This window comes from Pirellulales bacterium (genome assembly GCA_019636345.1).
Taxonomy (GTDB): Bacteria; Planctomycetota; Planctomycetia; order Pirellulales; family Lacipirellulaceae.
Map to the genome: position 1 here is coordinate 402,636 of JAHBXQ010000004.1, position 57,671 is coordinate 460,306.

General features: G+C 65.7%; 45 protein-coding genes (2 of these 45 cut by a window edge). 28 read left to right on the forward strand and 17 right to left on the reverse strand.

All coding sequences use genetic code 11. From position 1 onward, the window contains the following. From KF688_12375 to KF688_12385, 3 genes are all read left to right on the forward strand, one after another. Positions 1 to 2,511 carry the 3' portion of an MMPL family transporter gene (locus KF688_12375; protein MBX3426468.1) on the forward strand. Its footprint begins 603 nt before the window's first position, so only the last 2,511 of its 3,114 coding nucleotides appear in the window; the start codon falls outside the window, past its left edge; its stop codon occupies positions 2,509 to 2,511. 257 nt (positions 2,512 to 2,768) lie between these two features. Continuing rightward, positions 2,769 to 4,163, forward strand: coding sequence for a PDZ domain-containing protein (locus tag KF688_12380; GenBank protein ID MBX3426469.1), 1,395 nt, complete (start codon positions 2,769 to 2,771; stop codon positions 4,161 to 4,163). A gap of 550 nt (positions 4,164 to 4,713) precedes the next feature. Beyond that, positions 4,714 to 5,079 carry a hypothetical protein gene (locus KF688_12385; protein ID MBX3426470.1) on the forward strand — a complete coding sequence of 122 codons (366 nt, stop codon included), beginning with the start codon at positions 4,714 to 4,716 and terminating at the stop codon, positions 5,077 to 5,079. A gap of 99 nt (positions 5,080 to 5,178) precedes the next feature. Here the strand turns inward: KF688_12385 and KF688_12390 are convergent, their stop codons facing one another. Beyond that, positions 5,179 to 6,630, reverse strand: a complete 1,452-nt coding sequence (locus KF688_12390) for a bifunctional folylpolyglutamate synthase/dihydrofolate synthase (protein MBX3426471.1) — start codon at positions 6,628 to 6,630, stop codon at positions 5,179 to 5,181. A gap of 513 nt (positions 6,631 to 7,143) precedes the next feature. Here KF688_12390 and KF688_12395 point away from each other — a divergent pair. From KF688_12395 to KF688_12415, 5 genes are all read left to right on the forward strand, one after another. Next, on the forward strand, positions 7,144 to 7,818 hold the full coding sequence (locus tag KF688_12395) for an ABC transporter ATP-binding protein (protein ID MBX3426472.1): 675 nt from the start codon (positions 7,144 to 7,146) through the stop codon (positions 7,816 to 7,818). Next, positions 7,815 to 9,152, forward strand: coding sequence for an ABC transporter permease (locus KF688_12400; protein ID MBX3426473.1), 1,338 nt, complete (start codon positions 7,815 to 7,817; stop codon positions 9,150 to 9,152). The genes KF688_12395 and KF688_12400 overlap by 4 nt, the downstream gene beginning before the upstream one ends. Before the next feature lie 225 nt (positions 9,153 to 9,377). Continuing rightward, on the forward strand, positions 9,378 to 11,048 hold the full coding sequence (locus KF688_12405) for a hypothetical protein (protein MBX3426474.1): 1,671 nt from the start codon (positions 9,378 to 9,380) through the stop codon (positions 11,046 to 11,048). 76 nt (positions 11,049 to 11,124) lie between these two features. Beyond that, on the forward strand, positions 11,125 to 11,832 hold the full coding sequence (locus tag KF688_12410) for a hypothetical protein (GenBank protein MBX3426475.1): 708 nt from the start codon (positions 11,125 to 11,127) through the stop codon (positions 11,830 to 11,832). Then, positions 11,829 to 12,374 carry a DUF3299 domain-containing protein gene (locus KF688_12415; GenBank protein ID MBX3426476.1) on the forward strand — a complete coding sequence of 182 codons (546 nt, stop codon included), beginning with the start codon at positions 11,829 to 11,831 and terminating at the stop codon, positions 12,372 to 12,374. The genes KF688_12410 and KF688_12415 overlap by 4 nt, the downstream gene beginning before the upstream one ends. An 11-nt stretch (positions 12,375 to 12,385) precedes the next feature. Here the strand turns inward: KF688_12415 and KF688_12420 are convergent, their stop codons facing one another. The 3 genes from KF688_12420 to KF688_12430 all read right to left on the reverse strand — a co-directional run bounded on the left by KF688_12420 (position 12,386) and on the right by KF688_12430 (position 18,256). Next, positions 12,386 to 15,295, reverse strand: coding sequence for a hypothetical protein (locus KF688_12420; protein ID MBX3426477.1), 2,910 nt, complete (start codon positions 15,293 to 15,295; stop codon positions 12,386 to 12,388). Between the two features lie 299 nt (positions 15,296 to 15,594). Further along, on the reverse strand, positions 15,595 to 16,551 hold the full coding sequence (locus KF688_12425; protein ID MBX3426478.1) for a C-terminal binding protein: 957 nt from the start codon (positions 16,549 to 16,551) through the stop codon (positions 15,595 to 15,597). Between the two features lie 67 nt (positions 16,552 to 16,618). After that, the gene (locus KF688_12430) at positions 16,619 to 18,256 is read right to left on the reverse strand and encodes a long-chain fatty acid--CoA ligase (GenBank protein ID MBX3426479.1); all 1,638 of its coding nucleotides are present in this window, start codon (positions 18,254 to 18,256) and stop codon (positions 16,619 to 16,621) included. 173 nt (positions 18,257 to 18,429) lie between these two features. Between KF688_12430 and KF688_12435 the strand changes: the two genes are divergently transcribed. Together KF688_12435 and KF688_12440 are read left to right on the forward strand one after the other, a co-directional pair. Continuing rightward, the gene (locus KF688_12435; GenBank protein ID MBX3426480.1) at positions 18,430 to 19,743 is read left to right on the forward strand and encodes a protein kinase; all 1,314 of its coding nucleotides are present in this window, start codon (positions 18,430 to 18,432) and stop codon (positions 19,741 to 19,743) included. A 5-nt stretch (positions 19,744 to 19,748) separates the two neighbouring features. Further along, positions 19,749 to 20,585, forward strand: coding sequence for a protein phosphatase 2C domain-containing protein (locus KF688_12440; protein MBX3426481.1), 837 nt, complete (start codon positions 19,749 to 19,751; stop codon positions 20,583 to 20,585). A 15-nt stretch (positions 20,586 to 20,600) separates the two neighbouring features. Here KF688_12440 and KF688_12445 read toward each other — a convergent pair whose 3' ends face one another. Both KF688_12445 and KF688_12450 read right to left on the reverse strand, forming a co-directional pair. After that, positions 20,601 to 21,023, reverse strand: a complete 423-nt coding sequence (locus KF688_12445; GenBank protein MBX3426482.1) for a secondary thiamine-phosphate synthase enzyme YjbQ — start codon at positions 21,021 to 21,023, stop codon at positions 20,601 to 20,603. Positions 21,024 to 21,104: 81 nt separating this feature from the next. Continuing rightward, positions 21,105 to 22,004, reverse strand: a complete 900-nt coding sequence (locus KF688_12450; protein ID MBX3426483.1) for a ThuA domain-containing protein — start codon at positions 22,002 to 22,004, stop codon at positions 21,105 to 21,107. Positions 22,005 to 22,395: 391 nt separating this feature from the next. Between KF688_12450 and KF688_12455 the strand changes: the two genes are divergently transcribed. The 5 genes from KF688_12455 to KF688_12475 all read left to right on the forward strand — a co-directional run bounded on the left by KF688_12455 (position 22,396) and on the right by KF688_12475 (position 26,663). Continuing rightward, positions 22,396 to 23,496 carry a tRNA adenylyltransferase gene (locus tag KF688_12455; protein MBX3426484.1) on the forward strand — a complete coding sequence of 367 codons (1,101 nt, stop codon included), beginning with the start codon at positions 22,396 to 22,398 and terminating at the stop codon, positions 23,494 to 23,496. A gap of 541 nt (positions 23,497 to 24,037) precedes the next feature. After that, positions 24,038 to 25,207, forward strand: a complete 1,170-nt coding sequence (locus tag KF688_12460; GenBank protein ID MBX3426485.1) for a hypothetical protein — start codon at positions 24,038 to 24,040, stop codon at positions 25,205 to 25,207. A 92-nt stretch (positions 25,208 to 25,299) separates the two neighbouring features. Then, positions 25,300 to 25,611, forward strand: a complete 312-nt coding sequence (locus KF688_12465; GenBank protein MBX3426486.1) for a hypothetical protein — start codon at positions 25,300 to 25,302, stop codon at positions 25,609 to 25,611. 132 nt (positions 25,612 to 25,743) lie between these two features. Next, positions 25,744 to 26,247, forward strand: coding sequence for a YfbM family protein (locus tag KF688_12470; GenBank protein ID MBX3426487.1), 504 nt, complete (start codon positions 25,744 to 25,746; stop codon positions 26,245 to 26,247). 134 nt (positions 26,248 to 26,381) lie between these two features. Next, on the forward strand, positions 26,382 to 26,663 hold the full coding sequence (locus KF688_12475) for a hypothetical protein (protein ID MBX3426488.1): 282 nt from the start codon (positions 26,382 to 26,384) through the stop codon (positions 26,661 to 26,663). A gap of 608 nt (positions 26,664 to 27,271) precedes the next feature. Here KF688_12475 and KF688_12480 read toward each other — a convergent pair. After that, on the reverse strand, positions 27,272 to 28,192 hold the full coding sequence (locus tag KF688_12480; protein ID MBX3426489.1) for an SUMF1/EgtB/PvdO family nonheme iron enzyme: 921 nt from the start codon (positions 28,190 to 28,192) through the stop codon (positions 27,272 to 27,274). Positions 28,193 to 29,011: 819 nt separating this feature from the next. On the opposite strand from KF688_12480, the gene KF688_12485 reads away from it, so the two are divergent. Both KF688_12485 and KF688_12490 read left to right on the forward strand, forming a co-directional pair. Further along, positions 29,012 to 29,449, forward strand: a complete 438-nt coding sequence (locus KF688_12485) for a hypothetical protein (GenBank protein ID MBX3426490.1) — start codon at positions 29,012 to 29,014, stop codon at positions 29,447 to 29,449. A gap of 237 nt (positions 29,450 to 29,686) precedes the next feature. Beyond that, on the forward strand, positions 29,687 to 30,499 hold the full coding sequence (locus KF688_12490) for a hypothetical protein (GenBank protein ID MBX3426491.1): 813 nt from the start codon (positions 29,687 to 29,689) through the stop codon (positions 30,497 to 30,499). Between the two features lie 141 nt (positions 30,500 to 30,640). Here the strand turns inward: KF688_12490 and KF688_12495 are convergent, their stop codons facing one another. Continuing rightward, a complete protein-coding gene (locus tag KF688_12495) occupies positions 30,641 to 31,270 on the reverse strand; it encodes a PH domain-containing protein (protein ID MBX3426492.1) in 630 nt (209 codons plus the stop codon). A 248-nt stretch (positions 31,271 to 31,518) separates the two neighbouring features. Here KF688_12495 and nrdR point away from each other — a divergent pair, with 248 nt between their 5' ends. The 3 genes from nrdR to KF688_12510 all read left to right on the forward strand — a co-directional run bounded on the left by nrdR (position 31,519) and on the right by KF688_12510 (position 34,071). Continuing rightward, a complete protein-coding gene (gene nrdR / locus KF688_12500) occupies positions 31,519 to 31,986 on the forward strand; it encodes a transcriptional regulator NrdR (GenBank protein ID MBX3426493.1) in 468 nt (155 codons plus the stop codon). A 135-nt stretch (positions 31,987 to 32,121) separates the two neighbouring features. Next, a complete protein-coding gene (locus KF688_12505) occupies positions 32,122 to 33,438 on the forward strand; it encodes a PQQ-dependent sugar dehydrogenase (protein ID MBX3426494.1) in 1,317 nt (438 codons plus the stop codon). A gap of 195 nt (positions 33,439 to 33,633) precedes the next feature. After that, complete coding sequence (locus tag KF688_12510) at positions 33,634 to 34,071, forward strand: hypothetical protein (protein MBX3426495.1); 438 nt, start codon at positions 33,634 to 33,636, stop codon at positions 34,069 to 34,071. An 86-nt stretch (positions 34,072 to 34,157) separates the two neighbouring features. On the opposite strand, the gene KF688_12515 is transcribed toward KF688_12510, so the two are convergent. Then, entirely contained in the window at positions 34,158 to 36,110 is a 1,953-nt protein-coding gene (locus tag KF688_12515; GenBank protein ID MBX3426496.1) for a cation acetate symporter, read from the reverse strand. Beyond that, on the reverse strand, positions 36,107 to 36,361 hold the full coding sequence (locus KF688_12520) for a DUF485 domain-containing protein (GenBank protein MBX3426497.1): 255 nt from the start codon (positions 36,359 to 36,361) through the stop codon (positions 36,107 to 36,109). Before KF688_12520 ends, KF688_12515 begins: the two co-directional genes overlap by 4 nt. A 261-nt stretch (positions 36,362 to 36,622) precedes the next feature. Here KF688_12520 and KF688_12525 point away from each other — a divergent pair, with 261 nt between their 5' ends. Further along, positions 36,623 to 37,735 carry a redoxin domain-containing protein gene (locus tag KF688_12525; protein ID MBX3426498.1) on the forward strand — a complete coding sequence of 371 codons (1,113 nt, stop codon included), beginning with the start codon at positions 36,623 to 36,625 and terminating at the stop codon, positions 37,733 to 37,735. Here KF688_12525 and KF688_12530 read toward each other — a convergent pair whose 3' ends face one another. The 6 genes from KF688_12530 to KF688_12555 all read right to left on the reverse strand — a co-directional run bounded on the left by KF688_12530 (position 37,736) and on the right by KF688_12555 (position 46,788). Next, positions 37,736 to 39,412, reverse strand: coding sequence for an amidohydrolase (locus tag KF688_12530; GenBank protein MBX3426499.1), 1,677 nt, complete (start codon positions 39,410 to 39,412; stop codon positions 37,736 to 37,738). A 5-nt stretch (positions 39,413 to 39,417) separates the two neighbouring features. After that, on the reverse strand, positions 39,418 to 40,878 hold the full coding sequence (locus KF688_12535) for a PQQ-binding-like beta-propeller repeat protein (GenBank protein MBX3426500.1): 1,461 nt from the start codon (positions 40,876 to 40,878) through the stop codon (positions 39,418 to 39,420). 131 nt (positions 40,879 to 41,009) lie between these two features. After that, the gene (locus KF688_12540; protein MBX3426501.1) at positions 41,010 to 41,738 is read right to left on the reverse strand and encodes a restriction endonuclease; all 729 of its coding nucleotides are present in this window, start codon (positions 41,736 to 41,738) and stop codon (positions 41,010 to 41,012) included. After that, positions 41,731 to 42,612, reverse strand: a complete 882-nt coding sequence (locus tag KF688_12545) for a site-specific DNA-methyltransferase (GenBank protein ID MBX3426502.1) — start codon at positions 42,610 to 42,612, stop codon at positions 41,731 to 41,733. Before KF688_12545 ends, KF688_12540 begins: the two co-directional genes overlap by 8 nt. Before the next feature lie 294 nt (positions 42,613 to 42,906). Continuing rightward, entirely contained in the window at positions 42,907 to 44,784 is a 1,878-nt protein-coding gene (locus tag KF688_12550) for a phosphoenolpyruvate carboxykinase (GTP) (GenBank protein ID MBX3426503.1), read from the reverse strand. Between the two features lie 468 nt (positions 44,785 to 45,252). Beyond that, a complete protein-coding gene (locus tag KF688_12555; GenBank protein MBX3426504.1) occupies positions 45,253 to 46,788 on the reverse strand; it encodes an AAA family ATPase in 1,536 nt (511 codons plus the stop codon). Between the two features lie 274 nt (positions 46,789 to 47,062). On the opposite strand from KF688_12555, the gene KF688_12560 reads away from it, so the two are divergent. The 7 genes from KF688_12560 (at position 47,063) to KF688_12590 (ending at position 57,154) form a co-directional block, all read left to right on the forward strand. Continuing rightward, positions 47,063 to 47,722 (forward strand): phosphoribosylanthranilate isomerase, encoded by a 660-nt coding sequence (locus tag KF688_12560; GenBank protein ID MBX3426505.1) that lies wholly within the window; start codon positions 47,063 to 47,065, stop codon positions 47,720 to 47,722. A gap of 320 nt (positions 47,723 to 48,042) precedes the next feature. Then, positions 48,043 to 49,758, forward strand: a complete 1,716-nt coding sequence (tadA, locus tag KF688_12565; GenBank protein ID MBX3426506.1) for a Flp pilus assembly complex ATPase component TadA — start codon at positions 48,043 to 48,045, stop codon at positions 49,756 to 49,758. Between the two features lie 407 nt (positions 49,759 to 50,165). Then, entirely contained in the window at positions 50,166 to 51,272 is a 1,107-nt protein-coding gene (locus KF688_12570; protein ID MBX3426507.1) for a type IV pilus twitching motility protein PilT, read from the forward strand. Positions 51,273 to 51,384: 112 nt separating this feature from the next. Beyond that, positions 51,385 to 53,100 (forward strand): Flp pilus assembly complex ATPase component TadA, encoded by a 1,716-nt coding sequence (gene tadA / locus KF688_12575; GenBank protein ID MBX3426508.1) that lies wholly within the window; start codon positions 51,385 to 51,387, stop codon positions 53,098 to 53,100. Positions 53,101 to 53,232: 132 nt separating this feature from the next. Beyond that, on the forward strand, positions 53,233 to 54,561 hold the full coding sequence (locus KF688_12580) for a type II secretion system F family protein (protein MBX3426509.1): 1,329 nt from the start codon (positions 53,233 to 53,235) through the stop codon (positions 54,559 to 54,561). Between the two features lie 233 nt (positions 54,562 to 54,794). Then, on the forward strand, positions 54,795 to 56,195 hold the full coding sequence (gene pgk, locus KF688_12585; protein ID MBX3426510.1) for a phosphoglycerate kinase: 1,401 nt from the start codon (positions 54,795 to 54,797) through the stop codon (positions 56,193 to 56,195). 158 nt (positions 56,196 to 56,353) lie between these two features. After that, entirely contained in the window at positions 56,354 to 57,154 is an 801-nt protein-coding gene (locus tag KF688_12590) for a uracil-DNA glycosylase (GenBank protein MBX3426511.1), read from the forward strand. 49 nt (positions 57,155 to 57,203) lie between these two features. On the opposite strand, the gene KF688_12595 is transcribed toward KF688_12590, so the two are convergent. Next, positions 57,204 to 57,671, reverse strand: partial view of a hypothetical protein gene (locus KF688_12595; GenBank protein MBX3426512.1) — the final stretch only. It continues 1,005 nt past the right edge of the window; only the last 468 of its 1,473 coding nucleotides appear in the window; its start codon lies off the right edge, out of view; it ends in the stop codon at positions 57,204 to 57,206.

A 57,671-nucleotide genomic window follows, 5' to 3' on the forward strand; every position in this document is an offset into this window, starting at 1 on the left:
GAATGCGGCATCAAGCGGGAAGAGTTCCACATGGGGGGCCCCCCGGTGGACAACATCACGATCGACGTCGAGGGAGAAAAGACCCTCATGCGGCTGGCGTCGCTGGCGGCCCTGGTCGGCGGCGGGTTGGCGTACTGGTGTTTGCGCAGCATCAAGCTCACTTCGATCGTCTTCGCCGTGGGGGTGATCAGCGCCGGGATCAGCCTGGCGATCGTGTTCTACTTCGGGGTCTTCGAGGTCTTTGTGCTCGGCAAGCCGAAGCCGTATCTGGGGACCGTCGACGCGATCCTGATGTCGATGCCGGCGGTCGTGTACGTGCTCGGGCTGTCGGGGGCGATTCATACGGTCAACTACTATCGCGATGCGCGGCGCGACCACGGTCTGGCGGGCTCCGCCGAGCGGGCCGTCAAGATGGGCTGGTGGCCCTGCACGTTGGCCGCCTTCACGACCGCCGTCGGGTTGGGATCGCTGTTCACCAGCGACATCCTGCCTATTAAGAAGTTCGGCCTGTTCACCGGCATCGCGGTGCTGACGACCGTTGCCGTGCTGTTTACGATCTTGCCGGTGTTTCTCCATCGGTTTCCGCTGTCCGACGCGGCCATCAAGCGGCAGAGCGGCAATCGGGACGACGAGGACCACCTGCCCGCGTGGGCCAAGCGGATCTTCGGTTTCGTGCTCGCTCGGCACAATCTCGTCTTCGCCGGTTGGCTGGCGATCCTGGCGGCGGTCGGCTACGGCATGACCCGGATCGAGACGTCGGTGCAGTTGCTCAAGCTGCTCGATCAGGACACCAAGCTGATTCACGACTACGCCTGGCTCGAGTCGAACCTCGGCAATCTGGTGCCGATGGAGGTCGTGCTCACCGTCCCCCCCGAGCGGCGTCGCGAGCCTGACGAGCATGCCGAGTCGGACGGCAACCAGTACCGACTCACGATGCTCGAGCGGCTGGAACTGATCCGTCAGATCCAGAGCCGTATCGAGGCGCTTCCGCAGATCAGCCGGGCTTTGTCGGTCGCCACGTTCACTCCCGAGGCGACGCAAAGCGGCTACGCAGGCGCCGATTCGGGCGCCAACTTCGCCAAGAACAAGAGTCTCGCCGAGCATCGCGATCGCCTGCTGGACGGCGACTACCTGCGGATGGAACGAACCCGCACCGTCGCGGGAGTCTTCAGCAAGAGCGAGTTCACGGGCCGCGAACTGTGGCGCGTCAGCGCGCGGGTGGCGGCCTTGTCTGCGGACGGCGAAGGGGTCGATTACGGCAAATTCACCCGTCAGCTCGAGCAAGAAATTCTTCCCGTGCTCCTCTCCTACGAGCAGCGGGACGAACTGGTCCGCAAACTCCACGACGCGGAAAAACAGCTCGCCGGCGGCCGATTCGTGATGCTCTACCGTAACGAAACGGCCGACGCCAAGTTCGCGCCTGACTCGCCCGAGGGGTTGTTGCGCGACCTGATCGCCGCCAGCGGGATCGCCCCCAACGGCGTCACCCCGTTCAACATCGCGACGTTCGAGAACCCCAAGCAGCCGACCCCCGAGCAAGACGACCAGTACCGGGTCGCGGCGCTCAAGAAGCTGGGGCAGTTCGACGCGGTCGTTGCGCTCGATACGATCGATTCGGCCGTGCTCGAGCCGTTGCGCACGGCGGGGCTGCTGGTTGCGGAGATCTCGACCACGCCGCTGGCCGAAGGTCCCGGGATCGTGTCGGCGGCCGAGCCTGTTTACGATCACGAGCACCCGCGTCCCATTCGCGCCGTCTTCACCGGGATGGTGCCGCTCGTTTACAAGACCCAGGCGCAGCTCTTGGTGAGCCTGAGCGAAAGCATTGCCTGGGCGACCGTGCTGATCGCGGGGGTGATGATCTTCGTGCTTCGCAACGTCGTCGCTGGGCTGGCGTCGATGATCCCCAACGTGTTCCCGATCTTCATGACGTTCGGCGCGCTCGGATGGCTGGGGATCAAGGTCGACATCGGCATCATGATGACCGCCAGCGTCGCTCTGGGCGTTGCCGTCGACGATACGATTCATTTCCTCACGTGGTTCCGTCGCGGGCTGTCGCGAGGTTTGTCGCGGTACGACGCGGCGATGTTGTCGTACGATCGCTGCGGCACGGCGATGATGCAGACCACGCTCATTGGCGGCTTGGGGCTGAGCGTCTTCGCCACAAGCACCTTCACCCCGACCCAGCAGTTCGGCTATCTGATGATCACCATGCTGGGCGCGGCGCTTGTGGGCGATCTGTTGCTGTTGCCGGCGATTCTGGTCGGGCCGTTGGGTCGGTTCTTCGGCGCCGAGGCCGAGGGAGCGGAGCCCGCGACGAGCGGCGACGAATCTCTCGCCGCGACGTTGTCGCCAACCGCAGGTGAAGAGCGCTCGTCCCCCTCCTTATCCGCTGGCGGAGAACGTGAAGCCTCCGCCTGCCCCGACGTGCTGACCGGGCCGCATGCGGCGCTCCACGCCAAGTTGCGCAACCTCCGCCGCGACGCCGCGGCCCGCGAGTCGAGCGGTTCCTGACGGTCCGGCCCGCTTCCCGAACGACACGCTCTCCCTGCAGCGGGCCGCGCACCAGCACCGGTCGCAGGCTGGGGCGACGAACGTTGCGGTCGCGAAGCATCCCTGTTCTGGCCCGATTCCGTCGCGGGCGAGGTCGCAACGGGACGAAGCTGGGGAGGATCCTCTGGAGTCGACCGATAGCCCTGGGCGTCCAGCCCCGTGTCGGGCCATAATGGAGGGCGGTCGCTGGGGTAAGTTCGGCTTTTGCGAGTCGCGTCATGCCGCGTCGGAACGTCGCTTTGCTGCTGTTGGTTGCGCTTGTCGCCTATGCCTGCTACGTGCGGGCCGAGCAAAATCCGTACGCTCGGTACGTCGCGGCCGGGTTCTCGGTCATCGATCGTTGGGCCCTGTACAACGAACCGAGCGGGCAGATCGCCGACCACGATCCGCGCCGCTTCGATCAGGAACTGTACGACGCGGCGATGACCGAGATGGTCAAGGTGCTCCAATCCCGGGGCGACGAGCATTCGCAGTTCATCCCCGCCGAGCAGCGCGACCGGTACAGCGAACTGATCACGCAGGAGTTCGTCGGCATCGGCATCCGCTTCCACATTCTCGGCGATCCCCCGTTGCCGACGGTGCTGGGGCCGCCGGAAGTCGGCTCCCCGGCTGCGATCGCGGGCCTGCATTCGGGAGACCGCATCGCGGCGGTCGACGGCAAACCGACCACGGGACTCAACGAAATCGAGGTCGCTTCGCTGGTTCGCGGGCCGAGCGGTTCGCGGGTGACGCTCTCCGTGCAACGCGACCAGGCCGAGCCGCTGGAGATCGTCGTCGAGCGGTCGTTGATCGTCACCGAGTCGGTGATCGGCGAGGTTCGGATCCCCGACGGCGGTTGGCAGTACCGGCTTCCCGACCGTCCGGGGCTGGCCTACCTGCGGATCATCAAGTTCGGCGACAAGACGCTCGCCGAACTGGAGACGATCCTCGCCCGGCTGGCGGACGAGCCGGAGGGGCTCGACGGGCTGGTGATCGATTTGCGGGGGAACCCCGGCGGGTCGCTCGAAGCAGCCGTGGGAGTGAGCGACCTGTTCCTCCGCGCCGGCCGGCCGATCGTCACCACGCGCGGGCGCCGCGGCGAAATCGAGGAGCGGTTCGTCTCGACCGAAGCGGGCGACCATTCGTACCTGCCGATTGCGGCGATCATCGATCAGGACAGCGCAAGCGCCAGCGAGATCTTGGCTGCGTCGCTGCAGGACTACGACCGGGCCGACGTCGTCGGCACGCGTTCGTACGGCAAGGGGACCGTGCAGCGAGTCATGCGGCTTGAAGGGGGGCGGAGCCTGCTGAAGCTCACCTCGGCGACGTACTGGCGCCCCAGCGGGAAGAACATCCACCGCATGCCCGAAGACGACGACGACGCCCAGTGGGGCGTGGCGCCCACCCCGGGCTGTGAAGTGAAGCTCGACAAGGACGAACTGAAGATCTGGAACAATTACCGACTGCGTCGCGCCACGATCGGCGCGTCGGACGACCCGCACCTTGTGGCTAAGCTCAATTCGGCCGATGGCGAGGTTCCGGATGACTACATCGACCGGGCGCTCGAACTGGCTGCCGAACGGCTGGTCGCGCGGGTCGAGGAGCGGCGGCGGAAGAGCGAATCGGCGAATTGAGCGGTGAAGGGGAAAAGGGCGAGGACGGGGTTGCCGGTGACTGGCAGTTCTCGTCGACGGCGAGCGGGGGGCTTCTGGTTACGCCTTGCTCGCCGCCCTCCGCGGTGCGGCTGAGGCGTTCGGCAAAGTCGCTGCAATCCTTGAGCTTTTCGGTCGGGTACAACGGGGATTGCAATTCCTTCCCCAGTCGGAGCCCGCGCCGCCCGAGGCCGGGCGATGCTCTGGCCGGGCTTGTGATTGCAACTTCTTTGTCGGACATGAGTTGCGACATCTTCTTGTCGCCGCTGCCGGTTGGACTTGGACTGGCGTATGGGTTTGGCACGGCAAGTGCTTTTTACGTCCCTCGTCAATCGACGGAATGCCGGGCCGGTCAGGTCCGCGGGGCAAGTCGGCCGGTTGGCAATCGAGTTCTCGCGGGACGTTTGATCCAGGGCCTCATCCGCCGGTCTGGTCCGCTCGCGGGAACTGCTCGTCGCGGTTCTTTTCCCATCCCTTTGCGGGCGCCGGGCCGAGGAGGCTCGGCGCCGCACGTTTCAGGACGACCAGCGCCATGAAGGCTTCTCGACTCCCCCGGCGGATTGTGTGCATGGTGATTCGTATCGACGGCTCCGGCGACGGGGACGCGACGCTCGAGCGGCGCAGTTCGGGCGGCTTCGCCCCGTTGCCGGCCGACCGGCTGGCGAATCCGCATCATCGCTTCGCCTCGCGCCCCAGCGAAATGCTGCCGTGGGCCGATCCGACCATCGCCGGACTCGTGCGGCGGCTGCAAAACGACGTCCGCAGCGAACGGGCCGCGACCTCGCGGTTTCGCGCGCCGGCGGCCGATCTCGATCCCCCCAGCCCGACGCCCGACTTCGATCTCGATTGGGAAGCGTGGGACGCGCCGCGGTGGACGCGGTTGGAGGAGAGCAACTGAAGGCGAGCCGGGAGCTCGCGGTCGCCCGAGTGCCCATGCAAGGAGTTGCGATGCTGACGTTTTTCGTCGTGTGTGCCGCGGGCTGTTTCTACCGCAGCGTCAAACGCAGCGCGACGGCGCGGCGTGCGGCGTAGCCCGAATCGCCGGTCGCAACTGGGCGATCAGGAAGAACGACCCCGTCGCGCAGATCAATTCGTCCGGACCAGCGTCGTCGAGGATCGCTTGCCAAGCGGCGAGGGCGTCGGCTTCGGTCGCCACGATCGACGGGGGAGAGACGAGGCCGAGGGCCGCCGTCTCTTCGCGCCACATGGCGGCCAGTTCCGCCACTGGGACGGCGCGGGACGCCTCCTGGTATTCGGCGAGCCACGCTCGCGGAAACGCCGGCGCGAGCTCGCGGATCATTCCGCGGACGTCCTTGTCACGCGTCGCGGCGAACAACAGCCGTCGCGGCATGTCGGCCGGCGCGCGGTCGACGAATTTCACCAGAGCTGCGATCGACGCCACGTTGTGGGCCACGTCGAGAACGACTGTCGGCTCGGTGCGGGCGATCTCCAGCCTTCCGGGGAGCGTCGTGGCGGCGAGTCCTCGCTCGACCGCTTCTTGCGACGCGAGCCAGCCATGACGGGTCAGTTCGTCGACGATCGCGACGGCTACGGACGCGTTGGCCGCTTGGTGTTCGCCGCACAGTCCCAACGGGGCGCCTGCGAGTCCGTGTCCGGCGCCGGTCACGGGTTCGTATCTCAAGCGCCCGGCGCCGAACCAAGGCGATCCCGCCGCCGGTTCTTCGTACGAAAAACGGTAATCTCGCTCCGGTTCGACCATCCGGGCGCCCCGCTCGCGGGCGATCCGGGCGATGACTTCGTACGCCGACGGCTCGAGCGGCCCGACGACCAACGGGACGCCCGGTTTGACGATCCCCGCCTTTTCGGCGGCGATCTCGGGGAGCGTCTCGCCGAGCTGCTTCATGTGGTCGTAGTCGATGCACGTGATCGCCGTGACCGCGGGCTGGCAGACGTTCGTCGAATCGAGTCGGCCGCCGAGACCCACTTCAAGCACCGCGAGGTCGACCTTCCGCCGTTTGAAGTGGAGCAGGGCGACCGCCGTGATGAGTTCGAAGAAAGTCAGCCGCAACGAGCGGTCGTCGCTGGCGGCGGCCTCGGCGTCCATGGCGTGGACGGCCGGGCGCAGTTCGTCGACCAGCGAGGCGAACTCCGCGGGCCCGCACAATTCGTCGTTGACGGCGAACCGCTCCTCGATCGATTCCAAATGGGGCGAGCTGAAGACGCCGACGTCGTAGCCGGCCTCGCGCAGGATGCGAGCGACGAACGCCGAGGTCGAGCCTTTTCCCTTGGTCCCGGCGACGTGTACGATCGGCAGTCCGCGATCGGGATTCCCAACGCGGGCCAACAGCGACCGCATCCGGTCGAGCTTCAGACGCCGCTGGTCGAAGGGGAGGGCGGGCGACTTCTCGTAGTTGATCCGACTCAGGAGAAAGTCGATCGCCAGTTCGCGCGCGGCGAGATCGGCCGAGGACGGGGCGGGATCGGACATGGAGGCGACCGGAGCGGGCGAGGCGAACACCGAGGTCGCCCAGCGGCGGCGCGACCGTGCCCCCATCATATCCGCCGCTGAGAGGTCGGCACGGTCCGAGAAACGGAAAAGGGCCGGCGAGGTGCGGGAAACCTCGCCGACCCTTCAACCGGGAAGGAGTTTCAGGAGCGAGCAACCGTTCGTGGCGACGGCCCCAAGCAGCCGCCGTGCCCGTTCATGCCAGAGAGGGAGAGCGAACCGCGTGCCGATCCATGGCGTCATTCGCTCCGTCGCCGTCGATCCGCCCTCAAGTGCGCCCAAATGTCGTCGGCAAAACGCCTTAGGACGATCACGGCCGGGGCGCCAAGCGTCGGCCCTCGGATGAACGGTTCGGGCTTTTGAAAAACTTTCGCGCCCCATTGCACGTATTACGAAGCGGACCAACGCGGCCGGGACGGCGAATACCCGCTGTCGGATTCCCGCCGGCGGGTTTATCATCGGGCCCTTTCCGCGACTGCCTTTCGCCGATTGCTTATGCTCGCCCTGGCTGACGTCCGCAAGTCGTACATCGAACCCGACGGCACGCGGCTGCCGATTCTCGACGTGCCGTCGCTGACCGTCGGAGCAGGGGAGCAGGTCGTGTTGCGCGGCCGCAGCGGTTGCGGCAAGACGACGCTGCTCAATTGCATTGCGGGGCTGACGGCGGTCGACGGGGGACGGATCGAACTCAACGGCCGCGATCTCGTGCAACTCCCCGAAGCGGCCCGCGACCGGTTTCGGGCTCGGTTCATCGGGTTCGTATTTCAGACGTTCAATCTGCTCCCCGCGTTCACGGCCCTGGAAAACGTCCTGTTGGGGATGACGTTCACCGACCAGAAGCCCGACGCTGCTCGGGCCGAAGAGTTGCTGCGGCTGGTGGGGCTGGGACATCGGCTGACTCATAAGCCGCGGGCCTTGTCGGTCGGCGAGCAACAACGCGTCGCGGTCGCCCGGGCTCTGGCGAACAAGCCCGTGCTGCTGCTGGCCGACGAACCGACCGCTAACGTCGATCCGGCCCACCAGCAACAGGTGATCGATTTGCTGCGCGACGCCTGCCGCCGCGAGAGCGTGGCGATGCTGTTGGTCACGCACGCCGACGAGGTTGCTCGGCAGTTTGATCGCGTCGAGTATCTGGAACAAGTCAACCGAGCGGCGAGCGGGGCGTCATGAGCTTCTGGAAGATCGCTTGGCGGAGCATCACGCAGCGGGCCCTCGCGTCGTCGTTGACCGGGCTGTCGATGGCGCTCGGGGTGGCGCTGATCATCCTGGTGCTGGTCATCCACGAGGTGGTCGTGGGGCAGCTCTCCAACGACGCTCAGGGATACCACCTGATCGTCGCGGGAGGGAAGGGGAGTCCCGTCGAGGTCGTGCTCACCAGCGTGTTTCACGTCGGCAAGCCGCTCTACCCGTTCTCCTACAGCTACTACAAGAAGTTCATCGGCGACGGCGAGTTCGCCCCGTTCGTCGAAGCTGCGGTGCCGATTTGTCTGGGGGACAGTTACCAGACCGACGACGGATACAACTTCCGCGTCATCGGCACGCGGCCCGAGATGTTCACCGCCATTCCCTACGGCTTGAACGACGACGGCACGGAGCGGCATTACGAGTTCAGCGCGGGGCGCAACTTCAAGGCGGAGAATTTTTTCGAGGCGGTGTTGGGGAGCGTCGCCGCGCGGCGCGCAGGGCTGAAGGTCGGCGACCGCTTCCAGCCGACGCACGGCGTGAGCCCCGGCGGGGACAAGCACGACGGGTTCGAGGTGGTCGGCATCCTGGCCCCGAGCGGCACGAGCACCGATCGGGCGATGTTCGTCAATATGGAAGGGTTTTATCTGGGCGAGGGGCACGCCTTGCCGCTCCGCGGCGCCGCTGCTGAAGCGGCTGCGGCGAGGAGCCAAGCGGACGACCACGACGACGCGAACCTGCGCCCCTTGCCGGAGGAGCAACGCGAGGTCACCTCGATTCTGGTCCGGTGCGACGAGAACCAGCCGACCGCGGCGATGTATCTCGACGGCGCCGTAAACAAGGGGGTCGATCGCGACGCCCAGGCGGTCGCGCCGCGGTTGGTCGTGGCGCAGCTCACCGAGAAGTTCCTCGGGCCGGTGCGGATCGTGCTGCTGGTGCTGACGGTGCTGATCGTCGTCGTGGCGGGGATCAGCATCCTGGTGAGCATCTACAATTCGATGAGCGAACGGGCCCACGACATTGCCGTGATGCGGGCCTTGGGCGCCAGCCGGGCGGCGGTCATGGGGGTGATTCTCGTCGAGTCAATCCTGTTGTCGCTGTTGGGCGCCGCTGCGGGGATCCTGCTGGGGCATGTGATCCTGGCCTTTGCGGCCCCGGTCGTCGAGGATTACGCCGGGATCGTGGTCCGGCCGTGGGATTTCACTTGGCACGAGCTGTTGCTGATCCCGGCTCTAGTGGCGTTCGCCTCGCTCGTGGGGTTGTTGCCGGCGATCACGGCCTACCGCACCGACGTGGCGAGAATTCTGGGCGGGGCGAGGTGAGGTTTTTCGAGTGCGCTAGGATCGGCCGAGCGCAATCCTCATGGGCCCTCGCACCGCGGCGATTTGCGCTCTTGCGCTTCCGCGACGACAAATTCGCCTTGCCACGGAGGTCCACTTTACAAACGCCGCGAGCGAGCGACCCGACCCGGTGTGGGCCAGGGGCCGCGTCGGCGGTAGAATGAACCGCTCCCCAAACAACGCTCCTTCCCCCCGGGCGGTGACGCCGTGTTTCTCCCCCTGAGAGTCCTTGCCCGAAGCGCTGGTTTCGTTCGGCGACGCCCCGGTCTGCTCGAACAGGTCGTCGTCGGCATCCTGGCGATCGGCATGCTTGCCGCGCCGGCGCGGGCTTGTCCTTTCTGCGCCGCCGCTCAGCAGACGCTCGCCGAGGAACTGACCGGCGCCGACGCGGCGGTGATTGCCACGCTGGCTCGGCCGATGCCGGAGTTGTCGCTCGACGACCCCGCCGGCAGCGAACCGCAGCGCAGCACCGCGACGTTTCGCATCGAGGAGATCCTCTCCGGCGCCGACGAGGTCGGCGACGCCAAGGAGGTCGACGTCGTTTACTTCGGCGACAACGTCCCTGGGCAGAAGTTTCTCATCACAGCGATCTTGGACAACGAACTGGCGTGGGTCACCCCGTTGCCGTTGTCCGAACGAGCGATCGAGTACGTCAAGCAACTCCCCGGCTTGCCGCCGGCGGGGTCGGATCGTCTCGACTACTTTCAGAGGCATTTCGAGGACGCCGATCCGCTCTTGGCCCAGGACGCCTACGACGAATTTTCGCGGGCGCCTTACAAGGACGTCATTGACCTTGCGCCGCGAATGAATCGCAAGCAATTGTTGGCCTGGATCGACGATCCGAGAGTCGGCCCGTCGAGCCGGCGGCTCTATCTCACCATGTTGGGAGTCTGCGGCACGGCCGAGGACGTCGCCTATCTCGAGGAGTTGGCCTCGTACGATTACGGCATGCTCAAGCCGGCAGTCGCCGCCGCGATTGGCGTCGCCGGGCTTGTCGGCTCGTCCGTCGGCTGGCACGCGCTCGACACGACGCTCTACATGACCGAGAGCCGCAAGAAGGAAAGCCTCGATGCACTCTTGGCATGCTACCTCAAGTTGAAAGGCCCGGCAGGGCTCAAGCTGGTCAACGAGCGGTACTTGGCCAATCCCAAAGTCGAGTACAAGTATCTCCACGCGGCGATCATGGCCTTGCGGTTCCATGGCGAGGAGACCAGCGACTTGCCGCGCGAGGACCTGCTGGAGTCGATGCGGTTGGCGCTCGACCACAAGGACTTCGCCGACCAGATCATTCCCGACTTGACCCGTTGGCAGGATTGGGGGGTGATGGACCGGTTGATCGGCATGTTCAAGGATTCGCCCCCGAACGACTGGATTCGGCAGCCGGTCGCCTCGTACTTGCTCGTGGCGGCCGAGGAGCCGGGCGAAGTCGGCGCCAAGGCGACCGCGGCGCTCGACGAGATTCAAAAGCTTGACCCCGAGACGTACCAGCGGGCGAAGAGCTTCGCCGGGTTCGGTTTCTTCGGCGCCAAGCCGGCGACGGTCGCGGCGGCCAAGCCGGACGAATCGGCCGACGACAACAGCAGCGACGGGCTCGGCGACGAACTCGCGGGGACCGCTGCCGCGCCGATCGCGACCGGGAGCGGTCCCCCCGAATCGCCTCCCGATCCGGCTGACTTTGAACAAGAGGACGACCCCCGGCCGGCGGTCGCTGCGACGTCCGACGAGATCGAGCCCAAGTCGGCCGAGTCTTCCGCCGTGCCGGCGACGAACCGGTGGCTGATCATCGGCGCCCCGGTGCTGGGGGTGATCATCCTGATGGCGGTGTTCGCTGCGCTGCTCAAGGGAGCCGACCCGCGCTCGACCGACGGCGGGCCGTGATCCGGCCGAGCGCGCCGAACTTCGACCGGCAGAGGCCGCCTCGATTCCCCGTACGATTTGCGACACACGAGCTGACATGTCCGCGACCGACGTCCTTTCCCGCTCCTCGGCTGACGAGATCAGCGAGTTTCAGTACCGCCCGCTCGCGGCGTCGGCGATTGCTGCGCTGACGCTCGGGATTCTCTCGACGCTGATCTTCGTCGCGGGGCGCGACAGTTTGAGCGACAGCATGATGCTCGCCCCGCTGCCGCTGCTGGCGTTGTTCATGGCGTGGCGGACGCGGAACCAGTTGCGCGACAACCCGGGGCAGTATTCCGGGGGCCGTTTGGCGGCGGTCGGGTCGCTGCTGGCGGCGGTCTGTCTGGTGGGCGGGGTCGGCTACTCCTCGCTCGTTTACGCCACCGAGGTCCGCGACGGGTATCAGCGGATTTCGTTCCTGAGTTTGCGTCCCGATCAGGCCGACGAGCGAGCGGGACGCCCCGTGCCGACCGACGTGGCGACGCTGTCCGGCCAAAAGGTGTTCATCAAGGGCTACATGCGTCCCCCCGACTACGACCGAGTCAACAAGTTTCTGCTGGTCCGGGACAACCAGCAATGCTGCTACGGCGACATCAGCCAAGTGAAGTACTACGACCAAGTGTGGGTCGAGCTTCCTGAGAAGCAGTTAGCCAGCTACTCGACCGGCGTATTCCGGGTGCACGGCACGCTGCACGTGGCCCCCGAGTTGGTCGCGCGGCCGACTGGCAAGACCGTCTACTCGCTGCAAGCGGACTTCGTGGAATGACGCCCCGTGCTCGCATCGCCGACCTGACGCTTGTCGCCGCGGCCCTCGTTGCGGCGACGGGGTGCGACGAGACGGTTGCGCCTCAGGCCCGTGCGCGCAGCGGGGATTCCGCTGCCGCCGAAATCGCCCTGTCCGCCGCCGTAAGTGCCTCGCCAAGCGCCGGCGGGCGCGTGCAAGAGACGACCTTCGACGATCTCAAGTTCGAGATGGAATCCAACGCCGATTTCCGCGACGAAATGATCACCTCGGAGATCGCCGTTCGGTTCGGTCGCGAGATCCGCATCCGCGGCTACATGTTCCCGACGTTGCGCAAGAGCGGGCTGACGCAGTTCGTGCTCGTGCGGGACAATCTCGAATGCTGCTTCGGTCCCGGGGCGGCGCTGTACGACTGCGTTCTCGTCTACATGCGCCCCGGCGTGCGGGCCGAATACTCGGTCCGGCCGGTGACGGTCGAGGGGACGTTCCGGTTCGAGAAGATGCAGCCCGTGCCCGACGGGCCGTTGTTGGCGATTTACCGCCTCGACGACGCGATTGTTCCGTAGCGCCGCTTGGCTCAACCTTCCGTTTCGTCCTCGCCCAGCCCGAGCGCCGAGAGCCAGCGTCGTTTCGGTTTGCCGCCGGGTTCGGCGGGGTCGACCGGCTTCGGAAACGCTCGCTCCAAGTCAAGTTCCTTTTCGCGGAGCGCCGCCTGTTCGCGGGCCAGGGTCGCCCGCTGCACCGACAACTCCAACTCGGCCTGCCGCAGCTTCTCCTTCCACTGGGTCTGTAACGACTCCAGCCGCTCGCGCTCGACTTGGATCGCTTCGTCGGCGTTGAACAGCTCCTGCAGCGCCGCTTCCTGCGGGTCGAATTGCGGAGCCGACTCGCGGGCTTCGTCCAATTCGGCGCGCAACCGGGCCAATTCGCGATCCTTGGCCGCCAGCGCGTCCTCGGTCGCATGAATCGCATCTTCGATCGACGCCCGTTCGCTCCGTCGCTCCGCGCTCGGAGCGCCTTCGGCGTCCTCCTCCTCGAGCATCGCCAGCAAACGTTCCCGCTGGGCCGCCCAATCCATCGGACCATCGAAGGTGAGCGCCGGCTTTGAGCTCTTCGGATTCGCGGCCGACTGGGCCCGAAGCGATTCGAGTTCCTGCTTCGCCTCGCGCAGGTCGTCGACGGCCATCTCGAACCGTCGTTGCAGATCGTCGTACTCCTGCCGCAGCTCCTCGCCTCCTTGTTCGGCGCCGGCCGACTCGAACTCGGCAAGCCGAGCCGCCATCTCGTCGCGCTCGGCGCGGAGCGCCATCAGGTCGGGCGACTCGTGATCGCTCGCGTCGGGGCGGCTGGCCAGTTCTTCGCGAAGCTGCGAATTCTCTCGCTTGAGCTTTTGGACGTCGGCCAGCGTCACTTCGAACTTGTGCTCCAGCTCGGCGATCGCCTCGGCCGGTACGGCTTTGGCTGCAAAATCGTCGAACCTGGCCTGCGCTTCCGACAGGGTCTCGATCGCTTCGTCGCGGCTCTTGGCGGCGTCCGCCAGAGAAGCTTCTTGCTCGCGGCTTGCGCGCTCGAGCTGTGAATTCTTCGCGCGGAGGGCGTCGACGTCGGATTGCAGCGCAGCGGCCCGTTCGGAGACGTCGTCGAGTCGCAGTTGCAGCTCGACCTGCGTCGCCTCGGCCGCCACGGCCCGGGCCTCCGCCGCTGCGAACTCGCTGTTGTAAGCCGCCGCCGCCGCCGCGGCCTCGTCGCGGGCCTGCTGCTTCGCTTGCTCGAGAGCGACTTCAGCCGCGGCCGAGTCGTCCTGCACGGAATTCAACTCCGCCTGAAGTGCGGCGAGTCGTTCCTCCGCGGCGGCCTTCTCCGCTTGCGCGGCGTCGAGTTCCGCTCGGGGAGCAAGCGACGCCAACGCTTCATCGTGCCGGCGGGCAAGATCTTTGATCTCGCGAGACAGCCGCTCGTTAGTCTCTCGCGCGGCGTCGAGTTCCGCTGCCGCAGCGGCCAGAGCGTCGGCCTCTTGCTTGTCGGCCGCAGCGGCCTGCTCCTCGATCCGCTCAAGTTCGGATCGCGGCACGGTCGTCGCCTGCAATGCGGCCAAGTCCCGCTCAAGGTCGGCGATTCGCTTCGTATTCGTCGCTTGCTCGGCGTCCCGCTCGCGCTTCAGCCGAGCGACGTCGTCACGGAGCGCGGCGGCCTCGGCCGTTGCGGCTTCAAGCGCCCCCTGCGCCGCAGTCAAGTCGCCCGCGAGTTTCTCGACGTCATTGCGCGGCGCCGTTGTCTTCTGCAACTCGGCGAGTTGTCGTGTCAGTCGATCCCGCTCCGCCTGGAGTCGATCGGCCTCGGACTGCGGGACGGTCGTCGCTCGCAATTCGGCGAGTTCCCGCCGAAGTCGATCCCGCTCCGTGGAAAGCGACTCGACCTCGGCGCGGGGAGCGGTCGTCTTCTTCAGCTCGGCGAGTTCTTCCGCCAGTTGGTTCCGCTCGGCAGCAGCGGTTGACTCGTCTCCCTTGACGGCATCGAGCGCCCGGCGATGGCGGTCGCACTCCGCGGTTAGCTCGGTCGCTTCGCGGCGCAGCTTGTCCGCCTCGGCTTTTGCTGCGGTCAGGTCTTGGCGGGCCGCGGCGGCCAGGGCTTCGGCTTCGGTTGCGGACTGCTCAGCGGCATGTCGCTGCTTCTCCGCGGCCGCCGTCGCCGCCTCGGCCACGGCAAGTTCGCTACGTGCGACCGTGGATTCTTTGAGCGCGGCCAGGGCCTGATGCGCTTCGGCCAGCTCGCGCTGGAGCTGCGCGGTCGACGCGGCCGTGGCGGAGCGGTCGCCGCTGCTTGCCGCAAGTTGGGCGCGAAGTTCCTCGCAGTACAGTTCCAGCGAGTCCCGCTCGGACTTGGCGTCTTCCAGTTCCTGCCGGAGGTCCCCGAGCTGCTTTTCGAGCTCGCCGGCGCTGCGGCGCGCCTGGTCGGTCTCGACTTGCTGCGAGTCGAGCTGCTCCTCCAATCCCGACAGCTCGCCGCGCAGGGCCGCCAAAGCCGCGGCGAGTTCGCGGTGAGTCGCCTGGAGCTGCTCGGCGTCGATGCCCCCGCCGGTGTGCGAGGCGCTCACTTGGCGGGCGAGATCCTGCAACTGACGTTCGAGTTGGGCTTTCTCCTGGTCGCGGCGCGAGAGCTGCGACTGACGCTCGGCGATTTCCTTGGCGAGCTGCTTTTCGAGGACCGTAGCGTACTGTTCGGCTGCGGCCAGGCGAACTCGGGTCTGAGTCAGCGCGATGATGTCCTGCGCCGTGTTGACCGCCAGCGGCACGCCGGGCGCACCGGGAACGTTGAACTCGGCGGCAAGCTTTTCGACCCAGGTGCTCAGCTCGGCCTCGATCGTTCCCAGCCGATCGCGCTGGACGCCGAGCGCTTCGTCCGCGCGAGCCCGCAGAGCGCGCAGCTTTTCCGCTGCCGCATCGGCGGATCGTCCCGGAGGACCATGCTCGGGTTTGGGGGCTTCCATGAGGCCGCTCATTCGTTGCGTACGCTCGGCGCACGCGGGCCCTGTCGTCACAAGGGGCGCTCGTCGAGGGGTGGCCCGCTCGCGTATTCCTGCGAGTTTTCCACTCCCTTGATATACGCCGCGCCCCGCGTCGCCGCCGAAACGGGGGAACTGCGATTTCGCCGCCGGCGGGGCGGTGCGCAGGCTGGCGCCGATTGTGCCGGGGACGCCGCTTGAAGGGCTAAGTCGAGGCGGTCTGCGTCGGGAAACAAGTCGCGACGACCGGCGCATCGCGTCCAATCGCGCCTCTCCGAGGAGGTTCACCCGCCGGGGCGATTGACCACGTTCTCCGGCTCGTCGCCCCGCAGCATGGCGACGACCTGTCCGCTGACGCGGGTGCGCAGTTCGTGCGTCGCCTCAGGCGATTGAAACGCGACATGCGGCGTAACGATGACGCGCGGATCGTCGTACGGGGCTTGCGACAAATCGGGAGGTTCGGGCGTTTGCACGTCGAGGCCGGCGCCGGCGATCTCGCCGGCAGCGAGCGCTCGCGCGAGCGCCGCGTGATCGACCAGCCCGCCGCGCGCCGTGTTGATGAAGAACGCCGTGGGCTTCATCAGGCGGAACTCCTCGTCGCTGAACATGTGTCGGGTTTGTTCAGTGAGCGGGGCGAGCACGGCGACGAAATCGCTCTCTGCCAGGAGTTGCTCGAGCGGCAGCCAGGGGATGGCGTCAGGCATCTGTCGCGAGCGATTGTGGCCGACGACGCGCATCCCCGCCGCGGCGCCGAGCCGAGCGGCGACGCGTCCGATTTGCCCGACGCCGACGATTCCCAGCGTCTTGCCCGAGACCCGCAGCACCGGCAACCCCGCCACGGCGTCGTAGATCCGTTGCTTGGCGGCATGGTGGTAGTACCCCACCTTGCGAGCCAAGGCGTAGACCAGCGCAATCGTATGCTCGGCGACCTCGGTGACGCAGTAGTCGGGGACGTTCGTCACGACGATCCCTCGCTGGGTCGCCCGGCCGACGTCGATGTTGTCGAGCCCGATCCCCGTGCGGGCGATGTGCCGACAGCGGTCGGCGGCATCGATGACCCGCGCGGTCACGGGGGCCCAGCAGGTGATGATCGCGTCGCATCCCGGCGCCAGCGCGGCGAGCGTTTCCTCCCGATTGTCGGGCGACACCACCAGCTCGCAGTCGACCTCGGCGAGCGCCGTTCGCTCGATCTCGGCGTCGGCCCACGGGTAGTCGGTGTAGAGTACGCGGAAACGGGGCATCGGAGGGAGGGAGGTGCTGGGCGACTTGTGATTGGTGAACGGTGCTTTCTTGCGTCGGGCTTGCGTCTTAGCGCCTCTCGTACATCCTCGCGATCTCGCGCGAAAACCGCAACTCGATCGCGTCGCGCCGCAGACTCAGCTTGGGGGTCATTTCGCCCTCCTCGACCGAAAACCCTCGTGCGAGCAGCACGAACTCCCCAATTCGTTCGTGCGGGGCCGCGTCGGCAAGACATCGCTCGATCTCGGCCCGATAGAGCGCCCGGACGCGGGGGTGCCCGACTGCTCGCCGCCGGGACCAGACCCACAGCCGTTGCCGCCGAATCTCCTCCCGCAGCGCCGAGGGATTGGGGACGATCAGCGCGACGAGGTAATTCCGTCCGTCCCCGACAAGGCACGCCTGCTCGACAAGCGGCGAGCCGACCAGGAGCGCCTCAAGCCGCGCCGGGGCGACGTTCTTGCCCGTCGCCAGGACGAGCATCTCCTTCTTCCGTCCGGTGATGACGAGATTCCCCCCCGGGCTCCAGGCTCCGAGGTCCCCTGTATGGAGCCAGCCGTCGGCGAGCGTTTCCGCGGTCGCGGACTCGTCACGCCAGTAGCCGCTCATCACGCTGGGGCCGCGGACGAGCACCTCGCTGTCGTCGGCGATCATCACCTCGATGTTCGCGAGCGGCCGCCCCACCGTGCCGGCGACGTAGGTCTCGGCGGTCGTGGTCGAGACGACCGGCGCCGACTCAGTGAGCCCGTAGCCCGTGAAGATCGGCAGTCCCGCCTCCTCGAAGATGCGCTCGACGTCGGGGGACATGGCCGCGCCGCCGCAGTGGAGTCGCTTGATCGATCCCCCCAAGAGTTGCCGCAGGGCCGCCCCGCGCTGATCTGCGGGACGCTCGCGGACGGCCTGAGCGAGTTTCTGGTACAGGTACGGCACGGCGTTCATCACGGTGGGTTGACACGCACCGGCGTCGCGAACGAGCGTGTCGCGGCTTTCGGCCAGCACGATTCGCGTGCCGCGGTAGACCCAGCTGTACAGGTCGCAGGTCCGGGCGTAGATGTGCGACATCGGCAGGACGCACAATCGGACCTCGTCGGCTGGTTGCGCCGACGCGTCGGAAGTCGCGATCACGTTGCTGGTGAGCTGCCGGTGCGTGAGCATCACCCCCCGCGGGGCCCCCGTGGTGCCGGAGGTGTACAGGATCGTCGCCAGCGAGTCGGGCTCGATCAGCGCCGGGGCGACCGGGGGGGCGCTCCGGCCGCTCGCCAGGAACGAGTCCCGCTCCGCTACGGCGAAACCCCGGGGCAAGCGCTCGCGCAACTGATCGGCCTGGCGGACGTCTTGCGCCAGCGCGAGACGCGCGTCGCTATGGACGATCTGCTCGACCGCCGCGGCCAGAGGGAGCGCGGCGTGGAGCGGCACATGGACCGCTCCGCGCGATTGAATCGCCAGATCGGCGACGATCCACCCGGGCGAATTTCCTCCCCAATGAGCGACGCGGTCCTCCGGTCCGACCCCTGCGGCGGCGAGCGCCGCTGTCCCTTCGGCCACGGCTTGAACGATTTCGTTCCACGCGAGCCACTGCAACCGGCCTTGTTGGAAGAACCCGAGCGCCGGCCGATCGCCGCAGCGGGCGACCGTTTCGGCGAGCATGGCCGGAATGGTCGCCTGCCTGGAGAGCCCGGGGACGAACGAAGATGCGGAATCGGCGGCCATAGGTCGGTTGCTGCGGGGCGTTTTGCGAGGGATACTTCAGTCGCGGCAGGCTTGCCCCGATTGGGTGCGCCGTCGCGACCAAATCGGCCGAAACGACTCGTTCGGCTGCAATCCCCGTGCAGCACGTCGGGTCCCCATCCCAGGCGAGCGAATCCGTCTCGCGTCAGGCACGCATGAAACCCCTCAAAGCCCGCCAAAAGCTCGGCAAGTACGTCATCGAGCGGCGGCTCGGCGAGGGGGGCTTTGCCGTAGTCTATCAGGCTCGCGACACGATTGAAGGGATCCGCGTCGCCCTGAAGATCCCCCATCCCCACATGCTCAACGAGAGCGTGATGGAGGATTTTCGCCGCGAGGTGCGGCTCACCGCCCAGCTCGAACATCCGAACATCCTGCCGCTGCGCAACGCCCAGTTCGTCGACGGGCACTTCGTGATCGCCAGCCGCATGGGCGAGATGACGCTCGACGAGCGGCTCACCAAGCGGCTGTCGATCGATACCGCGCTGGATTTCGCCCGACAGATGCTCGCGGCGGTCGCGTTCGCTCACGAAAAAAAGATCGTTCACTGCGACCTGAAGCCCGACAACTTTATCTTGTTCGAGGGGAATCGGCTGCGGCTGACCGATTTCGGCGTAGCGCTGGTGGCCGAGCGGACGCTTCGCGGCTCGGGATCGGGGACGCTGGGCTACATGGCCCCCGACCAGGCGATGGGGCGTCCGTCGTTCCGCAGCGACGTCTTCTCGCTGGGGTTGATCCTGTACCGCATGTTTGCGGGTCGTTTGCCCGAGTACCCGTTCAACTGGCCGCCGCCGGGATTCCGCGTGCTGCAGCAGAAGATTTCGCCCGGCTTCATCGAGATCATCCGCAAGTCGATTGAAGTGAGTCCCCAGGATCGGTACGCCGATGCGGGGTCCATGCTGGCCGCGTACGATCGGTTGAAGACGCGTCGTCGCGGTCGCGGGGGACGGACTCGCATTCAGAAACGCTCGAGCCGCCGCACCAATGACTGGAAGGCGGTCCTCTGGCATCAATTCACCAAGGAGTTCGGCCGTACGATCGGCGCCACGTTCCAATGCACCGCGTGTCGCGGCCCCGTCTCCGAAGCGATGACGATTTGCCCGTGGTGCGGCGTCAGCCGGGCAGGTCACGACGGGGGCACCGACTTTCCCCAGGAATGCCCGCGCTGCCACAGAGGGATGAAGCTCGATTGGCCGTATTGCCCCTGGTGCTTCGGCCCGGGGTTCGAGGTCCTCACCAAGCGGCAGTACACCGACAAGCGGTACGTTCCCACGGCCAAGTGCCGCAATCCGCAGTGCACGCGCAAAGTGTTGATGCCGTTTATGCGGTACTGCCCTTGGTGTCGGACTAAAGTCCGGCGAAAATGGAAAGTGCCTGAATCGACCGAGACCTGCAAACATTGCCAGTGGGGCGCGGCCGACGGGTTCTGGAGCTACTGCCCGTGGTGCGGCAAGCAACAAGGCGGAGGCTGACGGGTATGAAGCCCGAGAAGCTGCAGATCGGCGAGGTTCGGACGTTCGTCGAGGCCGACATGCTCGAGCCCCTGGCGTTCGACGTCGCCGGGGGGACGGCCGCTGTCGTCTCGGTCCGCCGACCGGAGAAAGAGGGGCCCAACGAGGACGCCGCCGCGGTCGTCGCCGCCGGCGAGTCGTCGGCCGTGCTGATCGTCTCCGACGGTTGCGGCGGAATGGCCGGCGGGCAGGCGGCCGCCCGGATCGCCGTCGAGACGATCACCGCCGAGATTCAATCGGCGATCAGCCACGGCCTGCCGCTGCGAATGGCGATCCTCGACGGCATCGAGCAGGCCAATCGTCAGATCATCGATCTCAAGATCGGCGCCGGGGCCACCCTGGCCATTGTCCACGTCGAGGACGGCGACGCCCGCACGTACCACGTCGGCGATTCGCAGATTCTTCTGGTCGGCGGGCGCGGCAAGGTGAAGATGCTCACCACCAGCCATTCGCCGGTGGGCTACGCCTTCGAAGCGGGGGTGCTCGACGAGTCCGAGGCGCTTGACCACGAAGATCGCCACCTCGTCTCGAACGTGCTGGGCGCCGCCGAGATGCACGTCGAGATGGGGAGCCCTCGCCGCTTGGCCGAGCGCGACGGGTTGCTGGCGGCCAGCGACGGACTCTTGGACAATCTGTTGATCGAGGAGATCGTCAACCTGCTCCGCTTGGGCCGCGTCGACCGCGCCGCCGCGAAACTCGCCGGGCTGGGGCGCGAGCGAATGGACAACCCCCAAGACGGCCTGCCGCACAAGCCGGACGATCTGACGCTGATTGCGTACAGCCGGCGAGGGCGGAAGGGATAGGCTGCCGAGCCGGCGTCACTCGCCGATGATCTTCACCAGCGCCCGCTTCTTCCTGCGCCCGTCGAATTCGCCGTAGAAGATCTGCTCCCACGGGCCGAAATCGAGTTTGCCGGCAGTCACCGCGACGACGACCTCGCGGCCCATGATCTGCCGCTTGTGGTGGGCGTCGGCGTTGTCCTCGCCCGTGCGGTTGTGGTGGTACCGTTGCGGCGAGGGGTCGAACGGGGCGAGTTCTTCCAGCCACTTCGCGTAGTCGCGCAGGAGCCCTGGTTCGTCGTCGTTAATGAACACGCTGGCGGTGATGTGCATCGCGTTGACCAGGCACAGCCCCTCGCGAACGCCGCTTTCGGCGAGGCAGCGTTCGACGTCGGGGGTGATGTTCACGAATCCCATCCGCTCGGGGACGTTGAACCACAATTCACGGCGGAAATGTCGCATGGGAAGGGAGCGGTTTGAGGAGCGAGGTTTGAGTCGCGAGTCGAGCGTCAAGCAGCGTGCCGCGGCGGCACGCGACGGACGTTACTCCCAAGCAAGCTCCTGATCCTCGCCGGGCATCTCTTCGGGGAGAGGGATCGTCGCTTTTCCTGTCGCGGCCCACTCCGTGCCCCGAAGCAACGTGGCCACGAAGCCGGCGCACTTCAGCGAGTAATCGGCGTGCCCCAGCACGGTGTGAAAGACGCGCCCCTTGCCGTACTCGACGGTCATCAGCACCGGCTCGTCGCGGCCGGTGCCGCCGATGGCGGGATCGGAGTGCGCGGTGGCCAGCACTGTCATGTTCTTCGCCGGGCCGCGGAGCCGGTCGTACAGTTCGTCCTGGGCGTGGAGCCATCGCGACGGCAGGCCCAGCATGATCGGGTGCTTGGCGTCGCGCGTCTCGACCACGTACTTGTGCTGCGGCGGATGATGCCCGCCGGGGCCCGGCGTTTCGTCGCGCACGAGCTTGCCGTCCTTGTAGTACACGTACGGACCCCACCGCTCGTCGCGTCCGTACCAGCCTCCAAGACCGCACATTTCGTTGTACGCGGGCCACTGGGCGAACGAGTTGTCGGCGGCGTGGACGACGACCAGCCCGCCGCCGTCGGCCACGAACTTTTCGAAGGCGCGTTGCGTCTCTTCCGGCGGCAAGACTTGGCTGTTGTAGTTGCTGAGCACGGCGTCGTAGCCGGCGAAGGTCGGGCGCCAATCGCTTCGTTTGGCCTCTCCTTCGCCCGTCGTGCGAATCGTGACCCGGTCGACGATGAACCGATCCCCGCCGCCGCGACGCAAAATCGCTTGCAGCACGGGGGTCGTCGTTTCCCAATCGTGGTACGGGTTTGCGCCGTCGATGAGCAAGATTCGCAGCGGCGAACGCTCGGCCGGTTCGTCTTCGGCGCGGGCGGCCGAGGCGGCGAGTCCCGTCGTTGTCGCGATCAGCGCCATCGCGATTCCTCGCCCCAGCCGTCGGCCCCTCGATTCTCGCCCCATGCCCGCCGCTCCGTTCGTGTCGCTTGTGAGAAAAGTCGCCGCCCGGCCGCAGTATAGCAAGGCCGCGCGGGGGGGAGGAGGCGACTGTCTCACGCTGAGCCGCAGAGTTCGCAGGGGGGCGCATGCCGGCCTGCGCCCCGATGAGTCACGCGCGTCTCGCCTCTCCTGCGATCCCGGCGCCGTTGCGTGAGGTTGCTTCGCAGGCAAGTTGAACGCGACGCGGTGCACAAAGGCTTGTCTCGCGAGGCGCCACGGGGTTACGCTGGTTGGAGTCGTCCCGACTTGTTCTCATGCTCCCCGTCCCGTCGCCCGCTTGCGTCGATTGCCTGGGCCGCGACGCACTTGGATGGAACACTCAAAACTTCGCCGCCAGATCGCGTGGGAAGCAGCGCGGTTGATGTACGAGCGGCAGGAATCGGAATACTACCGCGCCAAGATGAAGGCCGCCCGGCGACTGTGCCAGGGGTGGGCCAAGCCGAAGGATCTCCCCTCGAACGCCGAGATCCGCGACGTCATCCAGGCGTTCGCGCGGGTTTACGAGGGCGAGGCTCGCGTCGCCAACCTGCGCGACATGCGCGTGGCGGCGCTGGCGATGCTCGAGCGGCTTGCGGCGTTTCGACCGCGGCTTATCGGCAGCGTGCTGACCGGCCATGTGCGGCAGGGATCCGACGTCGACGTCCATGTCTTCTCCGACAGCGTCGAGGCGGTCGTCGGCGTCCTGCAAGGAGACGGGCTCGTCCCCGAGGTCGAGCGGAAGAGCGTCCGCAAGCATGGCGAGCAGCGCGTTTACGCGCACGTGCATGTGCACGATCGGTTTCGGTTTGAACTGACCGTCTACGCCTCCGCCGAGGCGCGCGTCGTGTTCAAGAGCTCGATCACCGGCAAGCCGATCGAGCGGGCCGGCGCGGCTGAATTGCGGCAGTTCCTCGCCCGGGAGCACCCCGATCTCGATCTCGCGGCGGCGCTCGCCGAGGCGGCCGAACGGGTCGATCGATTTGCGGCCCTCGAAGCGATCCTGTTGCCGCTGGAAAACGTCCGGCAAGACCTGCGCTATCACCCCGAGGGGGACGCTCTGTACCACAGCCTGCAGGTCTTCGATCGGGCGCGAGACGAACTGCCGTACGACGAGGAATTTCTGACGGCCGCGCTGGTGCACGACGTCGGCAAGGCGATCGACCCGCGCGACCATGTGGCCGCGGGACTGGAGGCGCTCGAGGGGCTGGTGAGCGAGCGGACCGCATGGCTCGTCGAGCAGCACATGGAGGTCCATGCGATCGTCGCCGGGACGCTCGGGCGGCGCGCTTGGCGGCGGCTCCGCGAATCGCCCTGGTACGACGATCTGCTGCTGTTGGGGCAGTGCGACCGCCGCGGCCGGGTCCCCGGAGCGCGGGCGCCTGAACTCGACGAGGCCTTGGCGTACTTGCGCGAAATCTGCGACGAGGGGTGAGGTCGCGAGGTGCTCGGCTTTCAGTGGACAGTCCGACTGGTTAAGTTGCGAGGGCGGAGGAGGACCGTCCTTTGCCCCGAACGAAGCCTGCCGCGCCCGTCCGAGAGGAGCAATGTCAGTGCTTTGTCAGCTCGATTATTTCGGGTTGGCGACGACGCAATCTGTTGACAGAGAGAACTGTTGCGTCGCCGCCAACCCGAAATCTAGCCTGTGTCAAAGCACTAGGCCCGGAGCGTGAACCGCATCCGGTCGAGCAACCGGGGCGGCTCGAATGGCGCTTCGTTCCTTGTCGCAGGTTGCGGCAAGGGGTAGGTTGAGGCCATGAAAAGGCCCTCCGTATGCCGAAATAGGGATGCGGTACATATGTATAGATGCCCGCAGGCAGATCGTCAACCTGCTTACTGAAGGTCTACTTCAATATGCAGGGCTTACTGAAGAAGTTTCGGTCTAATAACAAGTTAGGCCTCTCGAAATTCTGGCGAACCTATCACTACTATACGCGTCATGTTTTGTGTCACATTAATAGAACGGATTGCGAACAATGCCGCAGGAAATCGACTTCGGTAACCCACCAGGCGGGTACTGCCTATCCGCGGCTCGTGCCGGTGAAACCGGGACGATTCAACAACTCGAATTTACATCGACCGAAGATGGGCAACACTTCGTTCAACGGCTTGAGGGAATCCCAAACGATATCCTGAACCGGTTATCGCCCCTGTTTCGCCCATCACAGGTTGATTCACTTCTCGCAATTTGCCGGCAAGATGGCACGGCAACGGTTTACATCAACGAGTTGGCTCAAAGGGCGCGAATTCGGTCTCGCGGAGCAATCGAGGTCGGGTCTGCAGTTACGAAAAATCAAATTGCCGATATCGAGCGGCTGGAATTTGACGTGGATATTCCGGCGGATGCTGGCGTAGTCGTAATTTTCTCAGTTGGATGGCGAAAAGGACTTTTTTACGACTTCTGCCCGATTGGTGGGCCAGAACGAGAAGACCGCCAATACGATCTCAGCGCCATTTTGGGACAGGCTTATTGCCATGTAATGTTTCAGGAACGCTTTAGCATTTCTGATGACGAATGGAAAGCATTGTTCGCAGCAAAATGGTTCTTGTTCACGGGTTTATCAGACGAATCCAATAATACAATAATCAGCCATTTGAGATCAGGATGGGACCCAGATGAAAAACTTGCCGACTACGTCGACGAAATCAAGGGTCAGCTTGACCAATGGCTCGACAACTGGCGGGATCATTCTTCGTATTCTCCACACCTTCAAATTCTTGCACGCGCGGTCGAGCGCTTTCAGGATGACGACTACGTAAGCTGTACCGGTTTACTTTTTCCGAGAATTGAAGGGATTTTGCGAACACACCATACCAGCCAGGGCGTCTCGAATCGTCCGTTACCTAAAAACCTTACGGATACGGCTGTTGCATCCAAAATCGACAACGATAAATGCCTGTTAATGCCCCACCGATTCGCGACCTACTTACGTGAAATTTACTTCGCCAACTTCAGCCCTACTACTCAGGACATTGACGTTTCGCGTCACAGTGTGGCCCACGGCGTCGCTGATCCTGGCCAATTCAATCAAAAATCTGCATTGCTTGGGCTGCTGATTGTTCAACAATTGTTCTATTTTCTCGAAAATGAAACTAGTGATTGTGATACTAGCGCCGCTGAACAGCCCGTGGAAAACGAGGCATAACCCTGCAATGAACCGAAGTCGCGGAGCCGGGCGACTTTGAAATGGACAATTAACTCCCGCGACTCGGTTATCGCTGACGTTAGGCGGCTAGTATGTCGCTTGGATCGCAGGTCATTGATGAACTTGCTAGTCGGCGCGAGCTGGGCATGTACTTCGACTTTGGCGGGTACCGAGCCCTTCGTCGCATTGACGACCCCGCGGAGCTTGCAGAGTTTCTGTCGGGCCGCGGCTACCCGCATGCACCCTTGACGACTGACGCGGTCGTCGCCGTCGATTGGCTTCGCGCGGTCGCGCATACGGACGCTGGGCAAAGCATGCTTATCTGGATGGCGTTCGACCCGTTGGGCGGCATTTTGGCATTGCCACTGTGGCTGCTCTCTCGCCTAACAAATCGCGGCCGTTGACCCGCCGGTCCAACGGCCGCTTTGGCGTTGCTCTTCCGCTGCGGTATACTGGCGCTCAACCCCGCCACGCTTGAGGGCGGGCAACTGAGCCTTTTACGTTAGGCGTCACACACACTACCCGGGAGCCTCTCAGTGAGTTGTCTTGGTGTCCACTTCGCGATAACGGCCGCTGAGGCCGAATCCCTCGTATCTCTGCCGACCGACGAAGAGCGGCTGGAGTACGTTCAGGAACAGCTTGAAGAACGCTACTTCAGCGAGTCGCGCGAGCTCGTTGCGGAGAGCGACAAAGCTTGGGACGCCATGCATCGCGCGCTGGCCGACGGGGAACTCACTTGGGACGGAGGCACTTATCCGCTGAACCACGCCGTCCTGGCCGGCACGCTCCTGTATTCGGGAAGCGACTACATCATCACCCTTAAGTCGCCTGGGCAAGTCAAGGACATCGCCGCGGCACTCCAAGGCCTTACCGAGCCGATATTTCGGCAGAGATACGAATCCATAGACGGTCAAAGCTACGACGGCGAGCTTGGCGACGAAGACTTCGAATACACATGGCACTGGTTGCAGGAAGTTCGAGCACTGTACGTCCGCGCTGCTGCAGAAGATCGGCACGTCCTCTTCACGGCTGATCAGTGACGCCTAACCCTTCGCTCGAGCGGACCCGCTCCGGCAAGGCGCCTTGGCCACGAGGCGGTGCAGCCCTATCATCCGCCTCGCGGCCAGGGCGCCTTGCCTCCACGGGCCGCTCAGCTCAAACGTTCGGCGACGGCATGAGCGAGCAAACTGTCAGTGACAAAGTTGCGGCTTGGTTCGACGGCGATATATCACTGTTCGACACATGCACGGAAGAGCCAGGGGTTGCTTGGCAGGCGATTCTGGAGATTCTGCGCCACGACCTTACTGCCGAGCAGACCGCTGACCTTGCGGCTGGCCCGCTGGAGAGTTTGCTTGCTTGGCAAGGTGCTGTTTTCATAGACCGCGTCGAGGAGGAGGCACGCCGAAATCCGAAGTTCAATCACTTGGGGAGGGAAAAGGGGACAGGTCCAGATTAACACAGCGGACAGGCGTCGGTGGCTTTTCGAGCATTCCCCCGCCCCGCACGGGCTGAGGACGTGGAAGATGGAGTGGATGAAATGGACCTGTCCCCTTTGCCACCCTACCGGAAACTTGGCGGTAATAGAAATCGCATCGCTGCCTGCTTACGGACTTTTGCTGCATGCGGATTTGGTCACGATATACTACTCATGATTACGCGAGAGCCTCATGAGTTAGGGATCAAGCGGACAATTCAGTTTCTGATTTTCGGTGTATTGGTTACGCTAACGTCCCCACTACGGGTTCAGCGGTGGTTTCTAAAACTGCATCCCGCTGTGAATGTTGCCGTCAATCTCGCGTTCATCGGCATTGGCATGAAGGTTGGAAACCTCCTTTGGACTGCCTTGAAAAGTGGCATTTGGTCATGGTAACAAAATGCGAACAAGGCGTCGCACCTAACGCCTGACCCGCCGCCCTGGCCAGTTCCGCCGTCGCAACGAACAGTTCCTGCTGCCTGTTATCCGGCCGCTTGCCCAACGCCATAATCCCAACTCCTCCAGGGGGCGATCGCTGCAACGACGACCGTTATAACACGGGCGTCAAGCTTGAGTTTTTCAACGGGCTGTTAGCTTAGTCGTCTCCTTCGCATCAACAATCCTCCTGTTGCCAAAGCCCCCATCAGCAGCGAACTTGGCTCAGGGATACTTGCCACGCGGAACCCAACGTTGACGTCCTCGATTGAGGGGTCGTAGCTGAACCGGAACGAGGAGAGCAAGAATAAGGAGATGCTGCCCCAAGAGATCCCGCGAACGCCGCGAGCAGACGAACTGGAGTCGTTCTGCAAATCAAACTCCGTCTCCTCCCATTCCCACACGTTCCCCCCCTGGCCCATCGTGCCGTAGGGACTTAGGCCGCCTGCCAGCGTGAAGTCGGCCGGGCCTTGAATGATAGACTGACTATAAACCGCCGTGTCTGCCAGCGTGCCGCTGGCAACCGGCGTGGGCACGGAGTCACTTCCTGTGGGATAGTCGAAATACACGCCGCTAGGGTCGTAGTAAGCCGCCTTGTACCACTCGTCCATGCTGGGCAGGAAATAGAACGCGTCTTTGTGGCGGAAGAGATTTTCGCCCCCGTTTTGCCAGGCCTCGCTGCTCGTCCAAAGCTGAAAGCTGCCGCTGCCGTCGAAGTTGTACGCCTTCTGATAGCCCTGGCTGTCATTCAGCCAGTTGACGAACGTCGCCGCCTCGAACCAGCTTACACCTGTGGCCGGCATATCGGCTCGCGCTCCGCCGGTGACGAAGCCCATGGGGTGCATCGTGATCCCCAGACTCCCTTCGCTGTTGGCCTTGGTGATCATGTCACGGCTAATCTCGTACTTCCCCATGCGATAGGCGTACTCGACCTTGCCCGCCGGATTGGGAGTGCCCGTGGTGTCATCGGGATTATTAGGGTTGCCGATGGGGACGAATTCGATCGAGAACTGGTTGGCGCCGCTGCCGAACGTGTCGGCCTGAGCAGTGGAGGCGTAGAGGAGTGCGAACCTCAAGAGAATCAATACTGCAGTGGTTTTCATAAGTCGACCTTTTCAGGGTGATTCAAAGAGCATACGGAAGTCCTCGGGCGAGACACGCGGTGACTAGTATAGCAGTAAGCGCCCCCTCCCCCGGACTAGCGCATCCTGAATTGTTCGGGATCTTTTTGCGAAGCACAGTTTCTGATAATGTCCCAAGATATGGCGCAAGCTGTTGAGCAGAAGGCGGTTGCGCGAGAGCGGCTGGAACATCGTACAGCCATTGGCCTGTTCGCCGGGTGGCGGCCGTCGGTGGAATCGACCGCCTGCCTTTAGCCATGAGCCGAATTGCGGGCGGCTGGACCAACTTCAGTTCCGAATGGCCTGCCCAAACTGACGGCGGTCAGAAAGACCTCCGCAGTTGGAGGATCATTCGGGGCTGCCATGCGAGATCCGAATTCCCCGATCAGGGCGCTAATCCCAACAGTGCGCCGTCAATCCTCTGGCCCCAAGCTGGTCTCAGCCAAACATTGACGGCAAGGGGCGCCAATGGGCCGACCACGAGCGCAGATAGCCCTCCTGGCGGGACTCCTGGCAGCTTCGCTGCCCTTCGACCCCACCCGACCGTCGCATCTCGGTGCATGGGCTGCGGAAGCTGGCGCCACGGGCATCTTCGGCACAATCGGGCGCGGTTGCCGGCCAACTGGGCTCGTCGGCGGGAACTTCCCCAATCGACCGCCCCGCGTCGGCCGATGACTGTGATAGCAAGCTATCGCGCCGCGACGGTGCATGGACGCGGGGCGACGGACGCCCCCCGCGCCGCTGTCGGCTAGGATCGCCACGGACGGGCTCTCGATGACTGCGCTGTTTCTTACGCTGCTGTTTGTTCGCCGGTATCGCCGCCGGCTGGTCGCGGGGTGCGCGGCTCTGGTCGTCCTCGCTGCCGTTCACGTGCAGGCCGCGACGCTGTGCGGCCAGTGGAAGGGGGAGTGGCACGGCTGCACCGACGGGCTCCAGGGGACCGTCAACGCCCGCATCACGAAGATCGACGCCTCTCACTATCAAGCCGTCTTCTGGGGGCGGGCGTTCAAGGTGATGCCCTACCGCTACACGTCGACGCTGACCGCCTGCAACGATCCCGAGTCGGGCAAGGTGCGGTTCAAGGTGACGCAAAGGCTCCCCGTCTGGGGCTGCTACTGGATGAACGGCTGGGCAAGCGACTGCACGTTCTTCGCCCGCTATCACACGGACGACCACGTCGGGTATTTCAAAATGACCCGCGTCGGGGACTGAGCGGTTGGTCGCCCGGTTTTTCGCCACGGCGCCACGGGACGCACTGCGCCCGCGCACCGCTGGCATCGCATGCAATTTGCGCCAGGCAGAGCGCTTCAGGCCCGGGCCCCAAGTCTCTTCTCCTGACCTCCCCTGCCCTGCGCGCGAGTCGGGGTTGTCGCCTCGGCGCCAGTCCGCTAGCTTCCCGGACCTTATCTGGAGAAGTTCGCCCCACCGGGACCGGGAGCATCGCCTGCCATGTCGAGTGCATCGCACGTATCGCGCGAGGATTTTCAGCATTGGCAACGGTGCGCCCAGACGGGCGAGTTGCACTTTCACGTGCACGACGCTCCGCGTCCCGACGCGGCGATTCGCCGTCGCGACGCCGAGTTGTTGGCCGGCTTCGGCTTTGCTCCGCATGACTTCGCGGGCGAGTTGGTCGTCGACGTCGGCGCCGGGCCGTACTTGCGAACCAAGTACTTCGAGCAGAGCCGCATTGCGGTCGTCGAGCCGCTGGCCGACGAGTATCGCCGCCAAGTCCCCTGGAACGATTTGGCCGACGCCGAGGCGGTCTACTCGGTCCCGGCCGAAACGATCGTCCCCGAGCTCACCGGTCAGGCGGCGTGCGTGTTGTCGCTTAACGCGATCGATCACGCGTTCGAGCCGGGACGAATCCTGACCAACATGCGGCGATACCTCAAGCCCGACGGCGTGCTGTTGGTGTCGGTCGACATGCACGCGGGGGATGACGACGATCTCCACCCGGTTGCGTTGACGCCCGAGTTGCTCGCCGAGTTGGTGATCGACGCCGGCTGTGCGATCGAGCGGGGCTACCTGTACACGCCGCAAGGTCGCAACTACGGCCACGGGTACGCCTGCACGCTCGTCGCCCGGCCGCGGACCGCGGGCCAGCCGGACGGCCGCCACACGCCGCTCGTGCCGCTGCGGACCCCGGTGCAGCTTGCGTGGGAAGAGACGAGCCGCCGCGCCGGCAGCCTGGCCCGCCGCGCCCGCCGCGTCGCCACCGGCCAGTCCAGGACGATGCGGCGGTTGCTGAGTCGCGCCGGTTGAGCGGAGCGAGCTCTCTCGCCGCGAAAGGCTCGGCCGTAGTGCTTTGACGCCAGCTAGATTTCGGGTTGGCGACGACGCAACCTGTTGGCAGAGTGAGATGTTGCGTTGTCGCCAACCCAAAATAATCGAGCTGACAAAGCACTACACCGACTCGATATGCAACCCCCGCCGGCGGCGCTCCGCGCGGCGGACTTCGTCGATCATCGTCGCCAAGTTGCGAACGTCTTCGATCCCCGCGATCTCGAACGTAGGGGTCGAGACGTCGCTGGACCGAATGCGAACCGTGCCGATCCCCAGCAACCGTTCGACCGGCCCCTGCGTGAACGACACGTCGTCGACGTCGATCGCCTCGATGCGGTCGATCTCGCGCCACAGCAGGCCGCGCTCGTGGAGGATTCGCTGGTTGGTCAGGTAGTAGTGAACGCTCACTTGGCGGTACAGCAGCAGGATCAGCAGACCGAGCCACGTGGCGGCGAGCGCCCCGGTCGTGACGAGCCACGCCTTGCCGCTGAACCCGGCGGCGACGGCCAATGCCAGCAGCGCCAGCGTGAAGACGCCGGCGGAGATCCACGAGCCGATCATCGCCCGCTTGGAGAACCGCCCCTGCCAGAGGATTTTCTCGGGCTCGTCCCCCCCGTCCCCCCGGGCGAGCGCCATGCCGAACCGCTGCCGGGCGGTGAGGTCGGCGGCGAGATTCCCCAGCGCGGCTCCGCATTTGTGGCAGAACGCCGCGTCGTCGGGCGTGGTCGCTTGGCATTGTTTGCAGGTCATGGCTCAATCGCGAATTGACTCGGCGGCAGCGGGAAACGCTCCAGGCGAACACGAAGTATAACCGCCGGCGAGCGGAGACCGAGAGGCCTCTATCTCGGAGCCGGCGTCGCGCGAGCGTCGTCCGCTCGACTTGCTCCCCTCCCCTGCCCTCTCCTTGGGCCTGCCCGTGGCGAAGGGTCCGGCAAAAAGTCTTCGCCGGACGCGGGGCAATCTTGCCGAGGAACGACCGGCTGGTATGATAAGCGGCCATGAAGTGCCCATTCTGTCGCGTCGACAACGACAAGGTGATCGACTCGCGGGCCTGCCAGGACGGCTTCTCGATCCGGCGGCGGCGCGAATGTCTGTCGTGCCAGCGCCGCTACACGACCTACGAGCGCATCGAGGAGGCGGTGGTCAAAGTCGTCAAGCGGGACGGCTCGCGCGAACCCCTATGTCGCGACAAGATCAAGCGCGGGCTGGAGCGGGCGTGCTGGAAACGCCCCATCAGCGACCGGGACGTCGAGCGGACCGTCACCGCGATCGAGAACGACGTCTACACAAGCTTCGATTCCGAGATCGACAGCCAACGGCTCGGCGAGCTTGTGATGGAGCACCTCCGCGACCTCGACGAAGTGGCGTTCGTCCGCTTCGCGAGCGTCTATCGGCAGTTTGCCGACGCGGGCGACTTCGTCGACGAGCTGCGCCCGTTCCTCGCTGATCGCAAGTCGTTGCGCTAGCGTCACTGCGGCGCAAGCTCCTCCCCTGGCCCGCGGCACGCTTGCCGCCGCAGCCCGGTGGCTCGCTGGCGGACCGTCGGTTAGCATGAGGACTCCGCCGCAGTCCTTGCCTGCCTCCTGCCCCTCGCGTCTTTCATGAGCCGTCCTATGCGCACGTTCGCCTCCATGTTGCGCCTCTCCCCTGCCCTCCCGCTCGCTTTAGCGGTGTTGGCCGTCGCACCGGCTTTCGCGCTCGACGAGTCCCCGCTGCCAGTGGACGTCGCGCCCGCGTTTCCGGATCTCAAGTGGCCTGACGACCTTACGGGGATGGACACGGGACGCATTCGCGACGTCCGCCCCTTGTGGATCGGCGGCAGCGGCGACGGCTCGGGGCGGCTGTTTCTTGCGACCCAACACGGCACGATTCACGTGCTCGGCAAAGGCTCCGCCGGAGGCGATCGGCGGATGGTTCTCGACATTCGCGATCGGGTCTCGTTCGATCCCGGGGTGAACGAAGAAGGGTTCATGGGGCTCGCGTTTCATCCCAAGTTTCGCGAGAACGGCGAGCTGTTCGTCTACTATACCGCCAGCCGCGCACACGATCAGCGGCGCCGGTCGATCGTATCGCGATTCAAAATGGCCAAGGACGACCCTGATCGCGTCGATCCGGGCAGCGAACAGGTGCTGATGTCGATCGATCAGCCGTACTGGAATCACAACGGCGGCACGATCGTCTTCGGCCCCGACGGGTTTTTGTACATTTGCCTCGGCGACGGCGGGGCGGCCGACGATCCGCACATGAACGCGCAGAATCTCCGCTCGCTGCTCGGCAAGATCCTGCGGATCGACGTCGATCGCCGCGAGGGGGACCGGCCCTACGCGATCCCGGCCGACAACCCGTTCGCGGGGCAGCCGCGTTACGCCCGGGGCGAGATTTGGGCCTACGGGCTGCGCAACGTGTGGCGATTGTCCTTCGATCGCGAGACGGGCGCCGCCTGGGCCGGCGACGTCGGGCAAGATGCGTTGGAGGAGATCGACCTGATCGTCCGCGGCGGCAACTACGGTTGGAACCTGCGCGAGGGACGCCACCCGTTCGGGCCGTTCGGCGCGGGGGGGGCTCCCGCGCTGATCGATCCCGTCTGGGAGTACGATCGCAGCCAGGGAAAGAGCATTACGGGGGGCTCGGTCTATCGCGGTCCCGGCGTGCCGGAACTCACGGGCTACTACCTGTACGCCGACCACGTGTCGGGCACGGTGTGGGGATTGAAGTACGACTTCGACCGTCGCGAAGCGGTCGCCAATCGGCGAATCGTCCCCTCGGGCGGGGCGGTCATTACGTTCGGCGAGGCCGACGACGGCGAAACGTACTACTCGACCATGGACGGCAGCGTGCTGAAGTTCGTCTCCCGCCCCGCCGCCTCGCGAGTCACCGGCCAAGGAGGTCGTCCGGGAATCGCGGCGCAACGGCCGTAGTCGTCTGGCCCCGGGGCTGCTCCCTGGGGAACTCGACCGCCGACCACGGAGATTCCTCCCTGCCCCCTGAGATCCGGGTGCAACGGTCTCCGCGTTGTCTGGTAAAGCGATTTAGCTAGTGGATTCCCGCATCAACGCGGCTTCTTGGAGCGATCTGGAGAGCCGAAGGCGACAGGCAACCGCTTGAGCAGGCGGATGTCCAGAATCTGGTCGGCCGAGAGCGAACCTTACGGGAAATTTAGAATTGCCGCCGCTTGCAATCTGCGTGAAGGATTTACATTACATGATGCGAAAACCGTCGCGGTTGGCGGCTTGCTTGGTTTCACTCGATTGCAGAACGGCATTTGTATGGCAGATGTGATGAAGACCCGGGTCGGCGCACTCACTCCCCGGCAGCGTGAAGTGGTTCGGTTGATCAGCCTCGGTTGCACCGATATCGAGATCGGCAAGATCCTCGGCCTCTCCCCCGCGACGATCAACAACCATCGCTCCGCGGCGATGCGAACGCTGGGCACCGACAAGGCGGCTCTCATCGCACGGATTGCGCTGCGGTGGCGCGTCACTTCGCTCGACGATCGCCTCACGACGTCCGAGAAGCGCAAAAGCGGACGCAAAGCCGACGGGTGGAATTAGCCTGCCAACAGCCGCGTTTGACAATCAGCCGCAGGCGCTCGCCCCGGACGCCTGCGAGGCGGCGTGCGCGCCGGGGCGTTGGCGGCTTAGGATTCGCGGGGCTGCGTCAGCAACGACACCACGATCACCGTGACGAATCCCAGCGGGATCGTCACGAGCCCCGGTTGGCTGAACGGCGCGGGCGCCTCGGCCGCAGGCAGGCCGAAGATCTGGGCGTACGTGTCTCCCGACAGCAGGATCCAGGCGAGCGAGCTGATCATCCCCGTCAGCACGGCCGCCACGATTCCCGGGGCGGTCACTCGCCGCCAGAACAGGGTCGTCACCAGCGCCGGCAGATTCGCCGACGCCGCGACGCTGAACGCCCAGCCGACGAGGTAACTGACGTTCATCCCCTTGAACACGATCCCTAGCGCAACCGCCGCGGCCCCGATGACGACCGCCGAGATTTTGGCAATTCGCACCTGCTGATGCTCGGTGAGATGGACGCCCCCCGCGACCGCGACCAGGTCGTGCGTCACGGCCCCCGCGGAGGCGAGGATCAAACCGCTGACCGTGCCCAACACGGTCGTGAAGGCGATCGCCGAGATGATCGCGAACAGCGTCTCGCTGATCGAGCGGGCCAACAGCGGCGCCGCCATGTTCGTGTCGGTCACGTCGAGCGCCCCGCTGGTCATCGCCCCCAGCCCCAGGTACAGGGTGAGCACGTAAAAGAACCCGATCGTCGCGATCCCGACGATTGTGCTCTTGCGGGCCGCGGCTTCGTCCTTGACCGTGTAATAGCGGATCAGAATGTGCGGCAACGACGCCGTGCCGCAGAACAACGCGAGCATGAGCGACAGGAAGTTCGCCTTGTCGGTCGGCTTGTCGCTGCGGATGCCCTGGAAGTTGGGGTGCTCGCCGGGGCGCAGGACCTGGCTGCCGGGGGTCGGTTTCTGGTAGTAGACGGTCGCGTCGACTCCATCGGGCCCTTTGAGCTTCCGCGAACTCCACAGCACGACCTCGCTCTGCTGCAGAGTGCTGAAGAACTCCAGCGGTCCGAGCGGCCCGGTCTTCGCGACGTTCCCCGGCAACTTAGCCACGCGACCGACCGGCAGCAGCGGCGATTCCGACTCGCCTGCTGGCGCGATCCCGCCGAGGGTTGTCGACGTGCCGTCCGGCCTAGTGAACACCGCCTGAGCGAGATCGAGATAGTAGCTCCCTTCCCCTGCGTCGCGTTGGGTCCACACGGCGGCGGCGACCGCTTGCTTGTCGATGCCGGCCGTGGCGGGGAACTTCACGTGGAGCACGCCCGCTTCGGTCCATGCAGGGCCGTGGTCGACGAGCGTCGCCCCGGCGAGTTCGGGGTGCGCAAGCGCCGCCTGCGGCCAGGGGCCGGCGATCGGGCCGATGGTCGTGAACCGCTCGGCCGCCGCCTCGTCGACTTGAAACCCGCGTTCGAGGATCATCACGACAAGCGCCGCGCTGAACCCCACCAGCAGGGCCCCCTTGAGGAACTGCACCCAGGTGGTCGAGACCATTCCCGCGGTCGCGACGATGAGGATCACCACGGTCCCGACGATCACGACCCCCGCCCAATGGGGCAGACCCAACAGCGGCTGCACGAGCGCTCCCGCCCCGACCATCTGCGGGATCAGGTAGAACAGACTCACGGCAAGCGTGCTCACGCCGGCGGCCAGTTTGATCCCCCGCGACTGGAACCGGGCGTTCAGCGCATCGGCGAACGTGAACTTTCCCAGCCGCTTCATCGGCTCGGCGATCACCAACAGCGCCACGATCCACCCGGCCAGGTAGCCGATCGAGTACAGAAATCCGTCGTACCCGTAGAAGGCGATCATCCCGCAGATGCCCAGAAACGACGCGGCCGACAGGTAATCGCCGGCGAAGGCCACGCCGTTGACGAACCAGGGGATCTGCCCATGGGCGGCGAAATAGCCGGCCGACGATTTGGCCTTGCGCCCCAGGTAGAAGCTCAGTCCCAGCGTGAACGCCAGGAAGCCTGCAAACACGGCGATCGCCAGCGGCGAGGCTTCGTAGTTCATCGCCCCGCCCCCGCATCGCCAGCTCTGCCGTCGTCGTAGTCGCCGCTCCCCCGGCAGGCCAGACCGTAGAGGAGCGACATGGCGATCGCCCCGGCGATCAAGCCGAAACCGTACCAGACGGCCAGGTTGATCCCCAGCCACGGGGTGCGATCCATCGCCTCCGGCCAGAACGCCGCCAGCAGGACGAAGCCGCCGTAAAACACGATGTACAGGGCGCAGAGCACGAGCCCGATGCGCGCATTCTTGGACATAGCGACCTCGCAGGGCGTCCCAAGCAGGCGCCCGACGAGACGGCGGCGACCGGCATGGCAGATGGCAAGCGAACAGCGTCCCCGAACGCGGTCGAAATAACTGGCGACTGTCGCGACGGGGACGCTCAGCGTAACCTCGCCCCTGCCGCGGGGGAAAGCCCGGCCGTGAGAAAATGACGTAGGGACAACTCCCATTCGTGCGACCAAGGTACGATGAATCCTCGCTCCCCGGACACTTCGAGGCTCAGGTTGCAACCCATCATGCGATTCCAATTGACTGCCGTCGCGACGGTCCTCCTCGGAAGCCTCGCCCAATCAGGCGCCTTCGTGCATGCCCAGAATGCGGGCCCGGAGGACGCGGCTTTGGTCGCCGGCGAGCATCGGGCGATGGTCCCTCACCGGCTGCTCGCCTTGCTCCATGCGCCGGAGGTTCAGCAGGAACTCAAGCTTTCGCCCGGGCAGGTCGCCAAGCTCGAACGACGGTTCGCCCAGGTCGACGGGCCGTGGTTCCGCAACCGCATCCAGCCCCCCGAGGTTCAGTTGCCGGAGCTTGATCGGCTGGAGGCCGAGATGCGCACCTGGCTCGTCAAGAATTTCAGCTTCGGGCAGCGCCGACGGCTGCTGCAGATCGAGTGGCAGGCGCTGGGCGGCCGCATGCTGTTGCGAACCGACTTCGCCCGGGCGCTCGAACTCACGCCCGAACAGCAGCAGGAATTCGCCGCAGCCGCCGCCAAGACGGACGCCGCGCTCAAGGAGTTGCCGCAGGAGGAGCAGCCGCGCACCGAAGCGATTGCCGCGGCCCAGCGCACCGAGAACGAAGCCGTTAACGCGATCCTCACGGAAGACCAGAGGCAGCGATTCAGCGAAGTCGTCGGCAAACCGTTCGACGTCCGCAAACTCACCCGCGCCTTTCCGTTGGCGCCGGAGCTGGTTCCCGTCGCCACATGGTACAACTCCGAGCCGCTGACGCTCGCTTCCCTGCGCGGAAAAGTGACGCTGGTCCACTTCTACGCCTTTCAATGCAGCAACTGCAAAGCGAACTTCGCCATCTACCGCCGCTGGCACGAGCAACTCGCCGCGCGCGGAGTGGTCGTCATCGGCATTCAAACCCCCGAGACCGCCTCCGAACGCGATCCCGCGGCCGTGGAGAAGGCCGCCAAGGAGACCCAACTCGAGTTTCCGATCCTGCTCGACGCCGAGGCGGCCAACTGGAAGGCCTGGGGCAACACGATGTGGCCCACGGTCTACGTCGTCGACAAGCGGGGTTACCTGCGCCACTGGTGGCAAGGAGAACTGAACTGGCAAGGCGCCACGGCGGACAAAACGATCGAACAGGTCGTCGAAGCGGCACTCGCGGAGCCGGATCCGGAGTAGTCACTCCGCCGCGCGCCGATACGTCATCTTTCCCCCGACCACCGTCGCCATGACGCGGACCTTCGGCAAGTCGTCGTCGGTCGTTTCGAGCAGGTTGCGGTCGAGGACGACCAAGTCGGCCAGCTTGCCCGGTTCCAGCGTGCCGAGCCGCTCCTCCTGGAAGCCCGCGTAGGCGACCCCTGCGGTGTAAGCCCGCAGGGCCTCCTCGACGGCGATCTTTTGGGCGGGGACCCAGCCGCCGGGGTGCTTGCCGTCGAGCGTGCGGCGGGTCGCGGCGGCGGCGATCCCTTCGAGCGGAGTCGCCGGGGCGACGAACCAGTCGCTCCCCAAGGCCAGCCGAGCGCCGTCGTCCAGCAGCGAACGGAACGCGTAGGTCGTCGCCGAACGCTCGGGGCCGATCACCGCTTCGGCCCATCGGCCGTCGTCAATCGCGTGGTACGGCTGCATGCTCGCCACGACTCCCTGCCGGGCGAACCGCGGCAGGTCGTCGGGGTGGATGTGCTGGGCGTGCTCGATGCGGAACCGCCGGTCGCGCGGGCCGTTCTCCCGAGCGACCTGTTCGAACACGTCGAGCTGCAACCGGATCGCCCGATCGCCGATCGCGTGGACCATGACCTGCAGCCCCGCGCGGTCGGCCTCCTTCGTCCAGCGATACAGATCATCCCGCCGGCAGACCAGCAGTCCGCGGCTCGAGGGATCGTCGGCGAACGGTTCGAGCATCGCCGCGGTGTGCGAGCCGAGCGAGCCGTCGACGAACCCCTTGAGCCCGCCGATTCGCAGCAGGTCGTTGCCGCGACCTTGGTCCGCGATCTCGTCGGCGAGTTGCCGCCACTGATCGAGCGGCGTACAGGCGTAGACTCGCACCGTGAGCAGTCCCCGCGACTGAGCGAGCCGCAGCGCCGCGACGTCGGCGAACTCGCCCATGTGGTGGACCATCGTTACGCCGCGCTCGGCGAGGTAGTCGCAGGCCGCGGTGATCGCGGCGAGCTTCTGCGGCATCGTCGGATCCGGTACGGCCCGAGCGATCAGCCCCATGGCGTTGTCCTTGAACACCCCGGTCGGTCGGCCGGCGGCGTTGCGGACGATCTCGCCCCCCGGGACGTCGGCCACGTCGTCGCCGACTCCCGCGGCCCGCATCGCGGCGGTGTTCGCCAGGGCCATGTGCCCGTCGAGCCGCGCGATCCACACCGGGTGGTCGGGGGCGACGGCGTCAATCCAGGAGCGTTGGGGCAGTTGGCCTCCCCAGTGGGTGTGATCCCAATCGCCCCCGGTGATCCAGGCCCCCGCCGGGAGCGTACGAGCGTACTCGCCGATTCGGCGGGCGAACTCCTCGGGGGTCGCCGCGTCGCGCAACTGGACCGAGGCGAGATGCGCCCCGCCGGAGACGAGGTGGATGTGGGAGTCACCCATTCCCGGGACGACCAGCCCGGCCCCGGCGTCGACGATGCGCGTCTCGGGGCCGACGAGCTCGTTGATCTCGCCGCGGGCGCCGACCGCGACGATCCGCTCGCCGCGGATCGCGATTGCCTCGGCCCACGGTTGGACGGCGGCGCCGGTCCAAGTCTTGCCGAATACCACGAGCGCGGCCGGTTCGGCGGCACATGCGGCGTCGCCGACCGAGCCCGCGAGAGTCGACGCGAACGCAGCGATCAGGATGGCGCAACGAACAACCGGCATGCGCGTCATGGCTCTGCAAACGCCCACAGGTGGCCGGCCGTGCGAACAAACAGCGTCTCGCCGACGATCGCCGGGGTGGCCGCAGTCCGCTCGCCGAGCGGCTTGTTCTTGGTCACGACCTGGGGCGTCGGGGCCCCCGCCTTGAGGACCGTGATCGCCCCGTCGGCGAGCGACGTGAAGTACACGTGGTCCCCCGCGGCGACAGGCGACGCGTAGTACCCCCCCGACGCGACAGCCCGCTTCTGGTAAATCCGCTTGCCGGTCGCGGCGTCGCATGCGGTGACGATCCCGCCGTCTTTGACCATGATCAGTTGCCCGCGATAGACCAAGGGGGAAGGCACGTACGGCAGCCCGCCGGACTGCTCGCGCCAAAGGACGTGGGTCTGGGACGCATCCCCCTCGCCCCCCGGCACGACGGCGAACGCGCTGCACACGCTGTTGGACATGAACGCGAGGGTGTGCTCCCACTCGTCGCGCGCGATCTTGCCGTCCTTGTTCGCGTCGTTGCTGTCGAACAGAGCGGCAAACATCCCTCCTTCCGCCTCGGCCTTTGCAAAGACGCCGTCGTCGTTCCGGTCGTACTGCCTGAGCAGTTGGTCGTACGTCGGCATCTTGAAGCCTTCCGCGTCGTCGGCGGCGCCGGGGGACCATCCGGCGAAGTACAGCACCCCGTCGCTCACGACGGGGCTTGTGCACGACGACGCGGGCATCCCCTCGATGAACCACGCCTCGGCCCCTGTGGCTGCGTCGTAGCCCACCATCCGGCCGTAGCCGGGTGCAGCGATTTGCGTCCCCGCGGGAGTCGTCCACGCCGCCGGAGTGCCGTATCCGCTGACGCTGGTCCGCGCCTTGTCCCACTTCGGTCGGCCGGTCCGTACGTCCAGGGCGATGATCTGCGGCGAGTTCAATTCGTCGCGGACGAGAACTGCCAGCCCGGCGGCGATGATCGGCGACACGCCGGTCCCGAAATCCGCCGGGGTCCTGGCGGGAGGCATCGAGAACCGCCACAACTCGTTTCCTGCGAGGTCGTAACAGAACAGCCCGCAAGAGCCGAAGTACGAGACGATCCGCTCGCCGTCGGTCGCGGGGGTTGAGGCGGCGGGGCTCCCTTCATTGGCAAGAAACGGCTCGAGCTTGTCGTAGGGCGCCTCCTTCCGCCACGCTTCGCTGCCGTCGGCGCGCCGGTAGGCGATCGTCCACAACGCGTCGCCGTCGTAGGCCGTAAGGACGAGCAGGTCGCCGACGACGATCGGCGAGGACCACCCTCCGGGCGCCTCGACCTTCCACTTCAGATTCGTCTCGGGGCCGACTTCCGTCGGAGGAGCGGCGTCGGCCGCAGCGATTCCGCCGCCTCCCGGGCCGCGAAAGCGCGGCCAAGGCGCCTCGGCGCCCCAAGCCGTTTGAAGCCCGCCGCACCAGGCCAGCCAGACGCACAGTGCCGTCAGTCTCGTCAGCGATCGCCTCATGACCCCGTGCTCCAGAATCTTGGGGAACAAACGAACAGCGCGGGGTATTGTCGCAGGAATCAGCGAACCGGCAAGAGAGCGTCGCATTCGAACAGGCATTCCGCGGATCGACGCCAATGCCTGCTCGACTCTTAGCTGCGCTGGGCCCGCGCTATCGCATGGGCGTAGAGGCCTGCTGCAAAAGTCCGAAACTGCAGTTCTTCCGAGGGGCACGAGTACGCGCCCTGTCGCCCCTGATCGCGAGGGGTCAGCAAGAGGCTTGCTCCGTCGTAGAGTCGCTCGCGCAGAAGCTTGGTGAGCAGTAATTCGTATCGTTTGGCATAAGAGGCGCCGACGAATTCCGGAAACGCCTGGAAGTGCGGTTGCTTGAGCTTCACAGGCGCTTGCGAGCGAGGGCAGTCTTCCAGAATGAACACGTACCCAAGCCAGGGGCGTGCGGAGGGCTTGAACGCCCCTTCGCGATACGCCGCCCACAAGTCGGCGGCGTTGCCCAAGGCCTCTTCGGTACGATTGTTGAAATTGTTGCCGAAGGACGGCCCGACCTGCGCCTTGAACTCGACGACTGCCAGCAGACGCCCCTCGACGACGACCAGCAGGTCCCAGCTCTTCTCCGCCCGATAGTATCCGGGGAGTTCTTTCTTGCTTCTCCAATGGACTTCGGCGTCCGCGAGACCCGCCTGGGCCAGGAGATCGCGGCAGATGCCGGTGAAGCCGTCGAGGTGTTTTCCTCCCGTGACGGCGGCCCGCAGCCCGGCGTCTTTCTTGCCGGTGGCGCTCCCCTGATTCTTCGCCTGCTTGGCTCGCGTGCGCCAGAACAACTTGACGGCTTGGCTTACGCGGGCGTCAAGGTCTTCAATCATCGACCGCCACCTCCGCGTCGGTGAAGAAATCTCGGGCCGAATAGACGCGCTTTTCGGCAATCTTGAGATATCCGGCGTTGATCTCGAAACCGACGCTGTTGCGTCCCGTATTCATGGCGGCGATCGTCGTGGTCCCGCTCCCCAGGAAGGGATCCAAGACCGTGTCGCCGGCGAAGCTGAACATGCGAATCAACCGCTCCGCCAATTCCACGGGATAGGGCGCCGGATGCTGCTTGGTCGAGGCTCCGGTCAGGCCCGTCCAGATTTGCTGAAACCAAGCCCGATGATCGGATTCGGCAATCAAACTCAGGACGCGCGTGGCGACCGAAGGACTTCGATATCCCCCTGGCTTGCGCTCCATGAGAATAAACTCGATGTCGTTCTTGATGACGGCGTTCGGCTCGTAGGGTTTTCCCAAGAACGAACCGCCGTTGCCCGTCGCCTCGTAGGCGGCGTTAGCGATCTTGTGCCAAATGATCGGCGACAGATTGTCAAATCCGATCAGCCGACAATGTTCCTGGATCGAAGCATGGAGCGGTACGACCGTGTGACGGCCGTTGTTTTTGCGGCGGGACAGGCAGACGTCGCCGACGACGCAGATTACTCGCCCCCCCGGCACAAGCGCGTCGTAGCACGCCCTCCAAACGCGATCGAGTTCGACGAGGAACCCTTCGTAGTCTTCGTGATGCCCGAGTTGTCCTTCCGATTCCGCATACCGCTTGAGCGTCCAGTAAGGAGGCGAGGTCACGACGAGGTGGACCGATTCGCCGGGGATCTCCATCGTCCGCGCGTCGCCGAGGATCAGCCGATGGGCCGTCGGCATCGATTTGAGGGCTTCGGCGATCCGTCCCATCGCGACAGCGTCTTTTGCCAAGGCGGGCAGCGCCGTTTGCGCGTCCTCGAACTCAATGAGTTCTGGCGGCAAATATTGTGCGGCATCTGCAGTGGCGGGGAGTGAAATCATGCAATCGCTGAAAGTATGCGGGCTGGGTGACGGAACCGCTGTCGGAACGTCGCCAATGTATCACGACCTGCACGACGGGGGGACAGCGCGTGAAAGATTGCCCCATGTCCGCCGAAAAAGAAGCAGCCCGCGGAAAGCTCCGCGGGCTGCTCGTCCGAATCAGATGGACGTCGGTCGGCCGGGCGTCGCCGGCGACGCCGACGGTCAGGCCAACTCGTCGTCCTCCTCTTGACTGCCGTGGGTGTCCCAGTGCTCAGGGGCGCGCCACAGGCCCGAGAGCAGCAGTTCGCGCACGCAGTACATCTCGCGCGGCAGGCGGTTGTACATCTTGAAGAACAACTCGTCGTGCGACGCGATCTCCTGCAGCCATTCGTCGCGCTCGGTGCTCATGAGCTGGTCGAACTGCTCTTCGCTGAAGTCGAGTCCCCGCCAGTCGATGTCGGAGTAGCTGGGCATGCGCCCCAGCGGGCCCTCGACGCTGGCGGCCTTGCCGCGCACCCGTTCGACGATCCATTTCAGGATCCGCATGTTCTCGCCGAACCCCGGCCACAGGAAGTTGCCGTCGGCGTCGCGCCGGAACCAGTTCACGCTGAACACCTTGGGAGGCAAAATCTGCCGGCCAAAGTCGAGCCAATGGCTTACGTAATCGCCGATGTGGTAGCCGCAGAACGGCAGCATGGCGAACGGATCGCGTCGCACCTGACCCATCTGGCCGAACGCGGCGGCGGTCATTTCCGAACCCATGGTCGTCGCCGAGTAGACGCCGAACGGCCAGCAGGGCGCCTCGTACACCAGCGGCACAATGCTCCCCCGTCGCCCGCCGAAGATGAACGCCGAGATCGGCACCCCCTTCGGATCGTCGTAGGCCGGATCGGCTGACGGGCACTGGCTGAGCGGCGCCGTGAACCGGCTGTTGGCGTGGGCGGCCTTGTTGGGGCTGTCCGGGGTCCAATCGCTCCCCTGCCAGTCGATGGCGTGGGCCGGCGGCTCGTCGGTCATCCCTTCCCACCACACGTCGCCGTCGTCGGTGAGCGCCACGTTCGTGAAGATCGTGTTCTCGCGGATCGACGCCATCGCGTTGGGATTGGTCTTCTCGTTCGTCCCCGGTGCGACGCCGAACAGGCCCGCCTCGGGGTTGATCGCGTAGACCTTGCCGTCCTCGCCCGGCTTGATCCAGGCGATGTCGTCGCCGACGGTCGTCACTTCCCAGCCGTCTTTCTGGAAATCCTTCGGCGGGATGAGCATGGCGAAGTTGGTCTTCCCGCACGCGCTGGGGAAGGCGGCCGCGACGTAGGTCTTTTCGCCGTCGGGGCTCTTCACGCCCGAGATCAGCATGTGCTCGGCGAGCCACCCTTCGTCGCGGGCCATGACCGACGCGATCCGCAGGGCGAAGCACTTCTTGCCCAACAGCGCATTGCCGCCGTAACCCGAACCGTACGACCAGATCGTCCGTTCCTCGGGGAAGTGGACGATGTACTTGTCTTTGGGATCGGGGCTGCACGGCCAGGCGACGTCCTCGACGCCCGGATCGAGCGGCATGCCGACCGAATGGAGGCAGCGAATGAATTCGTCCTCGCCCAGGGTCTCGAGCACCTTGGCGCCCATGCGGGTCATGATCCGCATGTTGACGACCACATAGGCCGAGTCGGTCACTTGCACCCCGATATGCGAGATCGGTCCGCCGATCGGTCCCATGCTAAACGGGATGACGTACAGCGTGCGCCCCTTCATCGAGCCGTCGAATTTCTCGGTGAGGAGGGCCTTCATCTTGTCGGGGGCCATCCAGTTGTTCGTCGGACCGGCGTCGCCGGGGCCGACCGAGCAGATGTAGGTGCGGTCCTCGACGCGCGCCACGTCGCTGGGATGACTGCGGGCCAGGAAGCAGTTAGGCCGGAGTTCCGGGTTGAGTCGGATGAACGTTCCGCTTTCGACCATCTCTTCGCAGAGGCGGTCGTATTCTTCTTGCGAGCCGTCGCACCAGTGAACTTGGTCAGGCTTGCAGAGGGCCGTCATCTCCTCGACCCAAGCGACGAGTTGCTTGTTCTTCACGGCGGGAGGGGGGGACGCGGTCGCGGCGGGCATGGACAAACTCCTTCCTACTTGTCGGGCGGGGGCGGGCAATCCGCCGGTCGCCAAGGTCCCGGGAATGCAATTCGCCTCGGCGGAGCGAATCGACGAATCTCGCGGCAGCGGCGCCGCGGCGACGCCAGGGTCGCTGCACCAAGGGGGTGCGGGCGTCGCTCGACGGTCTCCAAGAGCAACGCGCGTGCCAGTCGACCGGCGGCCGCATGCGACCGCTGATCTTAGCAAGTTCCCGCTGTGCGGCGAAATGTTCTCGCCGACAGAGTGTGCGAAGCCGCGCGCTTCCTCGCAAACAGGGAGCGTTTCATGCCGCGGGCCCGTGCCGCATCGCACAGCGGCGACGGCCGATGCGCGAGCGCGGCGCCGTGAGAAGTCCTCCGCTTGGCTGTCGGCCAATGCAGCGGAGCCGTCGTGACAACGGCAGATTCAAGTCGCGCCAGGCGCGGCTGCCGAACGCGACGTTCCGCCTTACATCCCCGCCGCCATGCCCGCTTCCAGGTTGCTGAACAGCCTGCGGAACTGGCGGGCGGAGACGACCTGGGCGATCGGCAGTTCGTCCTCCTCAATCACCAGCAGGTCGCCCGCGACCGCGGCCGGTTCGCTCAACCGGGGCGCCGCTGCCGGCAGAGGGGCCGCAACGGGCGCGGCGGTCTCCGCGATCTCGACGACGATCGACTTGGCCGACTCGGTGCGCGGGGCCGCGGGCACGACCAGTTGCGTCGCCAGCATGGCGTCGATCCGGTTGAAAACCCGCGGCGCTTTGGCCAGCAGCGAGGATTCGAAGTCGGCGTACGGGTCGACCAGCACCTCCTCCTCGTCAAACCGATCGTCGAACGGGTTCTCGGCCGCGGGCTGCTGCGGTTCGCCGACGTCGGCGGCGACCGGATCGTCGAACACGATCCCCACGGCGTCGAACGTCGAGAGGAGCCTCTCAGCCGCGTCAAGATCGGCCGCGACCGACGAGGCGCTTAACCGCCGCTGGTCAGCCAGCGCAGTGATGGGGATCGACGCGACGCGCTCGGCCGGGCCTTCCTCCGACTCCTCCGCGTCAGGATCGCCGAGTTCGAGATCGTCCTCGCCCTCGAACGCTTCGTCGAGTTCCGAATCGCCGATGAAGTCGTCGTCCCCTCCCAGGACGCCGAACTCGATCACGCCGGCGACCCCTTGCTCGCCGCCGACCTGCTGCCAGGGGGCGGGGAGCTGCTGCAGGTCGGCCCAGGCTTGTTGCACCATGCTCGCGTCCAGTGGAGCCATTCCCGTTTCGTCGGCCATCCACATGAGCTGGTCTCCCAACTGGTTGATCAGCCGCGGAACGCCGCCGGTCGCTTCGTGGATCGCGACCATGGCGTCGGCAGCAAGCACCGTTTCGGGCGACTTGCCGGCCGCGGCCAACTGGGCCCGCAGGTACTGCACGGTCTCGCTGCGCTCCAGCGGAGCGAGATAACATCGCGTCGCAGCCCGCTGGCTGAACGCTTCGAGCTGCGGATCGGCGAACCGCTCCTCAAGCTGCGGTCCGCCGGCCAGCACCACCGTCACCAGCGGCGCTCCGGCCGCGGCGAGATTGGTCATCGCCCGCAACTCGTCCAACAGCCGCACCGGCAGGGCGTGGGCTTCGTCGACCAACAGCAGCAGGCGCCGCGTCGCCCCGTCGCGCGGGCGGAGGTGCTCCTTCAGCTCAAGTCGCAACTCGCCCTCCTCCATGCCCCGATAGGGGAGTCCCAATTCAAAGAGCAGCATTTGCCACAACGCGCGGCGGGTGCACAGCTGGGCGCCTTGCAGGCGCGCCACCAGGGCCTTGCCGGCAAACTGCGCGGCCAGGACTTCCAACAGGAGCGACTTGCCCGTGCCGGCGGCCCCGATCACCAGGGCGGCCCCTTCGCGCCGGTCAATGCAGCGAGCGACGCGGCGACGGGCGTCCTCAATCGCGGCAGCGGCGAAATAGCGGCTCGCCTCGGGGGCGGCCAGGAAGGGGCGTTGGGCGGGGGCGGCGGGGCGAGTCGTCATCCGTGGCACTCCTGGCGCGCATGCCGTTGCGCGTCGTGCTGCAATTCAAGAAACACCGAGGGTATGTGGTGTTGGATCGGCGAGGGGGCTAAGCTGGCTTCACGACCACCTCGAAGTTTGACCACTGCGCAGGTTTGCGCGGTCGTAACAGTCGCCGACAGTTTACGTAGCCTGCGCCGGTCCCTGCGACTCTGCTAGCACGGCGCTCGCGCACGGCCAGCTAGCGGCTCCGCGCGCCGCCGGCCGCTTCACTTCAACTCACGCCGCTTTCGCCATGTTCCGCATCAAGATCTGCGGCGTGACTACGGTCGCCGACGCTCGAGTCGCCGTCGACGCGGGGGCAGACGCGATCGGGCTGAACTTCTACCCGCGCTCGTCGCGCTGCGTCTCGTTGGAGCAGGCGCGCGAGATCGCCGTCGCAGTCGGCGCCGACGCCCTGGTCGTCGGAGTCTTTGTCAACGAGTCGCCACAGGCGATTGCGAACGTTGCCGCGGAAGTCGGCTTGCATGCCTTGCAACTGCACGGCGACGAGCCGGCCCCGTCGCTGGCGGCGCTGCCGAGCCTGCCGCTCGTTCGCGCTCGCCGCATGGGCGACGGGGGGCTTGCCGAGTTGGCGGCCGACTTGGCCGCCTGCCGCGCCGCGGGGCGAGTCCCCGCGGCGTTGCTCGTCGACGCCCCGGTCGTTGCTGGCCAGTACGGCGGCGGCGGCGAACCGTTTGCCTGGGAGCGACTCGCCGATCGCGGAGAGGAGTTCGCCGGCGTGCCGGTGATTCTCGCCGGCGGGTTGCGGCCCGAAAACGTCGCCCAGGCCGTCGCAGCGGCTCGCCCTGACGGGGTCGACGTCGCAAGCGGCGTCGAGTCCTCCCCGGGCCGCAAAGATGCCGACTTGGTGCGGCGATTCATCGAGACGGCTCGCCAGGCGCTCTCGTCCTGAACGAGCTCCCGCGGCCAAGGCGAGCGGGCGAATTCAACACGCTCTCAAGCGGGGGGCTTGTCTCCCCGGCCGGCGTTACAGGGCGAATCGGAACAACCATGAGGACTCGCGCCCCCTGCTCACTGCCGTAATGATCGCTTCGCGGGCGTTTGTTGACATCCGCAGCCGGCGTCATTAGCTTGGCACGTAGGGTGGCCGGCGTGCGCAAAGCCTGATTTCAACGGGACTTCCGCCGTGCTCCGACCCGCTTCTCGGGACTTGCCGCGGCGCGCACCGTCGCGCCGGTGCATCGAACTTGTGGAACAGAGAGTGTCGCCGCCATGGCCGATCGATTGGGTGATTTTCTCATCAAGAAGGGGATCGTCGGCCCCGAGCAGCTCCAGGAGGCGGAGAAGCTCGCCGCGGCGAAGAAGATCAAGGTCCCGGATGCCATTGTCCAGCTTGGTTACGCCTCGAGCGATCACGTCACCAAGGCGGTCGCAAAGCTGTACGGGTTTGAGTTTTACGATCTGAACAACGTGCCGATCCCCCCGGCGGTGGTCGAGCTCGTCCCCGAGTCGGTCGCCCGCGAGAACGTGGTCATTCCGTTCTCCGAGGAGGACGGCGTGCTCAAGGTCCTGGTCCATGATCCGCAGGACTTCGCCACGATCGAAAAGCTGCAGTTCATCCTCAACCGCCGCATTGAGATCGGCGTGTCGACCAAGGAGAGCATCCTCGAAGCGATCAACCGCAACTACGGCCAGACCGACGGCGAGTCGGCCGACTCGATGCTCCAGGAATTCACTGACACGGCCATCGACTTCACCGAGACCGAAGGGGACGACGCCGGCGGCGGGGGAGACGACGACTCGGTCGACGAAACCAGCGCCCCGGTCGTGCGGCTGGTGCAGTTGATGATCGCCGAGGCCGTGCAATTGCGGGCCTCGGACATTCACGTCGAGCCGTTCGAGGACCGCGTGCGGATCCGCTACCGCATCGACGGGGTGCTGGTCGAACGCGACAGCCCGCCGCGGCGGCTGTTGGGGGCCTTGCTCTCGCGCATCAAGATTCTCGCCCGGATGGACATCGCCGAACGTCGCCGCACCCAGGACGGCCGGATCAAGATCACCGCCGGCGGCAAGGAACTCGACCTGCGGGTCAGCATGCTGCCCACGAACCATGGCCAGTCGTGCGTCATGCGGCTGCTGGACAAGGACAACATCAAGATCGGCGTCCGGCAGTTGGGACTCTCGGAACGCGACTTCAAGACCTTCCGTAACCTCATTCGGCGTCCCAACGGCATTTTCCTGGTCACCGGGCCGACCGGGTCGGGGAAGACGACCACCCTGTACGCAGCGCTCAACGAGCTCAATCGCCCCGACCGCAAAATCATCACCGCTGAGGACCCGGTCGAGTACTACCTTCCCGGGATCAATCAGGTCGAGGTGAAGCACTCGATCGGCCTGGACTTCGCCAAGATCATCAAGGCGATGCTGCGGCAGGCCCCCAACGTGATCCTCGTGGGCGAGATGCGCGACCACGAAACCGCCTCGATGGGCATCCAGGCGTCCCTGACCGGGCACTTGGTGTTCAGCACCCTGCACACCAACGACGCCCCCGGCGCCGTGACCCGCATGGTCGACATCGGGGTGCCGGCCTACCTGGTGGCCGGCTCGGTCATCGGAGTGCTGGCCCAACGGTTGGTGCGAGTCGTCTGCAGCAAGTGCAAACAGCCTCACCAACCCTCCCAAGCCCAACTCGACCTCGCGGGAATCACTCCCGAGATGGCCGCCAGCGCCACCTTCATGAAAGGGGTCGGCTGCAGCCACTGCGGCAAGAAGGGGTACCGCGGACGAATTGGCATCTACGAGCTGATGCTCATGAACTCGAAGGTCCGGGAACTGTCGTTCCAGGGCGCCTCGACCGTGGATATCCGCAAAGCCGCGATCAAGGGGGGGATGACCACGCTCTACGAGGACGGCCTCCTCAAGGCGATGGCCGGCATCACGACGCTCGAGGAAGTCTTCCGCGTCGCCAAGAAGGTCGAGCAGATCTGACCGCTTCGGGAGGTCTCCTGCCGGCCGGACGGCCTGGAGGCGCCCCCCGCCCCCTTGGCCGATCTCGGGGCTCGGCGCATGGCGACGCCGGCCCGGGCGAATTGGCCCCATCCCCTTGAATTGCTTGAGTTTAGCGGCTCTCCCGGGCATAATTGAGCCAGCACCGCGGCGGCGACGAACCTTCGCGCGACGGCCACTCCCTTGATGCGACCGGCCGACCGGAACATCGGCCCGCACGGGTCGTTGCGCGCCTTGCTTGGTCGTCTTGCCTGCGGTCGTCGCTCGTTTTGCACAACCTGTTCGCCGAGGCTGCGGGAAGAGGCTCTCACGGCCGGGCCCGTCGTCGCTCACCCTCCGCGTCGCGCCGCCGGCGCTTCCGCGGCTCGCACCGTCGAGACAGTTACGCCATGGGAACGATTCTCATCGACAAGTTGCTCTCCGCCCAGGTGAAGCAGGGCGCCAGCGACTTGCACATCACCGTCGGGCAGCCCCCCGTGCTGCGCCTGCACGGGCGGATGCAGAAGCTCAAGACGAAGGTCCTGGAGCCGGCCGACACGATGGGGCTGATGAAGAGCATCACCCCGGATCGCTGCCAGCAGGAATTTCAGGAGACCGGCAGCACCGACTTCGGCTTCGCGTTCGGCGACCAGGCGCGGTTCCGCGTCTCGGTCTTCCGCCAGCGCGGCAACGTGGCGATGGTGCTGCGGCAGATCCCCGTCAACCTGATGTCCATGGACCAACTGGCGGTGCCGCCGGTCTTCAAGGAGCTCATCATGCGCCCCCGCGGACTGGTGCTGGTGACCGGGCCGACGGGGTCGGGCAAGAGCACCTCGCTCGCGGCGATGGTCGACCATATCAACAATACGGTCGACCACCACATCATCACGATCGAGGACCCGATCGAGTTCTATCACAATCATAAGAAGTCGACCGTCAACCAACGCGAGGTGGGGGTCGACGTCACCTCGTTCGCCGAGGCGATCCGCCGGGCGTTGCGGCAGGACCCTGACGTGATCCTGGTGGGCGAGCTCCGCGACCTCGAAACGATCGAAGCCGCGATCACCGCGGCCGAAACGGGGCACGTCGTGTTCGGCACGCTCCACACCTCCAGCGCCGCGGGGACGATCAACCGCATCATCGACGTCTTCCCCACGAACCAGCAGGATCAGATCCGCACCCAGCTCGCGACGGCGATCATCGGCATCCTCGCCCAGCAGCTCATCCCCAAAATCGGCGGCGGACGGTGCGCGGCCTTCGAAACGCTGGTGGTCACCCCCGGCATTGCGAACCTCATCCGCGAGAACAAGGTGTTCCGCATCACGTCGGCCATTCAAACCGGCTCGAAGCACGGCATGCAACTGCTCGACGACCACCTGTTCAAGCATTGGCGCGAGGAGCGAGCCACCAAGGAGGACGTCCTCGCCAAGGCGAACAGTCCCGACGACCTCGCCAAGCGAATTGCCGCGGCCGAACGCGGCATCTTCGACGAGGAAGGACCGGGCGAAGAGTCGTGAGTCTCGCGAACATCAGATCTCGACCGCCGCTGCTCCGACGACCGAAGCTCGCACAATAACAAGACCTCCGTCGTACATCTGACCTCCGAACTCTCACCTCTCCGCTCTTCGCATGGCCGTACGTCGCATCGGACAAGTTCTCGTCGACCTGGGGTATCTCTCCGACGATCAGTTGGAGCTGTTGCTCGAGGAACAACACCAACGCCCCGGCCAGCTGTTCGGCCAGGTGGCGATGGACATGGGCCTGATCAACGACGATCAACTCGCCCAGGGGCTGGCCGAGCAGCTTGGACTGCGCGCCGTGGCGTTGCAGGACTTGACGATCGACAAAAAGGTCCTCGCCATGGTCACCGAGCCCATGGCCCAGATGTACCGGATCGTCCCCACCGAGTTCGACGGCAACACGCTCACCGTGGCGATGTGCGATCCGCAGAACTTGGCCGTGCAGGACGAGTTGCGGACCTTCCTGGGCTTTCACATCCGGGTGGTCGTGGCCACCGAGCCGGCGATGCTCAAGAGCCTCGAACGCTACTACGGCGAGAACACCGAGAGCGTCGAGTCGATCGTCGCCGAGTTGGAAAGCGACGACGACCTCGCGCGGGCGGTCGCCGAGGCCGAGGGAAACTCGGTCGATCTGGCCAGCGTCGAGGCGATGGCCGACAGCGCCCCCGTGCGCAAGCTGCTGAACATGGTGCTGCTCTTGGCGATCAAGGACCACGCCAGCGACTTGCACTTCGAGCCGTTCGAGGACGAGTTCCGCATCCGGATCAAGGCGGACGGCGTGTTGTACGAAATGGTCCCCCCGCCGCGGCACTTGGCGTTCGCGATCACGACTCGCATCAAGGTGATGGCCAATCTCGACATCGCCGAGCGGCGCCTGCCGCAGGACGGCCGGATCGAGCTGACCGTCGGCGGCCACCCCGTCGACCTGCGGGTCAGCGTGCTCCCCACGATGTTCGGCGAGAGCGTCGTCATGCGGGTGCTCGACCGGTCGGTCGTGTCGCTTGACCTGCGCAACGTGGGGTTGAACGAGGCCACGATGGCCTCGTTCCGCGAGGTGATCAGCAAGCCCAACGGCATCGTGCTGGTGACCGGGCCGACCGGTTCGGGCAAGACGACCACCCTTTACTCGGCCCTCAACGAGCTGAATACGATCGAGGACAAGATCATCACGACCGAGGACCCGGTCGAGTACGACATGGAAGGGATCATCCAGGTGCCGATCGACGCCTCGATCGGCAACTCGTTCGCCCAATGCCTGCGGGCCATTTTGCGGCAGGATCCCGACAAGATCCTCGTCGGCGAGATCCGCGACTTGGAAACGGCCGAAATCGCGGTCCAGGCGTCGCTGACCGGGCACATGGTGTTCAGCACCTTGCACACGAACGACGCCCCCAGCACCGTCACTCGGCTGCGGGATATGGGCGTTCCGACGTTTCTCATCACCGCGACGGTCGAGGCGATTCTCGCCCAGCGGCTGGTCCGCCGGGTCTGCATGAAGTGCCGGGAGGAGTACACCCCGGGTCGCGAAATCATGGACGACCTCGAACTTACCGCCCAAGATATCAAGGGGAAGAAGTTCTATCGTGGCTCCGGTTGCGAAACTTGCAATAATACCGGATACAAGGGTCGCGTCGGGCTGTTCGAGCTCATGATCATGAACAACGAGCTCCGCGAGATGATCATGCGCAACGCCAGCACCGACGAACTTCGCGAGGCAGCCCGCAAGAGCGGAATGGTCACGCTCCGAGACGCCGGACTGCGATCCATGTTCGATGGCACCACCACCGCCGACGAAGTCATCCGCGAGACGATTATGGAAGCGTGAGCCGGGCTCGTAGCCGCCCGCATAAAGGCTCGTTGATCAGACGGGAGACTCATCAAAGAACGGAACAAGCGGTTTGGCCGATTGCTTACGGCCAGAGACTAGAAGTCGGCTTGCTTCCGCAGGAACGTCGCTATGCCAACCTTCCAATTCGAGGCGATGGACTCGACCGGGGCCGAGATCAAGGACGTGATCGACGCCGCGACCGAGGAAGATGCGCAAGCGACGATCCGCCAGATGGGGTACTTCGTCACGAAGATCTCCGTCAAAAAGGCGCGCAAAAAGGCCGAATCGGCCGGTCGGGGCAAGAAGAAACGCGGCTTCGTCTTCGGCGGCGTAAGGAGCAAGGATCTCACGGCGTTCACCCGGCAGTTGTCGATCCTTCAGGACGCCGGCTTGCCGATCCTGCGGAGCTTGCGCATCCTCGGCGAACAGGCCAAGCCGGGCCGGCTCAAGTACTCGCTCGAAGACACCTGCGAGGCGATCGAATCGGGCGACACCCTCAGCGAAGCGATGGCCAAAAGCCCCAAGTGCTTCGATCGCCTGTACGTCAACATGATCAAGGCGGGCGAAGCGGGCGGCGCCCTCGAACTCATCTTGCAGCGGCTCGCCGACTTCAAGGAACGGGCCGAGTCGCTCAAGCGCAAAGTCAAGGGCGCCATGATCTACCCGGTCATGGTCGTCAATGTGGCCGTGGGCATCTTGACGTTCATCATGATCAGCATCGTCCCGTCGTTCGTCGAGATCTTCGCCGACTTCGACCTCGACTTGCCGGCGATGACCGTCTACCTCATCGCCGTGGCCGAGTGGTGCCAGGAGTATTGGTACTTGATTCCCGGCATCCCGATGTCGATCTGGCTGATGGTCAAGCTCATCCGCAAGTTCAAAGCGGGTCGGATGGGCTGGGATCAGTACATCATCAAGGTGCCGATCTTCGGTGCGTTGATTGAAAAGAACATCATGGCCCGCACCTCTCGGACCCTGGGAACGCTGATCGCCTCGGGGGTGCCGATCCTCGAAGCCCTGACGATCACGCGCGAGACCTCCGGCAACGCCGTGTTCGAGAAGATGTTCAGCAAGATCTCCGAGCGGATCCGCGATGGGGACGCCATCGCCCAGCCGATGAAGGAGAACTCGAAGCTGAGCTTCCACCCGGTTGCCCTGTTCTTCTGGATCACGTCGATCCCGCTCATCGGCGCCCTGATCTACATGATGAAGTACCGTCAGCGGATCGTCGACGACATCGTCGTGAACATGGTCGACGTCGGTGAAGAGACGGGCGAACTCGACACGATGCTCTACAAGGTGGCCGACACCTACGACGAAGAAGTGGCGGTCCTCACCGACGGGCTCACGAAACTGATGGAACCGCTGCTGATTATCTTCCTCGGCGGGGCGGTCGGGTTCATCGTCGTGGCGTTGTTCCTGCCGCTTGTCGACCTCATCAACGGCCTGAGCGGTTGACGCGGAGTCCCCGCTCGTGGAGTCTCGCGGCCCCGGAAGCGCCGCGGGCGCCCTCCCTGACAAACGCCCCCCAAGTCGCCATACTGGGGGGCGTTTTCGTTCCCATGAGCCGCCGGCGACCTGCCGCCGAGGCCTCGATCGAGCTTCCTCGGGGGCATGCGCCCGCCGCTCGTTTTCGAGTCTTGGGACAGAGTCAAAAGCCCGTTCTGCGTCCCCCGCCAGGAGCCCTCCCGATGTCGACAACGCCCGCTGCCATGGAAGCCTTTCTCGCCCAACTGCTTGCCGGACGCGAGGCGGCCCGCGGGCGGACGCTCAACGACTATTTGGCGGCGATCCCGAGGCTCGATGCCCTGGCCGACGTCCCCAGCGGCACGCCCGTGCTGGTCCGCGGCGACGTCGACGCCAAGCCCGGCGATGCGATCGGCAAAGGCGACATTCGCCTGCGGTCGATGGTCGAGACGCTCAAGTTCGGCCGCGACCGGGGTTGGAAGCAAGTGATCTTCGGCCACATCGGCCGCGACCCCGCCGGCACGCTCGCCAAAGTGGCCAAACGGATTGGCGAGCTTTTGGGCTGCGACGTCCCGCTGGTGACGGACTGGCTCGACGAGGCGACCGGCGCCGTCTCCGACGCCGTGCAGCAGCAGATCGCCGCCGCTCCCGCTGGCGCCGTGCTCGTGCTGGAAAATACGCGGCGGTACGACATTGAGCGGGTGCTGTGGAAGGCCAAGCCCGCCGATGCCGCCCAGCACGCTCCGGCTCTCGCGACGCTGGCCAATTCGCTGGCCGAGAAGGTGGCCAAGGTCTACGTCAACGAAGCCCTGTCGGCCGGCAGCCTCGACTCGTCGACCGTCGCCGTTCCGCTGGCGATGGACCGGATCGCTCTCGGCAAGTACGTGGCCGGCGAGTTCGACGGCCCGATGCAGCAGTGTCTCAAGACGCAATTGGTCGTGTTCAGCGGGTTGAAGATCGACAAGCTCGACGACCTCGAGGCGATGATCGGCCGCGGCACGATCCGCACCGTGTTCGCCGCGGGCTCGCTGGCGATGGCCCTCCGCAAGGCAATCGGCGAACTCGACGGCGCACCAGCCTGCATCGGCGTCGCCGAGGACCCGGCGCACAGCGACAAGCCGTACTACATTCCCCCGGCGCGGGTTGAGCAGGCGAAGCGAATGGTCGCCGAGGGACGGACCAAGGGGATCGAGTTCGTCGTGCCGGTCGACTCGGTCGTCGAGGACGGTTCGATCGTGGACGTGCTGCAGCCGACCCAGCAGCAGTTCGACATCGGTCCCAAGTCCAACGCCCTGTTCGAGCAGAAGGCGGGCGAGTTCATCGCCAAGCACGGCGCCGGGGCGGTTGCGTTCCACAACGGAGTGTTCGGCATGTTCGAAGACCCGCGATTCGAGAACGGCACGAAGAACTTTATTCCCCAGCTCAAGCGGCTCAAAGACGCGGGGGCGCTCGTCTACGTCGGCGGCGGCGAGGGGGGGAAGGCCCTCGAGAAGTACGGCCAAGAGGATTGGGTCACCCACGTCTTCACCGCGGGAGGGACGGTGCTGAACGCCTTGGGGAGCGAACCTGTGCCCTATCTGGTGACGCTCGAAGCCGCCGCGAAGCAGGCCTGCGAATCAGCGTGATGCGGGCGCTCGACTGGAACCGCGCACGACGCGCGCACGACCCGAGAATCGCCGTCTCGCGCCGGGGCCTGCCAGGCGTTGCGTCCATGTCGCATAGCTTCGCGCGTTTCACGATTCCTTAAACTCAGCCCTCGTCCAGCGCCCGGATTGCCGTCCCCATGCACGACCCAGCGACGCTCAAGACGCTCGTGCGGCAACAGCTTGAAAGCCTCGCGGCGGCGGGGGTCGAGGCGTTGCCGCACGCCGTTGCAGCGTCTCCAGCCGTCGCCCCGTCCCGCACACCGGCGTCGCCCGGTCGCCCCGCTTCACCCCAGCAGGAAGCCGTCATGCCTCGGGCCAAGCGTTCGCAGCCTGCCAAGTCGTCTGCCGTCGCGGTCGACGATGCGACGATCGCCGCGGCCCCGTCGCTGGAGGTGCTGCGCGAGCTTGTGGCCGATTGCACCCGCTGCAGCGAGCTGGCGACGACCCGCACGCAGACGGTATTCGGCGTCGGCAATCCGCGGGCGAAGCTCTGCCTGCTGGGCGAGGCGCCAGGCGCCGACGAAGACCGCCTCGGCGAGCCGTTCGTCGGCCGAGCCGGGCAACTGCTGACCAAGATCCTCGAAGCCTGCAAGCTCACCCGCGACGAAGTCTACATCCTGAACGTGCTTAAGTGTCGCCCGCCGGGCAATCGCAACCCTGAGCCGGACGAAGCGTGCCGCTGCCGCCCCTATCTTGATCGCCAGCTGGCCTTGATCGACCCCGGCTTCATTTGCTGCTTGGGCGCCGTTGCCGCGAAGAACCTGCTCGACACGCAAGAGGCCATCGGCAAACTGCGCGGCAAAGTGCTCGACTATCGCGGGATCAAGGTCGTCTGCACGTACCACCCCGCCTACCTGCTGCGCAACCCCGCGGCGAAGGGCGCCACGTGGGACGACATGAAGCTGCTGTTGCGCACCATGGGCCGGCCGGTCGACTGAGCCGAACTCGGTCGGGGGAAGGACCCGCGAATCGCGACGAGGCAGGATGTCAGCGAGTCGCGGCCGCGCGGCCGCGCCAGGAATTGCTTCCGGCCGGTTCCGTCGCGCTCGCCGGCCGGACGCCGGACGGCACGTCCGCGGGGGTCGCGACCGGGCCGGTCGACCAACCGCCCGGGGCCGTCGTCGCGAATCCTCGCGACAGCGGGCCAATCGGCGTCGCAGCCTTGCGCCACGTCGGCTCGTCGGTCGTCGCCGCGGCCGATTTCGTTGGTGTGTCGAGGCGGCGCGCCGGCCGGTCGGTCGGAATCGGCTTCGCAATCGGTTCGGCGTCGACGGTTCGCGTAGGAGCCGCCGACAGGGCCTCGTCGAGCGACGCGAGTGCGCCGGCGTCGACGACCGCCTTGGCCAGCAGCTTGGTCCCGTCCTCCTGGACGATCCGCGCCCAGGCCTGCACGGGTCCCGCGGGAAGTTGCGCCCCGCGGAGCGGCAGTTCAAAGTGAAGCCCCGCCCCGAGCGC

Excerpts from the sequence above, each read along its gene's own strand:
- KF688_12425 (MBX3426478.1), bottom strand. The coding sequence starts at position 16,551 with ATGCCCCGTTTCCGCGTACTCTACACCGACTACCCGTGGGCCGACGCC.
- KF688_12570 (MBX3426507.1), top strand. The coding sequence starts at position 50,166 with ATGGGAACGATTCTCATCGACAAGTTGCTCTCCGCCCAGGTGAAGCAG.
- KF688_12410 (MBX3426475.1), top strand. The coding sequence starts at position 11,125 with ATGTCCGCGACCGACGTCCTTTCCCGCTCCTCGGCTGACGAGATCAGC.
- KF688_12490 (MBX3426491.1), top strand. The coding sequence starts at position 29,687 with ATGTCGAGTGCATCGCACGTATCGCGCGAGGATTTTCAGCATTGGCAA.
- KF688_12540 (MBX3426501.1), bottom strand. The coding sequence starts at position 41,738 with ATGATTGAAGACCTTGACGCCCGCGTAAGCCAAGCCGTCAAGTTGTTC.
- KF688_12380 (MBX3426469.1), top strand. The coding sequence starts at position 2,769 with ATGCCGCGTCGGAACGTCGCTTTGCTGCTGTTGGTTGCGCTTGTCGCC.
- KF688_12510 (MBX3426495.1), top strand. The coding sequence starts at position 33,634 with ATGTCCAGAATCTGGTCGGCCGAGAGCGAACCTTACGGGAAATTTAGA.
- KF688_12430 (MBX3426479.1), bottom strand. The coding sequence starts at position 18,256 with ATGGCCGCCGATTCCGCATCTTCGTTCGTCCCCGGGCTCTCCAGGCAG.
- KF688_12400 (MBX3426473.1), top strand. The coding sequence starts at position 7,815 with ATGAGCTTCTGGAAGATCGCTTGGCGGAGCATCACGCAGCGGGCCCTC.
- KF688_12560 (MBX3426505.1), top strand. The coding sequence starts at position 47,063 with ATGTTCCGCATCAAGATCTGCGGCGTGACTACGGTCGCCGACGCTCGA.
- tadA (MBX3426506.1), top strand. The coding sequence starts at position 48,043 with ATGGCCGATCGATTGGGTGATTTTCTCATCAAGAAGGGGATCGTCGGC.
- pgk (MBX3426510.1), top strand. The coding sequence starts at position 54,795 with ATGTCGACAACGCCCGCTGCCATGGAAGCCTTTCTCGCCCAACTGCTT.
- KF688_12445 (MBX3426482.1), bottom strand. The coding sequence starts at position 21,023 with ATGCGACATTTCCGCCGTGAATTGTGGTTCAACGTCCCCGAGCGGATG.
- KF688_12415 (MBX3426476.1), top strand. The coding sequence starts at position 11,829 with ATGACGCCCCGTGCTCGCATCGCCGACCTGACGCTTGTCGCCGCGGCC.
- KF688_12385 (MBX3426470.1), top strand. The coding sequence starts at position 4,714 with ATGAAGGCTTCTCGACTCCCCCGGCGGATTGTGTGCATGGTGATTCGT.
- KF688_12440 (MBX3426481.1), top strand. The coding sequence starts at position 19,749 with ATGAAGCCCGAGAAGCTGCAGATCGGCGAGGTTCGGACGTTCGTCGAG.
- KF688_12505 (MBX3426494.1), top strand. The coding sequence starts at position 32,122 with ATGAGCCGTCCTATGCGCACGTTCGCCTCCATGTTGCGCCTCTCCCCT.
- KF688_12460 (MBX3426485.1), top strand. The coding sequence starts at position 24,038 with ATGCCGCAGGAAATCGACTTCGGTAACCCACCAGGCGGGTACTGCCTA.
- KF688_12530 (MBX3426499.1), bottom strand. The coding sequence starts at position 39,412 with ATGCCGGTTGTTCGTTGCGCCATCCTGATCGCTGCGTTCGCGTCGACT.
- KF688_12555 (MBX3426504.1), bottom strand. The coding sequence starts at position 46,788 with ATGACGACTCGCCCCGCCGCCCCCGCCCAACGCCCCTTCCTGGCCGCC.
- KF688_12455 (MBX3426484.1), top strand. The coding sequence starts at position 22,396 with ATGGAACACTCAAAACTTCGCCGCCAGATCGCGTGGGAAGCAGCGCGG.
- KF688_12550 (MBX3426503.1), bottom strand. The coding sequence starts at position 44,784 with ATGCCCGCCGCGACCGCGTCCCCCCCTCCCGCCGTGAAGAACAAGCAA.
- KF688_12395 (MBX3426472.1), top strand. The coding sequence starts at position 7,144 with ATGCTCGCCCTGGCTGACGTCCGCAAGTCGTACATCGAACCCGACGGC.
- KF688_12525 (MBX3426498.1), top strand. The coding sequence starts at position 36,623 with ATGCGATTCCAATTGACTGCCGTCGCGACGGTCCTCCTCGGAAGCCTC.
- KF688_12435 (MBX3426480.1), top strand. The coding sequence starts at position 18,430 with ATGAAACCCCTCAAAGCCCGCCAAAAGCTCGGCAAGTACGTCATCGAG.
- nrdR (MBX3426493.1), top strand. The coding sequence starts at position 31,519 with ATGAAGTGCCCATTCTGTCGCGTCGACAACGACAAGGTGATCGACTCG.
- KF688_12580 (MBX3426509.1), top strand. The coding sequence starts at position 53,233 with ATGCCAACCTTCCAATTCGAGGCGATGGACTCGACCGGGGCCGAGATC.
- KF688_12485 (MBX3426490.1), top strand. The coding sequence starts at position 29,012 with ATGACTGCGCTGTTTCTTACGCTGCTGTTTGTTCGCCGGTATCGCCGC.
- KF688_12475 (MBX3426488.1), top strand. The coding sequence starts at position 26,382 with ATGAGCGAGCAAACTGTCAGTGACAAAGTTGCGGCTTGGTTCGACGGC.
- KF688_12390 (MBX3426471.1), bottom strand. The coding sequence starts at position 6,630 with ATGTCCGATCCCGCCCCGTCCTCGGCCGATCTCGCCGCGCGCGAACTG.
- tadA (MBX3426508.1), top strand. The coding sequence starts at position 51,385 with ATGGCCGTACGTCGCATCGGACAAGTTCTCGTCGACCTGGGGTATCTC.
- KF688_12420 (MBX3426477.1), bottom strand. The coding sequence starts at position 15,295 with ATGGAAGCCCCCAAACCCGAGCATGGTCCTCCGGGACGATCCGCCGAT.
- KF688_12590 (MBX3426511.1), top strand. The coding sequence starts at position 56,354 with ATGCACGACCCAGCGACGCTCAAGACGCTCGTGCGGCAACAGCTTGAA.
- KF688_12520 (MBX3426497.1), bottom strand. The coding sequence starts at position 36,361 with ATGTCCAAGAATGCGCGCATCGGGCTCGTGCTCTGCGCCCTGTACATC.
- KF688_12495 (MBX3426492.1), bottom strand. The coding sequence starts at position 31,270 with ATGACCTGCAAACAATGCCAAGCGACCACGCCCGACGACGCGGCGTTC.
- KF688_12535 (MBX3426500.1), bottom strand. The coding sequence starts at position 40,878 with ATGAGGCGATCGCTGACGAGACTGACGGCACTGTGCGTCTGGCTGGCC.
- KF688_12465 (MBX3426486.1), top strand. The coding sequence starts at position 25,300 with ATGTCGCTTGGATCGCAGGTCATTGATGAACTTGCTAGTCGGCGCGAG.
- KF688_12515 (MBX3426496.1), bottom strand. The coding sequence starts at position 36,110 with ATGAACTACGAAGCCTCGCCGCTGGCGATCGCCGTGTTTGCAGGCTTC.
- KF688_12450 (MBX3426483.1), bottom strand. The coding sequence starts at position 22,004 with ATGGCGCTGATCGCGACAACGACGGGACTCGCCGCCTCGGCCGCCCGC.